This is a genomic window from Bacteroides mediterraneensis (assembly GCF_016900355.1).
Lineage (GTDB): Bacteria > Bacteroidota > Bacteroidia > Bacteroidales > Bacteroidaceae > Phocaeicola.
This window is the reverse complement of the sequence record NZ_JACJKA010000004.1, coordinates 1-57,671: the sequence shown is the minus strand read 5'-3', so window position 1 is coordinate 57,671 and position 57,671 is coordinate 1. Positions and strand designations below refer to the sequence as shown.

At 45.0% G+C, this 57,671-nt stretch carries 42 protein-coding genes (1 of these 42 running past the window's edge); 19 read left to right on the top strand and 23 right to left on the bottom strand.

Features of this window, described 5'->3' with window-relative positions:
• The 3 genes from H6A28_RS04055 to H6A28_RS04045 form a co-directional block, all read left to right on the top strand.
• A protein-coding gene (locus H6A28_RS04055; RefSeq protein ID WP_204478984.1) for a RagB/SusD family nutrient uptake outer membrane protein crosses the window boundary here: on the top strand, positions 1-1,624 show its 3' portion. Its footprint begins 248 nt before the window's first position; the window shows 1,624 of its 1,872 coding nt (coding positions 249-1,872); its start codon lies beyond the left edge, outside the window; it ends in the stop codon at positions 1,622-1,624.
• Positions 1,625-1,632: 8 nt separating this feature from the next.
• Positions 1,633-2,301 carry a DUF3823 domain-containing protein gene (locus H6A28_RS04050; protein ID WP_204478982.1) on the top strand — a complete coding sequence of 223 codons (669 nt, stop codon included), beginning with the start codon at positions 1,633-1,635 and terminating at the stop codon, positions 2,299-2,301.
• 101 nt (positions 2,302-2,402) lie between these two features.
• Positions 2,403-4,817, top strand: coding sequence for a sugar-binding domain-containing protein (locus tag H6A28_RS04045; protein WP_204478980.1), 2,415 nt, complete (start codon positions 2,403-2,405; stop codon positions 4,815-4,817).
• Between the two features lie 192 nt (positions 4,818-5,009).
• On the opposite strand, the gene H6A28_RS04040 is transcribed toward H6A28_RS04045, so the two are convergent.
• Both H6A28_RS04040 and H6A28_RS04035 read right to left on the bottom strand, forming a co-directional pair.
• Positions 5,010-5,495, bottom strand: a complete 486-nt coding sequence (locus H6A28_RS04040; protein WP_204478978.1) for an S-ribosylhomocysteine lyase — start codon at positions 5,493-5,495, stop codon at positions 5,010-5,012.
• Between the two features lie 6 nt (positions 5,496-5,501).
• Positions 5,502-6,197 (bottom strand): 5'-methylthioadenosine/adenosylhomocysteine nucleosidase, encoded by a 696-nt coding sequence (locus H6A28_RS04035; RefSeq protein ID WP_204475610.1) that lies wholly within the window; start codon positions 6,195-6,197, stop codon positions 5,502-5,504.
• Positions 6,198-6,287: 90 nt separating this feature from the next.
• Here H6A28_RS04035 and H6A28_RS04030 point away from each other — a divergent pair, with 90 nt between their 5' ends.
• Positions 6,288-8,780 carry a YfhO family protein gene (locus H6A28_RS04030; protein WP_204479072.1) on the top strand — a complete coding sequence of 831 codons (2,493 nt, stop codon included), beginning with the start codon at positions 6,288-6,290 and terminating at the stop codon, positions 8,778-8,780.
• A 46-nt stretch (positions 8,781-8,826) separates the two neighbouring features.
• Here the strand turns inward: H6A28_RS04030 and H6A28_RS04025 are convergent, their stop codons facing one another.
• From H6A28_RS04025 to metG, 9 genes are all read right to left on the bottom strand, one after another.
• Positions 8,827-9,600: a glycosyltransferase family 2 protein gene (locus H6A28_RS04025; protein ID WP_204475609.1), complete on the bottom strand. Its 774-nt coding sequence runs from the start codon at positions 9,598-9,600 to the stop codon at positions 8,827-8,829.
• Positions 9,593-10,855, bottom strand: a complete 1,263-nt coding sequence (locus H6A28_RS04020) for a glycosyltransferase family 4 protein (RefSeq protein WP_204475608.1) — start codon at positions 10,853-10,855, stop codon at positions 9,593-9,595. The genes H6A28_RS04025 and H6A28_RS04020 overlap by 8 nt, the downstream gene beginning before the upstream one ends.
• A gap of 27 nt (positions 10,856-10,882) precedes the next feature.
• Positions 10,883-11,959, bottom strand: a complete 1,077-nt coding sequence (locus H6A28_RS04015; RefSeq protein ID WP_204478974.1) for a glycosyltransferase — start codon at positions 11,957-11,959, stop codon at positions 10,883-10,885.
• A gap of 10 nt (positions 11,960-11,969) precedes the next feature.
• On the bottom strand, positions 11,970-13,013 hold the full coding sequence (locus tag H6A28_RS04010) for a hemolysin activation protein (RefSeq protein WP_204475606.1): 1,044 nt from the start codon (positions 13,011-13,013) through the stop codon (positions 11,970-11,972).
• Entirely contained in the window at positions 12,997-13,821 is an 825-nt protein-coding gene (locus tag H6A28_RS04005) for a LicD family protein (RefSeq protein WP_204478972.1), read from the bottom strand. The genes H6A28_RS04010 and H6A28_RS04005 overlap by 17 nt, the downstream gene beginning before the upstream one ends.
• Positions 13,818-15,185 (bottom strand): bifunctional cytidylyltransferase/SDR family oxidoreductase, encoded by a 1,368-nt coding sequence (locus H6A28_RS04000; protein WP_204475604.1) that lies wholly within the window; start codon positions 15,183-15,185, stop codon positions 13,818-13,820. Before H6A28_RS04000 ends, H6A28_RS04005 begins: the two co-directional genes overlap by 4 nt.
• Before the next feature lie 58 nt (positions 15,186-15,243).
• Positions 15,244-16,203 carry a glycosyltransferase gene (locus H6A28_RS03995; protein WP_204478970.1) on the bottom strand — a complete coding sequence of 320 codons (960 nt, stop codon included), beginning with the start codon at positions 16,201-16,203 and terminating at the stop codon, positions 15,244-15,246.
• A complete protein-coding gene (locus H6A28_RS03990; RefSeq protein ID WP_204478968.1) occupies positions 16,204-17,646 on the bottom strand; it encodes a lipopolysaccharide biosynthesis protein in 1,443 nt (480 codons plus the stop codon).
• A gap of 105 nt (positions 17,647-17,751) precedes the next feature.
• Positions 17,752-19,794, bottom strand: a complete 2,043-nt coding sequence (gene metG / locus H6A28_RS03985; RefSeq protein ID WP_204478966.1) for a methionine--tRNA ligase — start codon at positions 19,792-19,794, stop codon at positions 17,752-17,754.
• A gap of 640 nt (positions 19,795-20,434) precedes the next feature.
• On the opposite strand from metG, the gene H6A28_RS03980 reads away from it, so the two are divergent.
• The 6 genes from H6A28_RS03980 (at position 20,435) to H6A28_RS03955 (ending at position 34,278) form a co-directional block, all read left to right on the top strand.
• Positions 20,435-23,545 (top strand): SusC/RagA family TonB-linked outer membrane protein, encoded by a 3,111-nt coding sequence (locus H6A28_RS03980; RefSeq protein ID WP_204478959.1) that lies wholly within the window; start codon positions 20,435-20,437, stop codon positions 23,543-23,545.
• Positions 23,546-23,565: 20 nt separating this feature from the next.
• Positions 23,566-24,990, top strand: a complete 1,425-nt coding sequence (locus H6A28_RS03975; protein ID WP_204478957.1) for a RagB/SusD family nutrient uptake outer membrane protein — start codon at positions 23,566-23,568, stop codon at positions 24,988-24,990.
• Between the two features lie 91 nt (positions 24,991-25,081).
• A complete protein-coding gene (locus H6A28_RS03970) occupies positions 25,082-26,731 on the top strand; it encodes a glycerophosphodiester phosphodiesterase family protein (protein WP_239465251.1) in 1,650 nt (549 codons plus the stop codon).
• A gap of 358 nt (positions 26,732-27,089) precedes the next feature.
• Complete coding sequence (locus tag H6A28_RS03965) at positions 27,090-29,087, top strand: family 20 glycosylhydrolase (protein WP_204478955.1); 1,998 nt, start codon at positions 27,090-27,092, stop codon at positions 29,085-29,087.
• A gap of 13 nt (positions 29,088-29,100) precedes the next feature.
• Positions 29,101-32,685: a glycoside hydrolase family 2 TIM barrel-domain containing protein gene (locus tag H6A28_RS03960; protein ID WP_239465250.1), complete on the top strand. Its 3,585-nt coding sequence runs from the start codon at positions 29,101-29,103 to the stop codon at positions 32,683-32,685.
• 51 nt (positions 32,686-32,736) lie between these two features.
• Entirely contained in the window at positions 32,737-34,278 is a 1,542-nt protein-coding gene (locus H6A28_RS03955) for a sulfatase family protein (RefSeq protein ID WP_239465259.1), read from the top strand.
• An 81-nt stretch (positions 34,279-34,359) separates the two neighbouring features.
• Here H6A28_RS03955 and mnmA read toward each other — a convergent pair whose 3' ends face one another.
• Together mnmA and H6A28_RS03945 are read right to left on the bottom strand one after the other, a co-directional pair.
• Positions 34,360-35,490, bottom strand: a complete 1,131-nt coding sequence (gene mnmA / locus H6A28_RS03950) for a tRNA 2-thiouridine(34) synthase MnmA (protein ID WP_204478951.1) — start codon at positions 35,488-35,490, stop codon at positions 34,360-34,362.
• 18 nt (positions 35,491-35,508) lie between these two features.
• Positions 35,509-36,315: a 4Fe-4S binding protein gene (locus H6A28_RS03945; RefSeq protein ID WP_204478949.1), complete on the bottom strand. Its 807-nt coding sequence runs from the start codon at positions 36,313-36,315 to the stop codon at positions 35,509-35,511.
• Between the two features lie 116 nt (positions 36,316-36,431).
• Between H6A28_RS03945 and ruvB the strand changes: the two genes are divergently transcribed.
• From ruvB to H6A28_RS03930, 3 genes are read left to right on the top strand one after another with little or no spacing between them, the layout of a single operon-like run.
• Positions 36,432-37,457 (top strand): Holliday junction branch migration DNA helicase RuvB, encoded by a 1,026-nt coding sequence (ruvB, locus tag H6A28_RS03940; protein WP_204475594.1) that lies wholly within the window; start codon positions 36,432-36,434, stop codon positions 37,455-37,457.
• Between the two features lie 9 nt (positions 37,458-37,466).
• On the top strand, positions 37,467-38,957 hold the full coding sequence (locus tag H6A28_RS03935; RefSeq protein WP_204478947.1) for a lipopolysaccharide biosynthesis protein: 1,491 nt from the start codon (positions 37,467-37,469) through the stop codon (positions 38,955-38,957).
• 44 nt (positions 38,958-39,001) lie between these two features.
• Positions 39,002-40,360 (top strand): TIGR00341 family protein, encoded by a 1,359-nt coding sequence (locus tag H6A28_RS03930; protein WP_204475592.1) that lies wholly within the window; start codon positions 39,002-39,004, stop codon positions 40,358-40,360.
• Between the two features lie 55 nt (positions 40,361-40,415).
• Here the strand turns inward: H6A28_RS03930 and H6A28_RS03925 are convergent, their stop codons facing one another.
• Positions 40,416-41,426, bottom strand: a complete 1,011-nt coding sequence (locus H6A28_RS03925; RefSeq protein WP_204478939.1) for an ATP-dependent 6-phosphofructokinase — start codon at positions 41,424-41,426, stop codon at positions 40,416-40,418.
• Between the two features lie 153 nt (positions 41,427-41,579).
• On the opposite strand from H6A28_RS03925, the gene H6A28_RS03920 reads away from it, so the two are divergent.
• Genes H6A28_RS03920 through H6A28_RS03910 form a run of 3 tightly spaced genes read left to right on the top strand, consistent with a single transcriptional unit; the run spans position 41,580 to position 45,840 of the window.
• On the top strand, positions 41,580-43,085 hold the full coding sequence (locus tag H6A28_RS03920) for a GH3 auxin-responsive promoter family protein (protein WP_204478937.1): 1,506 nt from the start codon (positions 41,580-41,582) through the stop codon (positions 43,083-43,085).
• Between the two features lie 17 nt (positions 43,086-43,102).
• On the top strand, positions 43,103-45,028 hold the full coding sequence (locus H6A28_RS03915; RefSeq protein ID WP_204475589.1) for an Ig-like domain-containing domain: 1,926 nt from the start codon (positions 43,103-43,105) through the stop codon (positions 45,026-45,028).
• Positions 45,025-45,840, top strand: coding sequence for a DUF3108 domain-containing protein (locus H6A28_RS03910; RefSeq protein WP_204478935.1), 816 nt, complete (start codon positions 45,025-45,027; stop codon positions 45,838-45,840). The genes H6A28_RS03915 and H6A28_RS03910 overlap by 4 nt, the downstream gene beginning before the upstream one ends.
• Before the next feature lie 136 nt (positions 45,841-45,976).
• Here the strand turns inward: H6A28_RS03910 and rnc are convergent, their stop codons facing one another.
• The 4 genes from rnc to pdxB all read right to left on the bottom strand — a co-directional run bounded on the left by rnc (position 45,977) and on the right by pdxB (position 49,688).
• Positions 45,977-46,999, bottom strand: a complete 1,023-nt coding sequence (gene rnc, locus H6A28_RS03905) for a ribonuclease III (protein ID WP_204478933.1) — start codon at positions 46,997-46,999, stop codon at positions 45,977-45,979.
• 3 nt (positions 47,000-47,002) lie between these two features.
• The gene (gene fabF, locus H6A28_RS03900; protein WP_204475586.1) at positions 47,003-48,268 is read right to left on the bottom strand and encodes a beta-ketoacyl-ACP synthase II; all 1,266 of its coding nucleotides are present in this window, start codon (positions 48,266-48,268) and stop codon (positions 47,003-47,005) included.
• 15 nt (positions 48,269-48,283) lie between these two features.
• Positions 48,284-48,520 carry an acyl carrier protein gene (locus H6A28_RS03895; protein WP_022353800.1) on the bottom strand — a complete coding sequence of 79 codons (237 nt, stop codon included), beginning with the start codon at positions 48,518-48,520 and terminating at the stop codon, positions 48,284-48,286.
• A gap of 157 nt (positions 48,521-48,677) precedes the next feature.
• Positions 48,678-49,688, bottom strand: a complete 1,011-nt coding sequence (gene pdxB / locus H6A28_RS03890; protein ID WP_204475585.1) for a 4-phosphoerythronate dehydrogenase PdxB — start codon at positions 49,686-49,688, stop codon at positions 48,678-48,680.
• 144 nt (positions 49,689-49,832) lie between these two features.
• Here pdxB and H6A28_RS03885 point away from each other — a divergent pair, with 144 nt between their 5' ends.
• Both H6A28_RS03885 and H6A28_RS03880 read left to right on the top strand, forming a co-directional pair.
• Positions 49,833-50,438: a DUF4254 domain-containing protein gene (locus H6A28_RS03885; protein WP_204475584.1), complete on the top strand. Its 606-nt coding sequence runs from the start codon at positions 49,833-49,835 to the stop codon at positions 50,436-50,438.
• A gap of 17 nt (positions 50,439-50,455) precedes the next feature.
• A complete protein-coding gene (locus H6A28_RS03880) occupies positions 50,456-51,487 on the top strand; it encodes a glycosyltransferase family 9 protein (RefSeq protein ID WP_204478931.1) in 1,032 nt (343 codons plus the stop codon).
• Positions 51,488-51,504: 17 nt separating this feature from the next.
• Here the strand turns inward: H6A28_RS03880 and H6A28_RS03875 are convergent, their stop codons facing one another.
• A complete protein-coding gene (locus H6A28_RS03875) occupies positions 51,505-53,340 on the bottom strand; it encodes an ABC transporter ATP-binding protein (RefSeq protein WP_204475613.1) in 1,836 nt (611 codons plus the stop codon).
• Between the two features lie 125 nt (positions 53,341-53,465).
• Between H6A28_RS03875 and H6A28_RS03870 the strand changes: the two genes are divergently transcribed.
• Positions 53,466-54,383 carry a lysophospholipid acyltransferase family protein gene (locus H6A28_RS03870; RefSeq protein ID WP_204478930.1) on the top strand — a complete coding sequence of 306 codons (918 nt, stop codon included), beginning with the start codon at positions 53,466-53,468 and terminating at the stop codon, positions 54,381-54,383.
• Between the two features lie 37 nt (positions 54,384-54,420).
• On the opposite strand, the gene H6A28_RS03865 is transcribed toward H6A28_RS03870, so the two are convergent.
• From H6A28_RS03865 to H6A28_RS03850, 4 genes are all read right to left on the bottom strand, one after another.
• Positions 54,421-55,173: a glycosyltransferase family 32 protein gene (locus tag H6A28_RS03865; RefSeq protein WP_204475581.1), complete on the bottom strand. Its 753-nt coding sequence runs from the start codon at positions 55,171-55,173 to the stop codon at positions 54,421-54,423.
• A 7-nt stretch (positions 55,174-55,180) separates the two neighbouring features.
• A complete protein-coding gene (locus H6A28_RS03860; protein WP_204478928.1) occupies positions 55,181-55,936 on the bottom strand; it encodes a lipopolysaccharide kinase InaA family protein in 756 nt (251 codons plus the stop codon).
• Positions 55,937-55,938: 2 nt separating this feature from the next.
• Complete coding sequence (locus H6A28_RS03855) at positions 55,939-57,078, bottom strand: glycosyltransferase family 4 protein (protein ID WP_204475579.1); 1,140 nt, start codon at positions 57,076-57,078, stop codon at positions 55,939-55,941.
• Positions 57,079-57,225: 147 nt separating this feature from the next.
• Positions 57,226-57,671, bottom strand: a 446-nt coding sequence (locus H6A28_RS03850; protein ID WP_204478927.1) for a transposase, incomplete at its 5' end; no start/stop codon positions are given.

Below are 57,671 nucleotides of genomic sequence, written 5' to 3'. Positions count from 1 at the left end.
CCAGAATGGGAAGAATAATTTCCAGTATGGAAATGATTACGGTCGTCTGTGGGATTACGGATTGATTCGTGATATCAACATGTCTCTTGAGAATCTGGAAACTTATGGAACAGATTTGACTGCAGAAGAAAAGACTTTGTTCAAGGCTGAATTCAGATTCATTCGTGCATATATCTATTTTGATATGGTAAGACGAATGGGAGGTGTGCCATTGATTACGACTACTCTGGAATATGACTTCAGTGGAGATCCTTCTTATCTGCAGCATCCGCGTGCAAAGGAACACGAGATTTATGATTTCGTGTATAGCGAATGTGAAGATGTGAAGAATGACCTGAAAGCCAATAACGGAAGCCAGACCAGAGCAAATTATTACACTGCATTGGCTCTTGAAAGCCGCGCAATGTTGTATGCCGGCTCTATTGCCAAATACAATGCGTTGTATACTCCGACACTGGTAACAGACGGAGGAGAAGTAGGTATCCCGGCCAGCATGGCTACTGATTATTATCAGAAGTCTTTGGCTGCCTCTAAGGAGATCATCACACAAGGTGGATATGATTTGTACAATAAACAATCAAACAAAGGCGTGAACTTCTATCAGTTGTTCATGGATAAGGAAAAGAATCCGGAAATTATCTGGGCGAAGGATTATAAGAACCCGACTAAAGTACACAGTTTTGGTTATGATAATGTCATCCAGCATCTGAAAGAGGATAACGATAATTCTTCTTGTATCGCTCCGTCATTGGGATTGGTTGAGGCTTATGATTATCTGGATGGTACTTCAGGAAAACTGAAATACATGGATGAAAACAACAATTACATTGTGTTTGATAATCCGGCCGATTTGTTTGCCAACAAGGATCCGCGTTTGTATGGTACCATCATTTATCCGGGCACACAATTTAGAGGCTCAGATGTAGACATTCAGGCTGGTGTGGCTGTCTGGAATTCGGAAACAAATAGCTATGACTTGTTGAATGGCCCGGCATTGGGTAGTACTTATACTGATGGTAAGACTTATGTGGGTCAGGATGGTCCTCAGGATGGTGCACAGAATGTAAGTAACACAGGTTTCTATATTCGTAAATATATAAGCGAAGAAGTAGGTTTTACATTGAGAAACTACGAAGAGAACTGGTGGCCTTGGTTCCGTTTGGGCGAAATCTATTTGAATGCAGCTGAAGCTTCATTTGAATTGGGTGACCAAGATCCAGGTGCTTTGTATTATATCAATAAACTGCGTGAACGTGCAGGCTTCCCGGCAAACAGTCTGACAAGTCTGACAATGGAAAAGATTCAGAATGAACGTCGTGTGGAAATGGCCTTTGAAGACCAGCGTTATTTTGACTTGAAACGTTGGAGAATTGCAGATAAAATCTGGAATGGAGACGAAGGAACAGAAACTGGAAACAGTACTGCAGTAGTATATGGTTTGTATCCTTATCGAATTGCAGTGGCAAAACCGGGCACGAATGACCAAGATAAGTATATCTTTGTAAAACATCGTTCAAGCCGTTTCATCCTGGCTCGTATGTTCAGAATGTCAAACTACTACTCATCTATTGCGGATGACGTAATTAATAATAACCCATTAATTGTAAAGAACCCGCTTCAATAAAAAGGAATATGAAAAAGATAACATCATTTTTTACTTTGTTGTGCTGTTTATTGGCGATAAGCAGTTGTAGATATGATAACTTCGATGAGCCTCAGTCTGTATTGACGGGTAAAGTTGTCTATGAGGGTGAACCGATCTGCGTACGTGCGGGAGGTGCTGAGTTTGCGCTTTATCAGGATGGATATGCCCTTCATAACTCTATTCCTGTGTATATTAATCAGGATGGCACTTACTCTGCAGTGCTTTTTGACGGAGAGTATAAGTTAGTGCGTATGGGTAATGCCCCTTGGGAACGTCCTACGAATGATACCATCTTGGTAGAAGTTCACGGAAACACTGTACAGGACATTCCGGTGACTCCGTATTTTATCATCAAGAATGCTTCGTTCACCAAGAATGGTTCAAAGGTCACTGCGAAATTCACGGTCCAGAAGGTCTCTTCAAGTGCTACACTGGACGATGTACGTATCTACTTAGGTGAAACACTGATTACGGACAATAATACAAACCGTACGAGTGTGAGCCTCGGAAATAACATTCAGCTGGATCAGGAGATTACTGCGGATATTGATATTCCGGAAAGTCTGGCTTCTGAAGATTATTTCTTCGCACGTGTAGGTGTGAAATCGGGACAGGCTTCTGAATATTGCTACACTCAGTCTACTAAGATTGAATAAATCTGGTCGTGTCAGATAAAAATGAAAGGCTGACTCCTTTGAGGGGTCGGCCTTTTGTGATTATGCTATTGAAATCTAAGAACCTCTAATGTGGAAAGTTTATGAACAATAAATTGTTACTATTTTGTTTGCTCTTTTTATGTACATGGGTATCCTTGTCGGCCCAAGTCTCTTTCGGAGAGGCCAAGAAGTTTAATGAAGGCTGGCGTTTCAGTCTTTCGGACGACAGTCTGGGGGCGTCTGTTTCGTATGATGACAGTAAATGGAGACAGTTGGACTTGCCGCACGACTGGTCTGTCGAAGGACAGCTTTCTCCTTCACTGGCAAGCTGTACGGGTTATCTGCCGGGTGGTATAGGCTGGTATCGGAAACATTTCCAGCTGACCGACGATGCCGCGCGCCATTACATTTATTTTGAAGGAGTCTATAACCGGAGCGAGGTGTATTTGAACGGTCATCTCCTGGGCAAGCGTCCCAACGGTTACATCTCTTTTATGTACGACATGACTCCGTATTTGAAAAAGGGAGACAATGTGCTGGCCGTACGTGTAGACCATAGCCGGCATGCAGATTCCCGCTGGTACACAGGCTCAGGTATCTATCGGGATGTGTGGATGATTGCTGCCCCGGAAATTCATTTTGCACAGTGGGGCTTAGGCTGGCAGGCCACTTCAATTACCGACAAGCAGGCGGTGGTTTCGGTGGAACTGGCAGTGGAAAAGCACGTGAAGGCAGAGGGAAAACTCGAGGTGAAAGCTGCCTTGTATGATGCGGATGGAAAGCTCGTGGCAGAAAGCCAGAAAAGTGTGGCTGGTCAGGAAACGGGACTTTCCAAGCAAACGCTTTCGTTGAAGGTGAAGAAGCCACATCGCTGGAACTTGGACGATCCGTATCTTTATACCTTGAAAGCAGAATTGTATTGTGACGGGAAACGGATGGATGGCGCTTCTAGTACTGTAGGTTTGCGTACGCTGCAGTTCGATGCCAATAAGGGATTTGCCCTGAACGGAAAATGGATGAAAGTGAAAGGGGTCTGCCTGCATCACGATGCCGGTGTATTAGGTGCGGTTGTGCCTCCGGAAGTATGGGAAAGACGTTTGAAGAATTTGAAGGAAATTGGGGCAAATGCCATCCGTATGAGTCACAATCCGCAGGCACCTGTATTGTATGATTTATGCGACCGTCTGGGTTTCTTGGTCATGGATGAGGCTTCCGATGAATGGGAATTCCCGAAACGTAAATGGATTCAGGGATGGAATGTGGGAGAACCCAGCTATGAAGGTTCTTTCGACTTCTTTGAAGAATGGATAGAGCAGGATGTGACCGACATGGTACGTCGTGACCGGAACCATCCGTGTGTCTTCTTGTGGAGCATCGGTAATGAGGTGGATTATCCGAATGACCCTTATTCTCATCCGATATTGGACGGAGCGAAAATCAACCAGCCGATGTTCGGGGGCTATAAGCCGGATGCACCGGATGCCATGCGGATTGGAGTGATTGCCCAGAAGCTGGCAGCTTGTGTGCGTGCGGTCGATACGTCACGTCCGGTGACCGGGGCACTGGCAGGTGTCATCATGTCAAACCAGACGGCTTATCCGGAAGCGGTAGACGTAGTGGGATACAATTATACGGAAGACCGTTATGCAGAAGACCATAAGACCTACCCGAAACGTATCATTTACGGAAGTGAAACCGGAGTGGGTATTGATGCCTGGCATGCCGTACGCGACAATGATTTCATTTTCGGACAGTTCTTGTGGACAGGTACCGATTATCTGGGTGAAGCCGGTAGATGGCCTTCTCGCGGATTGTATACAGGCTTGCTGGATTTCGGTAGCTTTGCAAAACCCCGTGGCTATTTCCGCGCTTCGTTGTGGAGTGATAAACCGGTGACATACATCGGTACTTATCCGGTGAAACCGGGACACAGTTGGCTTTCTATGGATGCCTGGGACAGCTGGAACTATGATCCGGACCAGCTGATTCGGGTAGTATGTTATACCAATGCCCCACAGGCACGTCTGTTGTTGGACGGAAAGGAAGTCGGACAGATGAAGCCTTACGATGACAAGAGTGGAATCATTTACTGGGACATTCCTTATCAGGATGGAGAACTCCGGGCCGAAGGTTGTGACGAGAGCGGAAAGGTGCTTTCCACCTATACCATAAAGACTTCAGGTCGTCCATACGCCTTGCGGGCTACGGTAGATAAGGACGTATTGTCGCCAGACAAGGCTACGGCTCATGTCACGATTGAAGTGGTCGATGAACAAGGTACGATCGTGAAATTAGGTGACAGTGAGGTGACTTGTGAAGTGGAAGGTCCGGCTCGTTTGTTGGGCTTGGAAGGCTCGAACAACAGTGATATGAGCGATTATACGGACAATCGTCACCGGGCTTATCACGGACGTCTGCTGGCTTATGTGCAGACCACAGGTAAGAAAGGGGAGATTCGGGTCAAGCTGACTTCTCCGCTTTTGAAAGGAACGGAAGTGGTATTGAAAGCTGAATAATCCTCCCTCGGCAGTACTGCAGTACTCCCTTGAAAGTACTGGAGTACTGCCGAAGAAGTACTACGGTACTGCTTAGGAAGTACTGACAGAGCACCGGCAGGCTGTCTGAAAAGCGCCTGGCCGGGCTTTTTATTTTTCAGACCTGCCCTCAGGGAATACCCTGTTTGTGTTTTCGGGGCAGGGAATAAGATTTTACAGGGAAGCCGGATAGTTCAAGTTTTCTTCGGTGAGCTGTTCCAGCACTTCGTGCAGGAATTTGGCAGCTTCCCACTTGGCCATGGGCAGATTCATCATGAGGTAGTTGCCGCAGTCTTTCGGAGTGGCACCCGGCACTTCGCCTTCATAATCGGCAATGAAACGGAAAGTTTCGGTCATCAGCGGCGCAATGTCTTTAGATTGCAAGTCGCCTTTCACTACCAGATAGTTTCCGGTGAGGCAACCCATCGGGCCCCAGTAGATGATTTTGTCGGCCCATACCGGATGGTTGCGCAGGAAAGTGGCAGCCAGGTGTTCAATGGTATGGATGGCCGCAGGGCCTAACGCCGGTTCCCGGTTCGGCTCTTTCATGCGGATGTCGAAAGTTGTGACAATCTCATTTCCGACTTCATCTTTGCGGGATATGAAAATGCCGCGTTTCAGATGGATATGGTCTACGGTAAAGCTTGGTATCTTTTTCATGATTCGTTATAGTTTGTTGGGTAATGCTTTCAGGAAAGTTTCAGTCACATGGAAAGAACGGTCGGCCATCTCTCCCCAGAAATTCAGGTACTGTTCAAAATGCTTGTCGGCTCCCGGCGTATCGCTGATGATACGGAAGCTGATGAAAGGTACCTGATAGAGATAACATACCTGCGCGATGGCAGCTGATTCCATGTCGACAGCCAGTCCCTCGGGGAAGTTACGCTTGATTTCATCCAGTTCGCTGCGGTCGGTGATGAACTTGTCGCCCGTGCAGATGAGGCCTCCGTGGATAGCCGTTTCCGTGTCCAGTGAAAGCGCACATTGGTAAAGGGTTTCATTGCCCTGGAAGAAGGTAGGGAGACCCTGTATCTGTCCGTAGGCATTGCCTTCGCCACACCATACGTCGTGATATACAATCTGCTGGCTGACTACTACGTCCATAATTTTCAGGCAGCGGTCGATTCCTCCTGCCACTCCAGTACTGATGATGCAGTCGGGCTGGAAAGTGCGAATCAGTTCTACGGTACCTGCGGCGGCATTGACTTTTCCGATGCCGCATTGCATCAGGATGATGGTATTTTGTTTGATGGAACCTTCGATGTAGGTGAAGGGACCTTCTTTACGTTCTGTCTTGTTCTCGAGTTGGTTAGCCAGTTGCTTCTGCTCAGAAGCCATGGCCGTGATGATTCCTATTTTCATGCGTTAAAAAAGATTTTCAGGGGCAAATTTACGACTTTTCAGGCAGTATTGTGTTATCTTTGCCTGCCGAAAACATTAATTATGAATAATATGAACTTGTTCAAGAAACTATTGCCCGATGTGGTAGTAATCGTTCTTTTTGCTATCATTTCGTTTGCTTATTTCTTTCCGGCAGTGACCGAAGGACGCATTCTGGCACAGCACGATGCCGTGGCCGGTATCGGTTCGGGACGTGAGATGAGTGAATACCTGGAGAAGACAGGTGAGCGGACCCGGTGGACCAATGCCATCTTTGGCGGTATGCCTACCTATCAGATGTCGCCCAGCTACGATTCAACTGATACGTTGAGCTGGTTACAGAAGGTATATCACCTGTTCTTGCCGACCTACGTGTGGTATGTGTTTGTGATGCTGCTGGGCTTTTATATCCTGTTGCGGGCTTTTGACTTCAAGGTGTGGATGTCGGCACTGGGGGCCATTCTTTGGGCTTTCTCGTCCTATTTCTTCATCATCATTGCGGCCGGACATATCTGGAAATTCGTAGCCTTGGCATATATCCCGCCTACCATTGCCGGTATGGTGCTGGCCTATCGGGGAAAATTCCTGGCGGGAGGTATCGTGACGGCCTTGTTCGTGGCACTTCAGATTATGGCCAACCATCCGCAGATGAGTTATTATTTCTTGTTTGTCATGCTGTTTATGGCGATTGCCTACGGTGTGATGGCATGGCGTGAAAAGAAGATGCCTCAGTTTATCAAAGCCACTGGAGTCTTGATTGTGGCTGGTCTGGTGGGTGTCTGCGTGAACTTGTCAAACCTGTATCACACGTATGAATACAGCAAGGAGACCATGCGTGGCAAGAGCGAACTGGTAAAAGAAAATACTTCGGACCAGACCAGCAGCGGACTGGAACGAAGCTATATCACCCAATGGAGTTATGGAATTGGGGAAACTTTCTCTTTATTGGTGCCGAATGTAAAAGGAGGTGCTTCCGTGCCGTTGGCTAACAATGAAAAAGCCATGGAGAAGGCCGATCCGAATTACATGGGACTGTACAGCCAGTTGGGACAGTATTGGGGTGAACAGCCGGGTACTTCCGGACCGGTGTATGTGGGAGCCTTCGTGATGTTCCTTTTCATCTTGGGACTGTTCATTGTGAAAGGTCCGATGAAATGGGCCTTGGTGGTCGGTACCGTGTTCTCCATCTTGCTCTCTTGGGGACATAACTTCATGGGCCTGACGGATTTCTTTATCGACTATATTCCGATGTACAGCAAGTTCCGTGCGGTATCCTCTATTTTGGTCATTGCAGAGTTTACTATTCCTTTGTTGGCCATCATGGCATTGAAAGAAGTGGTAGAACGTCCGCAGCTGTGGAAAGAATCGCGCAAGGCCTTTTATATCTCGTTTGTGTTGACCGGTGGCTTGTCACTCTTGTTTGCCCTGGCGCCGAGTTTCTTCTTCCCATCGTATGTTTCTACTGCCGAGATGAACGCGTTGCAGAATGCCATTCCGGCCGACCAGTTGGCGTCTATCCTGGTCAATCTGGAAGAAATACGCAAATCCATCTTTACCTCTGATGCATGGCGCAGCTTCTTCGTGATTGTGATTGGTGCAGTGCTGTTGTGGGCATATTGCGCCGGGAAGTTGAAGGCCAAACTCCTGGTGGGCCTGTTGGCTTTGCTGTGTCTGGTGGATATGTGGAGCGTTAACAAGCGCTATCTGTACGATGAACAGTTCGTGGCAAAAGGCACGGAGATGCAGCCTTTTCTGGAACCGTCGGAAACCGACCGGGAGATTCTGCAAGACAAATCATTGGATTACCGTGTGTTGAACTTGTCGGTCAATACATTCAATGAAAACAATACAGCCTACTGGCACAAGAGCATTGGAGGTTATCATGCAGCCAAACTCCGTCGTTACCAGGAAATGATTGACGAGCACATTCAGGGTGAGATTACAGCTTTGTTCAAGACCCTGCCGGCAGTGAATGCCGATTTGACTCAGGTAGGCGATACATTGACTCCGGTACTGAATATGCTGAACACGCGTTATTTCATCATTCCGTTGCAGCAAGGCAAGACCATTCCGGTGTTCAATCCGCATGCGTTGGGCAATGCCTGGTTTGTAGAACAGGTGCAATACGTGAACAATGCCAATGAGGAGATAGACGCGTTGCATCACGTCAATCCGGGTAAGGTGGCGGTCGTTGACAAGAAGTTCCAAGGTGAAGTGAAGGCTTCTGCCGGGGCAGACAGCTTGAGCTCCATTGTCTTGACAAATTATGAGCCGAATGCCTTGAAATACGAAGTGAACTCTCCGAAGGGAGGAACCGTGGTCTTTGCTGAGATTTATTATCCGGGCTGGCGCTCGTTCATTGACGGAAAAGAAGTGCCTCACGGTCGTGCCGATTACATTTTGCGTGCGATGAACGTACCAGCCGGAAAGCATGTGGTAGAATTCACCTTCGACCCGAAATCACTGCATGTGACGGAATCGATTGCTTTCGTAGCACTGGGAATCCTGTTGCTGGCCATCGTTGTAGCTGTGGTACTGGCTTGGAGAAAGCAGAAAAAAGAATAAGGGGTAAAATTACCTTTGAGAAGATAAAACGTCCTGTGGAAGATGCTTAGGCATTGGAAACAGGACGTTTCTTGTTTTTCAGTGCCCGGATGACGAACCATGCATGGCGCATGACAGTAGATACCACCCCATAGTGCTTGCACATAATGTGGAAGCGTTCCTTCAGAGAGGCTTTGTGATTGCGGGTGGTCATCCCTTCGTTCAGGTAGTCAATCAGAATCAGATGGGTGTGGTGAAGGACTTTGCTTTTCTTCATGATTCGGATGCACCAGTCAAAGTCGGCCGAGAAACGATAGTGCAGGTCGTAAGGTTCTACCAGGTCACGACGGGCAAAGAAGGCCTGATGGCAGACCAGCATACCTTCCTTGAAGCTCTTCCAGGTCAGGTTTTCAGGGGGACTCAGGCGTCGCATGTGCAGAAAATGTCCCTCTTCGTCTACAATGGCTGTGTCGCCGTAAATCACGTCCGGCAGGGTCGTTTCGGTAAGTGAATGTACCATGAGCTGGAGCGTATCGTCTTCGTGCAGTTCATCGCCGGCATTCAGGAAACAGAGGTAATCGCCGGTGGCCAGTTTGATACCTTTGTTCATGGCATCATACAATCCTTTGTCCGGTTCACTTACCACCTTGTGTATATGTTCCTTGTATTGGTCGACAATCTGCAGGGTACGGTCTTTCGACCCTCCGTCCACAATGATGTATTCCACATTCTTGTAGGTTTGGGTGATGACGCTCTGAATGGTATCTTCCAATACGGCTCCGGCATTGTAAGTGACGGTAATAATAGAGAACTTAGGATGTAAGTGGTGAAAATTATGCATTTTGTCCGGTAATGTGATTGTAGATTTGTATGTACTGACTGGCAATGGTGCTTTCTGAATAAGTCGTCACGGCTTTACGGTAGGCCTCTGAACTCATCGTTTCATAGTCTCCTTCGGTCAGGGTCCAGCTGATGCCATTGGCCAAATCTTCCGCCGATTTGTATTGCGCTACATAACCGTTGTGAAGATGGTCAATCATTTGCGGGATACCGCCTACATTGAATCCTACACAAGGAATGCCGCAGGCCATTGCTTCCACAATGGTGTTGGGCAGGTTGTCCTGCAGGGAAGGCGTCACGTAAAGGTCAACGGCATTGTAGATATCCACCAGTTCTTTCTCGTTGCTGACGTAGTTCATCGGGTAGATGGGGAAGGGGAAGAGCGACTTGCATTGTTCTGCCTGGCTTCCCAATACGACAACCCCTAATTGCTGACTGAGTTCCGGTTCCTGTTGAGCCAACAGTTTGCAGGCTTCTATCAGGTAGTCGATACCTTTCCGTTTGTCGGTGATTTTCATGGAGCCGAACAGCAGCAGTTTTTTGTCGGTGGGAAGATGCAGCTTTTCACGGGCAAACTTCTTGGCACGTGGTTTGAACAGATTGGTGTTGATGGCATTGGGGATATTAGTAATGGTATGTCCCTGAAGCAGAGAACTTTTTCGGGCCATAGCTTCCAACCATCGGCTGCAGGCGATGAACGTGATAGGAGCGGTAGTATATAGTTTCTGCTTTTTACGGAAAGTCTTTTCCGACAGGTCATGACGATGAGGCTTCAACAAGAGTGGGCAGTCATGGCATTCGGTCGTGTATTTCTCGCATTCGCCGGAGTAGTGGCAGATACCCGTAAAAGGCCACATGTCATGTAAGGTCCATACCACGGGCTTTCCAGAAGCAAGAATACGCTGTATGTCTTTCAGTGAAAGCATCCCCTGATTAATCCAATGCAGATGGATGACATCGGCCTGACGGAATTCCGGTAAGGAAGTGATGTCGGTACCGGTGTTCGCAATGTCTACGGCAAACAGGTTATGGCGTTTGAAGCCGTTGGCTGCCCAGATGACGATGCGCTCCCAAGTGAATTGCCAGATTTTACGCCATGATTTCTTGAGCGCGACAACGGTGACTTGGTCGGTCTGTTTGTTGCGGACCAACATCTTGGCTTTTATCCCGTTGTTTTTCAAGGCTTCCATCAGCCGGTTGGCGGCAATGGCAGCACCTCCTATGCGTTCTGCAGTGTTGATGATAAGTACTCTCATGGCGTGTCGTTCAAGTTTTCTGCAAAGTTAGGAGTTTTTTGCACTTATGTGCAACAGTCTTTCGGCAATTTCCTTACTGAATATCGTCAAATTGAAACGCTCTTCTCCTAATTTGCGGGCATTGCGTCCCATCCGTTCCGCTTCTTCCGGGTGCGTATGTAAGTAATTGATGGCTTCTACCCAACCCTCCACATCGCCATATTCCACGGCGATACCGATTCCTTCTTTCTCAATGTCAATTTCGAAGTTCGGATTCTTTGAGCAGATGACGGGGATACCCAGTGCGTAGGCTTCCACCAAGGTGGTAAGTCCTACGGTATAGGGGAAGTCCAGACAACAGATGACAATGGCTTTCTTGCGGGCTACCTTCTTTGCCAGCTCGTAGGGGATGACTCCTTCGGTATAATGAATATGGATGTTGTCGGTCAGTGTCAGGCTGTCGGCTATTTGTTTATAGTTGAGGTTCCCACAGGTTTCCGCGATGAATACCTCCAGGTCTTCTTCCGTCTGTGAGAAGGCTTCCAGCATGGTTTTCAGGTCGCGGTTTTCCTTTCCGGTCGAGATGTAACCAGTCCGTGGTTGTGGAGGCAGCTCTTTCAGCAGGTGGTCGTAGAACGCCAGATCAGGTCCCCAGTGTATCAGCTCCAGCTTGTGTTCCGGTACCTTGTGGGTGGCAATGGAATCCTGAATCAGTTTCCGGCTGAAGAGGAACATGTGGTCAATGCCTCGGTAGAAGAAACGGGAGATGGCTTCTTTCAGCCGGTTGGGCGATTGGCGCAGGGCGGTGTGATGCCAGATGACGATAGGCTTCCGGTACAGTCCGAGAGCCCGTAAGAAGATAATCAGCTCCAAGCCTCGGAAAGAAGTGCCGTAGAGTACCTCGTAGGGCTCTTTGCAGAAAAGAATCTCTTTGGTGGCATAGAGCATCAGCTTCCATCGGCTGGCGAAAGCTTTGTAACGGTGCATCACCGAGTGGATGCCGTGGTTTTCCAGCAAGGGCAGGCCATAGAGAATGTGACCCGGAAACCGGAAGTTTTTCCACTCTTCGTAACTTTCCCGCGTAAGACGGGTGTGATAGAAATAAATATTGAGTTTTGGATTCATGTCTCAGGGATTAACGCCATTTGTTTCTGCCCAGCCACTTGTTGAGGCGGTTGCACAAAGCTTTACTGATATTCTTGAAATTCCCGTAACGCATGTTAAGGTAAAGTTCCTCGAACGAGCGGCCGATTTTAATCCAAGGATGTCCCCAGGCCATAATACGGAACATACGGTCTTTGTAGCCCACATTCTCAATCACGTAACGCGGGTGTTTCAACGGGAAGTCCAGTTCATGACGTGCCATGGTAAAGATGCGTCGGTAGCCCCTCGGGAGCAGGTTGTTGCCGCTGCCGAAGTGGGTGGAACCTGCTGTAGCCCCCAGGTTGTGGATCATGTTTTTCGTAGGCACGATGCTCAGCCCGGAGTTGAAGAACATGGCGGCATGGAAAATACTCTCGTAATAAGCCTTTCCGCTTTCCCGGTGATGTTGGCAGAATTCAATGAATTCTTTCTGGTATTTCCGTTCCTTGATATACTCTTTCAGTTGCTGCAGGTTGAATGAATCGTCCAGGAAACTGTAATGCTCGTCCCATTGGTCGATGACACGGCGCCAACTGGCCCATCCCCAGATGGAGAAGGTGGTGCTGAAAAAGTAGTCGTAGGGTACGTCTTTCGTCACCTCGTCGTAGTTGATGCCGGAAATCATGCAGATACGGGTATCGTTCTCGTATTTGTCGAGTAGTTCCTTGCAGAAGCGGAAGAAACTGACGGAAGGGATGTCGTCATCTTCCAGTACAATGCATTTGTCTACGTGGGAAAATGCCCATTTCTGTGACAGATATTCGGAGGGGTCACAACCAAAGTTTTGTTCCTGGTACCATTGGTGTACCTCACATTCCCAGTCTATCTCGTCTACGACCTTCCGGCAGGCTTGTATGCCGGGTAGGTCTTTCTCTCCTCTGGGACCGTCCTGATAGAGGAATAGCTTGGAAGGGCGTGCCTTTCTTACCTGTTCGAAAACAGCTTTAAGCGGTTCTGGGCGGTTGAAGAACAGAATCAATACGGCTACCTCTACGAGGGCCGGATGACTGTGCGTATGTTTAACGGTTGTTTCCATGAGTAATCAATTCCGGGTGTACATAAATGGCATGTATCTTGCGTTTATCCTCTGGCGGGATTTCCATATAATTCTTGTAAAGGTCTTTCAGGTAGGCGTCCGGGTTGTGTGGAGCCGGAAATTCTTTCCCCTCAAAGGTCATGCGGCCCAGCGGGAAAATAGAGTCTTTCCGATGCATGATACCGTATCCGTTGTTGATCAGGATATTCGACATATAGGTACCTTTGGGATAAAGAAGGTTGAGCAGTCCCCAGAGAGTCCGGTAGAGACCGTATTTGGCATGAAACCAGAAATATTCGGCAAAGGCACGCAAGGAATAGTAGTGTGCCTTGTGCAGGATGGAGTAGCTGGTAGAGATGCCTTTGGTCAGTTTCTTTACCCATGCCTTCGGTACGCTGGGATAATCGATAAAGGGGAAAATGTCAATGTACAGTCCTTTTTGGTAGGGGGCCTGCATGTTGTCTCCGCTTTCGATGTACAGCGAGTTCAAGTCGCGTACCTTGACAATCGGTTCCTTGTGGGTGGGGTCGCTTTCCGAGGTTTGCAGGAAGAGTCCTTCACGCAACTCCTGAGGGGCTACACGGATGAATTGTTTCAGCCCTTCCAGAGTCATGGCGATGTCGATGTCGTCATCCCAGGGAATGAATCCTCCGTGACGGATGGCTCCCAGCAGGCTGCCGCCGTCAAGCCAGTAATCGATTTGGTGCTTCCGGCAGATGCGGTCCACTTCTTCCAGGATGGAGAGCTGCTTCAACTGGCATTCTCTCAGGTTTTGCTTTACATATTCAGTCAGGAACGGATTGTTCATAATGTTTCCCGTTTTACGTCAATCACTTGTCCGGTATAGTCGGAGGCTAAAGTTCTCAGGGTGGCTTCGGCCACTTTCTCTGCCGATAGCAAAGTATCTTCTGGCTCGATGCCGAAGTTGTGTACCCTCATTGGAGTCTTGGTCCGTTCCGGGTTGATGCAGTTGATATGGATACCAAAGCCTTCCCATTCCTGGGCAATGGCCTGTACAAAGTTCACGATGGCTGCTTTCGTTGATGAATAGATGCTGTAGAAAGCCCGTCCACGGGTATAGGAACTGGACGTAAAGAAAATCAGTTGTCCCTTGTTTTCTTTCAGATAGGGGAAGGCTTCCAACGCTACGTTGACCGTACCCATGTAGTTGGTCTGTACGGCCGACTGGATAGTCTCGTAAGAGGTGGAAATCAACGGTTCTTTGTTGAGCACACCGGCTGTATTGACCACGAAGTCGATGCGTTTCTCTTTCTGGTACACCGATTCCAAAGCTTCCTTTACTGTCTGGCGGTTGCCTACGTCCGTGTGGTTGAGGCTACGGGAGAAACAATACACCTTTCCGCCTTTTTCCTGTAGCATCCGGGCGGTCTCGGCCCCGATGCCGTAGCTGCCTCCGAAAATGACAGCCACTTTGTCGCGGAAAGTTTCTTCCTGAATCGGTTCGTGGTTCAGCTCACTTTTCCGGAGTTGGAAGAACTTGTCGAGCAGATAGGTATCTTCTTTGTAGGTCAGCTTCATGTTGCTTTCTTCCCCTTGTACCACATAGATGGGTACTTCCGGCAGGTATTTCTTTACCACGCCACAATCATCCGTTACTTTGAAGTTCGGGTCTTTCAGGGCAATCTGGTAGGCCTTTCGGATGGTGTTGATGGCAAACGCCTGCGGAGTCTGTCCGCGTCTCAGCCGGGAACGGTCCGGAATCTGGCAGATGAAATCGTCTTCCACCTCGATGATGGTATCGGCAGAAGGGAGGGCTACGTCAATCGCCTCGTATTTGTCGAGCGCTTCAATCACATCGTTAATGATACGCTGGCTGATGAGCGGGCGTACGGCGTCATGAAAAATCAGGTTGACATCGCTGCCGGCGTAGGCTTCAATGGCAGAAAGGCTGGAATCGTATCGTTCTTTTCCTCCTTTGAGGATTTTCTTGATTTTCTTCCATCCGTTTTTGATGACGATGTTCTCAAATTCAGAGATATAGAACGGGTTGGAGACGATGGCAATCTCGTCGATGTGGGGATTGCGCTCGAAAGCGTCTACCGTATGTTCCACGACCATCTTTCCGGCCACCTTGAAGAATTGTTTAGGGGTGGAAAGTCCCAGTCGACTTCCTACTCCTCCGGCTAATATGACTGCAATGTTCTTTTTCATGCGTTTTTATGGACGATAAGTTGTGACAAAAATACGAAATCTTGCTCACCTCTCCAATTTAAAGGTAAAAATAAGTATTCCCGTAGGCCCGTATCATCGGATAGCAGAAACTTCTTACGTAGCTGAGCAGTCCTTTTTGCTGTGGATAGAAGTAAATCAGGTGTTTGAACCGCATGCACAGCAGACACAGACGGTACAGGCTGATTGGATCTTTTTTCAGCAAGAGGCCACTGAGTTGATGGGCTAAGGCGTGCTTGTCCTTGCTGGTATGCCGGTGGATGTAGCCGTAGAAAAACTGCCAGGTGGTCAGTTGTTGTTGCTCACGGAATTTTCGGAAACCATAGACATAGGGTTGCCAGGTCGGTTTCTTGACCAAATAGGCTGCATATTGCGCATTGAGCCGGTTGATGGCGGAGCCTTGGTGCGGACGATGCCAATTGAGCGGCTCGTTCACGCAGGCGATACCTTTCCCCAGTTGGGCATTGACACTCAACCACCAGTCGTAGAGGATGTGTCCGTCCCATTCCGTAAAGACCTGCCGGATGAAATCGCGGGTCAGCAACATGCTGTGTCCGGGGGTACTGTCGTAAAACAGCAGGTATTCCAGGTTGTGGCGGGGAATGACTACTTTTTTCATTTCGCCCTCTTGATAAGTTGTATCGGTATGATAACCCGAAATGCAGAGGTCGTGCGTACCGATGGCGGCTACTTGTTTAGCAATTTTCTCCGGATACCAGATATCGTCTTGGTCGGCAATGGCGATGAAATCTCCCGTGGCCTTTTTCAGTGCATTCTCAAAGTTTCGGTTGAAGCCGAGGTTTTGTGTGTTCCGTTCGATGCGGATAAAAGGATATTGCGCGGCATATTCCCGGGCGATGTCTAACGTATGGTCGGTAGATCCGTCGTCCTGAATAATCAGTTCGTGGATGGGATAGGTCTGGCGGACGATGCTGTTCAACTGTGCTTTCAGGAAGCGTTCGCCGTTGTAGGAGCAGAGTACGATGGATACAGTTTTCATTTAGCTTTTCTTTTTGAGCAAGTAGTTCAGGCTTTCCTTGAAGGTGACGGAACCACTGAGCCAGATGATAAGTGGATACAGGATTCCGGCAATCAGGATTTTCAGGGTGACCAGCCAGTAAATGTTCTCCACGGAACGGGTCAGGAAATAGACGCCTCCCATAATCAGGGCGGCGATGAGGCCAAACGAACAGACATCTTTTACCGCATGAAAGAGGCTGAGTTTGATTTCCCGCCACACGAAATAGTGCCATACCAGCAGCCACCCCACGTTGATGGCGATATATACTAAAATCATGCGATGGATGCCATAAGGGTAGAGCAGGTACATTACTACGAGCTGGCTGGTGCCCTGCGCGATGGTGTTCCACATGAAGAGGTTGGATTTTCCTTTGCTGATGAGGAGGTTGGTGTACAGGCTGGTTACAGGTAGGAAAGCGCCTCCGATAGCCAACAGTTGCAGAATGTGGGCACTGGGCAGCCATTTGCTGCCGATGGTCAGGGTGATCATTTCCGGGGCGATGAGAGACAGGCCCAGCATCACCGGGAAGGAGATGAAGGCTGTAAAGCGGAGCATCTTGCGGAACACGCGGCACTGGCGTTCAGGGTCGTCGGCCACCTGACGCAGTACGGGAAGGGCCACACTGCTCACCATACCCGTAATCAAAGAGTGCCCCATCAGGTTCCATTTGTTGGCCTGATTGAATTGTCCTACCTCCCGTTCGGAATAATAACGCCCTAAGATGATGGAGAACAGGTTGTTGTTGATGTGGTTGAAAATATTGGTCAGCAGGAGTTTGCTGCTGAAGCCGACCATGCTTCTCAGGGGACTGAAATCAAAATGGAACGTCGGTCGCCAGGGAGAGAAATACAGGTAGCACAGGTTGATGACCGCCACGTAGACAATGCTTTGCGTGGCAATTCCCCAGTAAGAATAGCCCAGCAGGGCCATGGTTACACCGGTGGTACCGGATACCAGTAAGGCGATGATACTCGACAAGGCTTTCTGCTTGACCATCAGGTTACGGAAGAGATAAGCACTGTGGGGAATCCCCAGACTGGCAATGAAGAAGCCCAGGAACGAGTAACGCGCCAGGGGAACCAGTGCGTCATTGTGGTAGAAATCGGCAATAAGCGGGGCACATCCGGCCAGAATCAGGTAGAGGGTCAGGCTCAGTCCGCTACAGAACCAGAATACCGCGTTGTAATCCTGATGGGTGATTTCTTTCTTGTTGACCAAGGCCGCGGTGAATCCGCTTTCCTGCAAAGAGCCGGCAATCAGGGAGAAAATACTCAGCATGCCCACCATTCCGTAGTCGCTGTCGTTCAGAATGCGGGCGGTCACGATGCCGAAGGCCAGGTTCAGTACCTGCATGGCTCCGTTGTTGATACCTCCCCAAAGTAGTCCTTTGGCGGTTTTTTCTTTTAAAGAGTGTTCGGGCATGCTCGTTTTTAGATGTAATGGAACAAACCACGCAGACCTCCATGGGTGGGCCAGGGAAATCTGCGTGTGTCTGTCAGTATATAAAATGGAGTAGGAGAAGCGGGATTATTTTACCTCACTTCCCGGTTTTACTTCGTTCAAAGTGGTCGTCACGGACAAAGAGCCGTCGAAGTTTTCTGCACTGAGAATCATACCTTCACTTACCAGTCCGTTCTTGAACTGACGCGGAGCCAAGTTGGCGATGAACAGCACCTGTTTGCCTACCAGTTCTTCCGGTTTGTAGTGCTGGGCAATTCCGCTGACGATGGTACGGTTTTCCAGTCCGTCGGCAATCTTGAATTTCAGCAGCTTCTTCATCTTGGGCACGTTTTCACATTCCAATACGGTACCTACACGGATGTCCAGCTTTTCAAATTCTTCGAACGAGATGGTCGGTTTGATGGGGTTGGCCTTGTAGTTGGCAGCCTCGTTGGCTTTCTTGGTAGCCAGCAGTTTGTCCACCTGTGCCTGAATCACATCATCTTCAATCTTTTCGAACAGCAGTTCCGGCTTGTTCAATTGATGGCCTTCTGCTAACAGGTCGGTACGTCCCAGCTGCTCCCAGTCGAAGCTTTCCAGGTTCAGCATCTTGCGCAGTTTTTCAGAGCTGAACGGCAGGAATGGTTCGAAAGCGATAGACAAGTTGGCAACCAGCTGCAGGGCAATGTTCAGGATAGTAGCTACCCGTCCCATGTCGGTCTTGGCCAGTTTCCAAGGTTCAGTATCAGCCAGGTATTTGTTTCCGATGCGGGCCAGGTTCATGGCTTCCTTCTGTGCATCGCGGAACTTGAATACATCCAGCAGTTTTTCTACTTCTGCTTTGACGTCGGCAAATTCTTTCAGGGTGTCACGGTCGTAGTCGTTCAGTTCGCCGCAAGCCGGCACTTTTCCGTCAAAATATTTGTGTGTCAGTACCATGGCCCGGTTCACGAAGTTTCCGTATACAGCCACCAGTTCGTTGTTGTTACGAGCCTGGAAATCTTTCCAAGTGAAGTCGTTGTCTTTGGTTTCCGGGGCGTTGGCTGTCAGCACGTAACGCAGCACATCCTGTTTGCCCGGGAAGTCCTGCAGGTATTCGTGCAACCATACGGCCCAGTTGCGGGAAGTAGAGATTTTGTCGCCTTCCAGGTTCAGGAACTCGTTAGCCGGTACGTTGTCCGGAAGAATGTAGCTTCCTTCAGCTTTCAGCATGGCTGGGAACACGATGCAGTGGAACACGATGTTGTCTTTTCCAATGAAATGAATCAGGCGGGTTTCAGGGTCTTTCCACCATTTTTCCCATGAATCTGGCAGCAGTTCCTTGGTATTGGAGATATAACCGATAGGCGCATCGAACCAAACGTAGAGCACTTTGCCTTCTGCACCTTCTACCGGTACTGGGATACCCCAGTCGAGGTCACGGCTCACGGCACGCGGCTGAAGTCCCATGTCCAGCCAGCTTTTGCACTGTCCGTACACGTTCGGACGCCATTCCTTGTGGTCTTCCAGAATCCATTTGCGCAGCCATCCTTCGTGTTTGTCCAGCGGTAGGTACCAGTGTTTGGTTTCCTTCATGACCGGCTGGCTTCCGCTAATGGCACTCTTCGGGTTGATCAGTTCGGTAGGTGACAGGGTGCTGCCGCATTTCTCGCACTGGTCACCGTAGGCGCCCTGTGCATGGCAGCGCGGACATTCTCCCGTGATGTAACGGTCGGCCAGGAAGGTATGTGCTTCCTCGTCGTAATACTGCATGGAAGTCTTTTCGATGAACTCATGCTTGTCGTACAGTTTGCGGAAGAAATCAGAAGCCATTTGGTGATGCGTCGGAGAAGAAGTACGTCCGTACACATCGAATGAGATACCAAATTCCTTGAAAGAATTCTTGATGAGGGTGTGGTAGCGGTCCACAATGTCCTGTGGGCTGACGCCTTCCTTCTTGGCACGGATGGTGATGGGCACCCCGTGTTCGTCAGAACCACCAATAAAGAGCACATCCTCTTTTTTCAGGCGCAGGTAGCGCACATAAATATCGGCCGGTACGTAAACACCTGCCAGATGGCCGATATGGACCGGGCCGTTGGCATAGGGCAGTGCCGATGTCACGGTCGTCCGTTTGAATTTCTTTTCCATATACGTATATAGTTTATTCTAAGTTGCAACCTTACGATGTGCAAAGATACGATTTATTTGGAAATTATTCTTTTTTGCGGCGTGCGAAGCGAATTTTTCGAGGATGGTTTTAAGATATAGAAGTAAATGCTTGTAGGTAAAGTTGTTTTTGTATTGAAGAGTATTTTAAAACGTTAATAATAAATTCTCTGTTTCACACTGTGGGATACAAAACCCACAGTGTGGGATATATATTTCACAGTGTGAAATACAAATCCCGCACTGTGAAACAAAGAATTTGTTGAGAGATTCTGAAAAATATATCTGAAAGTTTGATAAAATGTGTGCGTGACAAAAATATTAGTTCAATAGGAATATTATATCTATTAAATCCTCTAATGTAGAAAGGCTAAGACCGTAAATTTATGATTTCATATTATTGCCGATAAAAATATTTGAAAATTATTCATGAATGTTAGATTTATATGTGGATTAATAGAAAGTTTGGACTTGTGTAAGGGTAGGTATATTGTTCATCATTTCTTATTTCGTTTGTAAAGATTTGGTATTTTTTTCGTAATTAACTTGTAATAGGCCTAAAATACCTTTGCGGCGGTAAAATTGAACAAACTAAAATATTATTACATTAAACTATTAAAGCATGAAGCAAAGGTTGTTTTTAGTTTTTGGTTTGTGTTTGTTAATAATGAATGCACAAGCTAGAAATATTAGGGGAATCGTCCTGGATTCTTACAAAGAAAGTATTATCGGGGCGACAATTATGGAAAAGGGTACAACGAATGGTACGGTTACAGATGTAGATGGGAAATTTAGCCTTGAAATTAATGAGAAGAATGCTACATTGGTAATTAGTTATATTGGTTATAAAAGTCAGGAAATAAAAGTTGGAGGTAAGTCACAACTTAACATTATTCTGCAAGAAGATACAAAAGAATTGAATGAAGTGGTAGTTATTGGATATGGTACGACTACGACTAAAAGTAATACAGGATCTATTGCCTCTGTAAAATCTACTGATATTCAAAATTATCCGTCAACAAACTTTGCAAACTCATTGTCTGGAAAGGCTACTGGAATTCAGATAATTCAGTCTACTGGAGATCCTGGAAGTAATCCTCAGATTCGAGTGAGAGGAATTGGCACATTGACAGCTGGAAACTCTCCTTTGATTGTTGTGGATGGTTTCCCTCTTTCCGAAGGTTCAGATATAAATAGTATTAATCCGAATGCGATTGAATCTATTGAAATATTAAAAGATGCTGCTTCTACAGCGATTTACGGTTCAAGAGGTTCAAATGGTATTATAATGATTACTACAAAAGGAGGTAAGACTGGAAAACCCACTGTGACATTATCTGTAAATTATGGGATTCAGCAGCGTTCAGATAGAGTAGAACTGGTGGATGCTTATGATTTTGCTCAATTCTTGAAAGAAGCCCGCAATACAGGGTATGTGAATAAAGATCCATTGCATAGAAGTGAATCAGATAGTAATGAGGTGCGTAGAAGCAAGGGAGCTTCTAAACGTGAATTAATACCAGATTATATAATTCCTTATTTGAATGGAGAACCAGGGTTAACCAATACAGATTGGTATGATGAGATATTTCGTATTGCACCTATTCAGGATTATAATGTAGCTGTCAATGGCGGAACAGAAAAAATGTCTTATTCTTTTGCAGGTGGCTACATAAAGCAGGATGGTATTCTTATAGGCTCTGATATGGATAAGTTTTCTGCTAACTTGAATATGAGATTTAATCCTAATGAATATATAACGATGGGATTATCGATGTCTCCTTCGTATACACGTACAAATGAATTTGCATCCTCTGGAACATGGGGAGGAACATTGATAGGTCTGGCTTCTATTAGTTATCCATTTTTCTCTCCCTACAATGAGGATGGAAGTTATGCTATTTCTGAACAGATTGCAGCTAATCAGGAATCGGATGGAGCTCTTTGTGAGAATCCGGTGGCATGGGCTAATATGATAACAAATAATAAAAAACGGACTCGTATTTTCGGAAATTTTTACACGGAGGTCAAATTGTTTGATTTCTTACGCTATAAAATTAATTTGGGATCAGACTATAATTCTTTAACTTCGAATTATTTTAATCCTTCATCTTTAGGTGCTTATCGTGTTTCTGCCCCGAAACCTACAGAGTCTTCTCAAGGAAGGGGTGAAACTTTGAATTATTTGATAGAGAATACCTTGACATTTAACAAGTCATTGTTTAATAATACTAATAATATTCAGTTTCTGTTGGGGCAATCTTATCAGAAAGAGGAATATACAGCAGTAAATATTGTAGCTTCTGGTTTTTCAGATGATTCTATTGAGAATATTGCAGGTGGAAGTAGCTTTAAGATTACTCCTGATCAATATAGCTGGGCGATGATTTCGTATTTTTCCCGTTTGAACTATAACTATATGAATAAATATATGCTTAATGCGTCTGTCAGATGGGATGGTTCGTCGCGTTTTGGTAAGAATAGCAAATGGGGAGTGTTCCCGGCTGTTTCTGCTGCTTGGTTGATTTCTGGTGAGGATTTTATGAAAGGAAACCCTGTAGTTGAGTATGCGAAATTGCGTGCCAGTTGGGGAAAATCAGGAAACAATCAGATTCCAAATTTTGGTGCACAAGCTATAATGGGAAGTGCGGATTATATTAATGGAGGGACTATTGCTCCGGGTACGATTATATCAGAATCTCCTAATGCTGATTTGTCATGGGAGATGACTTCTACATATAATATTGGATTAGACTTGACTTTGTTTGAATATTTAGGTGTAAATGCTGATTTTTATGTAGCAAATACTCAGGACTTGTTACTTGAAGTGCCTGTTCCTGAACAGAGTGGATATGCAACTTCATTGCAGAATATTGGAGAAATACGGAATGTCGGTTTTGAATTGAAATTATCTACTGCAAAGAATGTAAACTTGGGACCTGTATCCTGGAATTCAAGTCTGAGTTTGTCTACAAATAAAAATAAGGTACTGGCGTTAGCTCCTGGGCAGACACAGATTATTTCTGGAAGTAATATTACGAAAGTCGGTGAATCTATCAGTGAATTGTATGGATATGAGATCTTAGGTATATATAAATCAGAAGAAGATTTGCAGAAATATCCATCTATGGCTGGTACTCAGATTGGAGATTATATTATTGCAGACTTGAATGGAGATAAAATTATAGATTCAAAGGATAAAAAAAGCTTTGGCTCTCCAGCTTCTAAAGCAATCATTGGTTTTAATAATGTGTTTGGCTACAAAGACTTTGAGCTTACTTTTGATTTCTATAGTGAACTGGGAAAGAAAAAATATGGAAGTACCTTGGAATCTCTTGAACGTGGAGAAGGTTTTATGATGGTAACTCAAGACTATTTTGATAATCGTTATCACCCTGTAAATAATCCGGACGGAACTTATGCAACTCCGAATATGGCAAATTATTCCAATGCAAGAAAGGCTGCGGCAACTTCGAATATCTGGTTTAAAGACGCTTCTTATTTATTGTTGAGAAACCTGAAACTGTCATATAATTTGCCTCAGTCATTTACTAAAAAGTTGGGATTGAGTCGTGCGCAGGTTTATGTATTAGGAAATAATCTATTTATGATAACTCCTTATAAAGGCTTTAATATTGACGCAGAAGGTACTAATCTGCTGGAACAAGGTAAGGAGCATTATGTATATCCGGTACCACGGACAATTTCACTTGGAGTAAACGTTAGTTTTTAATTATTAAGAAAGTGTTTATTATGAGAAATTATAAAATGACATTATGTGCTGCAATATGCACTTTATGTGTAGGCTGTTCTGATAGCTTACTTGATTTGACTCCTGAATGCAATAATGTAATTAATAATTATTTTACGAACGAAGAACAAATTCTTCAAGGAGTGAACGCAGCGTATGCCACTTTACAATATAGTGGACAATATGGTATTGCCAATTATGTGTTGGGAGAATTGCCTTCTGATAATACTTGGGATGAAGTGCCAGCTAATGATGGCGGTAACTACGGACAATTGGATGAGTTTAATATGACATCATCTAATTCTGTTGTAGCAGATTCTTGGCGGCATAACTATATCGGAATCCAGCAGTGTAATGTTATCTTGAATCGGATCGATGCTGTAGAGATGGAAGACGTGGAACGTAACCAGGTAAAAGGAGAAATGAAGTTTCTTCGTGCACTGATGTATTTTAATTTGGTTCGGATATTTGGGGATGTTCCTTTAGTAACAAAAGAAACTGTGGATACGAATGAGTATTTTGGTCAGGGACGTACGAAGAAGGAAGAAGTTTACAAGGCAATTGTAGATGACTTGACTGATGCTATTAAGCTGATGCAGGATGAAAATTCGATAAAAGAGCGTGCTTGTAAACCTGCCGCACAAGGATTGCTGGGAAAAGTCTATTTGACTTTGGGTGATTATGCGAGTGCAATACCTCAGTTGGAAGCTGTAAAGCAAAATCCACGGTATGGTTTGCTTGATGATCCAGATATGATATTTGATACGAATAATAAGGGGAATAAAGAAATCCTTTTTGATGTGCAGTTTGAATCCGGATTAAATGGAAACTCAGAGGGTAGTGATGCTTTAAGAATGTTCAGCCCTTCGGGTACCATAAATGGAGCAAAGGGACATAATTTACCCACGGAAGAAGTATATGCCTTATTTGCAGATAATGACAAACGTAAAACTGCTTACCTGAAAAGGACAACGGTTCATCTGGTTTCTAATAAAATAAAGCAGACTTCGGAGGTCGTTGAAGATTGTGGAAGTAATGCGGTGGTTCTTCGCTATGCAGATGTTTTGTTAATGTTGGCTGAATGTTATGCACAAAGAGGTTTGCAGGATGACATGGATTTGGCAAATGATTGTTTGGAAGCGGTAAGAGGAAGAGCGATTGATAATTTGTCATATACAAATTATACAGACAAAGATGAATTACTTGAGGAAATTGCTACTGAACGTAGAAAGGAACTTGTTTGTGAAGGACATCGTTGGTTTGACTTGATTCGTACAGGAAAGGCTGTAGAAGTAATGACTGCATATTTCCAGAAAACGACAGGATATAATGGAGTAACTGTAAACGAGAATAATTTGGTTCAACCAATTCCGTTGTCACAAATAGATACCGATTCAAGTATTAAACAAAATTTGGGTTATAACTAATTGTTATATGATAAAGACTAATTGTTATATGATAAAGAAATGTATAGTGTTATTCATATTGGCGTTCGTAGCCAATATGAATTGTACTTGTTTGACTGCACAAGTACGATTTGAAAAAGGGAAGACGGTTGTTGTTTCTCATCGTGGAGATTGGAGAAATGCTCCGGAAAATTCCATACAAGCAATACAGAATTGCATTGATATGGGGGTAAATATGGTTGAAATAGACATTAAGAAAACTAAAGACAATGTGCTTATCTTAATGCATGACCAGACTTTGGATCGGACGACTTCAGGAAAAGGGAAACCAGAAGATTATACTTTAGCTGAATTGAAACAATTAAGACTGAAAAATGGGGCAGGAGTACTCACAACGCATACAATTCCTACTTTAGAAGAAGCTATGTTGGTTGTAAAAGGAAAAATATGGGTTAATATTGATAAAGGATATGACTTCTTTGCCGACGTAAAAAAAGTTTTGGAAAAGACACAGACTACTCAACAGGTTATTATAAAATCTGGTTTGCCTTTTGAAACTGTAAATGAGGAAAATAAAGAGGTCGTAAAAGATCTTTATTTTATGCCGATAGTAGATGCAAATCGTCCAAATGCGGTGACATTTGTGGAGGATTATATTAAAAATCTTCACCCGCAAGCATTTGAAGTTTGTTTTCAGAAGAAAGATGCACAAGTAGAAAAGGTATTAAACTTGATTCAGGCATCGGGAGCTAAAGTGTGGATAAATACATTATGGCCATCACTTTGTGGAGGGTTGAATGATGACCGTGCGGTAGAAAAAAATGAAAAAGATCAGGTTTGGGGAGAGGTCTTGAAAATGGGTGCTTCTTTTATTCAGACTGATAGACCGAAAGAACTTATTGAATATTTGAGATTAAACAATAAATTTATAAATAATTCTGGGTATGTTCGGAAGAATTTGTTGGACAGAAATCAGTCCTATGTACATGTAGTAGCACATAGAGGAGACTGGAAGCATTTTCCTGAAAATTCTTTGGATGCTATCAATAGTATTATAGAGATGGGAGGAGATGTGGTCGAGATAGATGTACAACGAACGAAAGATGGTGTCTTGATATTAATGCATGATGAAACACTTGACCGTACGACTAATGGACATGGAATTATTGCAGAAACTATGTTTAGCGATATTCAGAAGTTAAATTTGAAGGATTATGAAGGTAAGCTTACGAATTATAAAGTTCCTACATTAAAAGAAGCATTGCTTTTGGCACAAGGAAGGATTATGTTAAACTTAGATAAATCAGATCGTTTCTTTAACCAAGTAGTTGATTTGTTAAAGGAAACTGGCACACTGGATATTGCTATAATGAAAGGATTACATCCTTTGGCAGATGTTCAAACTAAATTTGGAAAATATCTGGATGACGTGATTTACATGCCAATGATTCGGTTGGACAATAAGGGTGCTGAAGATGCTATGGTAGAATTTGTTGATGGTATGTCTCCTGTTGCTTTTGAATTAGGTTTTAATGAAGTTACCAATCCTTTACCTAAAAAAGCTGTACGGCTGATTAATTATCAATCTTTAATTTGGTATAACTCTTTGAAAGGCAGGAACGGTGGCCATGATGATGTAATATCTTTAGAGAATCCTGATGCAGGATTTGGATATTTAATAGATGAGTTGGGGGCTCGTATGATTCAAACAGATGAACCTCAAAAGTTAATTGAGTATTTAAAGAGAAGAGGATTACATTAATCAAACTATTTCTTTTTTGTATACACACTGAGCTTTAACAATCATAAGGTTCAGTGTGTTTTTTGTTTATTTTGAATTGCTATCAAAGTCTAAGTTCTCTTTTTATAGCTGGTTAATAGATATTTTTTAGACTTAAATTTCAGCTTGTAAAAATCTGAATAGTAAAGAAAAATGCATATTTTTGTATTCGAAACTAAAATCCTAAAATAAATAGTATGAGAAAAATCGCTGGTTTTATTTGTTCATGGTTTAGTGTTTCCTTAATCAATATAGATGATAATTTTTAGTATGAGTGTCGTTGATTTCTGCAGAAACGGTTATTTCTTAGGATAAATATGTAAACTTTAAATTTGATACAATGAGACACCTGATTTTATGTAGTGTGATGTGGTTGTGTGGGTTAATGATGGCAGTAGGCCAGAATGTGCCACAAGTGATTCCTGCTTTGCAGCAGTGGAAAGCAGCAAAAGGAAAGCTGGTGCTTCCGGAGGCTGGAAAAGTGATTGTTTCTCCAGAGGAAGAAAAGGAACTGAAAGAAGGAGCCGAGATCCTGGTACAGGATTTGAAAGCAATGTTTGGCTGGGATTATCGGGTAGAAGTAGGAAAGAAAGAAAAAGGGACCGTTTATCTGACTTTGGGAAAACCGGACAAAACCTTGGGCGAAGAAGGATACCGCATGAACATTCAGAGTGAGGTTACCATTGAAGCACCTACTGCCAAAGGTGTCTTCTGGGGTACGCGTACTTTGCTTCAGATGATTCATAACCAGCCGGAGGGACTGATGAAAGGACGGGCTACGGACTTTCCTTTGTATCCCAACCGAGGATTCATGATTGATGTGGCTCGTAAATTCTTTACGATGGACTACTTGCGTGATTATGTCAAAATTCTTTCGTTCTATAAGTTGAATGAGTTGCAGGTACATTTGAATGACAATGGTTTTGTGGAATTCTTTGGGAATGACTGGAACAAGACGTATGCGGCTTTTCGTCTGGAAAGCGAGCGCTTCCCGGGGCTGACGGCAAAGGATGGTTCTTATACCAAAGAAGAATTCCGTGATTTTCAGATTATGGCAGCACGTTATGGGGTAAATGTGATACCGGAGATTGACGTGCCGGCTCATTCATTGGCTTTCACACATTATAATCCGCGTCTGGCAGCCGATAAGAAAGAGTATGGTATGGACCACCTGGATTTATACAAACCGGAGGTTTACGAATTTGTGGATGCACTGTTTGATGAATATCTGTCGGGCGAGAATCCCGTGTTCGTAGGACCGGAGGTGCATATCGGTACAGATGAATATAACCAGAAAGAATCGGAACAGTTCCGTCGCTTTACGAATCATTATCTGGATTTTGTGTCAAAATATGGCAAGACTCCGCGTTTGTGGGGAAGCTTGAATGTGATGAAAGGAAATACTCCTGTCGATTTGAAAGGAAAAGTGGTGAGTGCATGGAATTATGACTGGATGGATGTGCAGACTTGTCTGGATGCGGGTGCCAAGGTGGTGAATTTGTGTGACGGGCTGTTGTATCTGGTGCCTGCGGCGCATTATTATTATGATTTCTTGAACTATCAGTGGTTGTATGAAAACTGGATGCCGGAAATGATGCGGAAGGGTGATCCGAAAATGACCGTACGTCACCCTAACTTCCTGGGGGCGATGCTGGCAGTCTGGAATGACCGTGTGGGTAATGGAATTAGCGAACAGGATGTACATTTTCGTACTTTCCCAGGTTTGCAGGTGGTGTGTGAAAAGATGTGGAAGGGTGAAAATGCGGATAAAGTGCCTTTTGAGCAATTCATGGCGCTTTGCGCTACTACTCCTGAGGCTCCAGGTGTAAACTTGTTAGCTAAGGTAGACGAGCAGACCACACTGATTGAAGCAGGAAGAGAAGTGACTTTATCTGGTACGGAGATCGTAACTACGGAAGTAGATGAAATAGGCTATCCTTATGCGGTAGAATTTGAATTGTGTCCGGATGCGTCGCCTAATATTGATGCCATATTGTTCAAAGGGCCGCATTCAGAATTTGTTTCCAATTGGCAGAATACCGGCAAGTTTGCTTTCCGTCGTGACGGCTATGAGTTTGTGTTCCATGCATATCGTTTGCCTGCCGGACAATGGACAAAGGTGAGAATTGAGGGGGATGTGAAGGGTACTTCTCTATTTGTGAACGGACAGCTTCAAGAAAGACTGGAAGGTCGTGTTGGTGAAGTGTATAATGAAAAACGGCAGCGGAAGGATCGTTTCTGGTATCAGGAAACCTTGATTTTCCCATTGAGGCAGTTGGGAGATACTAAGATGGGATTTAAGGGAAAAGTTAGAAATTTAGTATGTATTCCACTTTAATATAGCAAATGTTATGATGAAAATTTATCGTTTTTTGATGGTCCTGGGACTTCTGGTATGGATGGCTCAGAATGTATCTTCGCAAAGCAGATACGATAAAGATAAGCTTTATAATGTATTCCCTGCAAAGGTATCAAATAAGGTACTGGGCTATGATAAGGGGTCGTCTGTGATATTGAAATCCTTGAGTAAGGACGACCAGAAACAGCAGTGGAACATTAACGAGTTATCGGGAAGTTTCCGTTTTGTGAATGTATTCGAAGACAAGGCGCTGAGAGCTGATGTAGACCATAAGGCATTGGTCGTTACAGAGGTAAACGGAAGTGATGAGGCGCAGTTGTGGAGCATACAGGAAACCGCAAACGGGGTGAGACTGGCTCCGGCCAATACTCCGTCGCTTATGCTGGTATGTCAGAAAGACGGCCGTCTGCAGTTGATGGACAGAAAGAAGGCTGAAACGATGGAAGCTTCTTTGTTCCAGATACGGGTAAGCGCCGTGCCTATGCCCGAAGGAGCAGGTATGGCTGCACGCGAAAAAGTGTACTGGGAAGATGAAACTCGCTTTGAAGAAAATAAGGAAGTAGGTCATGCCACGTATATGCCTTATCCTTCAGAGAAAGATATGTTGGCAGACAAGGCTTTCTATGACCGCCCTTGGGAGGAAGTACATAACTCTGCCTATATGCTGCTGAACGGTACATGGGCTTTCCATTGGGTGTCAGAACCCTCACAACGTCCACTGGATTTTTATAAGGAAGATTTCGATGTATCGGGATGGGACCGCATTCCTGTGCCGTCTAACTGGGAAATGCAGGGATACGACCGTCCGATTTATGCCAATGTAGAATTCCCGCATGCCAACACACCGCCTTATATTCAGGCACGTAAAGGTTTTAACGATGGCGGAAAGAACTATGGTATCAATCCGGTAGGTTCGTATGTACGTACGTTTAATTTGCCGGAAGGCTGGGATGGAAAACGTACTTTCATTCATTTCGGTGGTATTTACAGTGCAGCTTTTGTGTATCTCAACGGAAAATATGTGGGCTATTCACAAGGAGCAAACAATGTAGCTGAGTTTGATGTGACCAAGTACCTGAAACCGGGCGAAAATCGTCTGGCTGTGCAGGTGTTCCGCTGGTGTGACGGTTCTTATCTGGAATGTCAGGATATGTTCCGTATGAGTGGTATCTTCCGTGATGTATATTTATATAATGTACCGAAAGTAAGTGTACGCGATCATTACATTACCTGCCTATTGGATAAAGACAAGAACTATAAAAGTGGAACCATGAATGTGAAGTTGTCTTTGGATAACCGTGACAAGCTGAAGGGTACCAAGAATCTGCTGGTGCGTCTGTTAGATCCGGAAGGCCGTAAGGTAGCCGAATCGGAAGTAGCTGTGAAATACGCTCCTTCTTCTCCGGTAAGTACGGCTAATGTGTCATTCGATTTGACAGATTTGTCTTTGTGGACTGCTGAAACTCCTACCTTGTATACTGTGCAAGTGATACAGCGTCAGGGAGGAAAGGACGAAATGGCCTTTTCTACGAAATACGGTTTCCGTGACATCGAAGTGAAGGGCTCGTTGCTTTATCTGAATGGCAAGCGGGTATTCTTTAAGGGAACCAACCGGCATGATACGCATCCGATGTACGGACGGGCTGTGACGACGGAGTCCATGTTGTGGGATGTGCTGACCATGAAGCGGAACAACATCAATACGATTCGTACGTCGCATTATCCGAATGCCGCTAAAATGTATGCCATGTTTGATTACTATGGCCTGTACACGATGGATGAGGCTGACTTGGAAAACCATGCCAACCAGTCTATCAGTGACATGCCTTCCTGGATACCTTCGTTTGTAGACCGTATTGACCGGATGGTATTGAGAGACCGTAATCATCCGAGTGTGATTTTCTGGAGTCTGGGCAATGAAGCCGGAGGAGGAGCGAACTTCCGTGATTGCTATGACGCGGCCAAGAAACTGGACAGCCGTCCGGTGCATTATGAAGGTGCACGCGACGGGAAATCATACGGAGGTAACCGTTTCAGCGATTTCTATTCCAAGATGTATCCGAGCATGGACTGGATGGAGGAACATGTGAGCGCGTTCGAAAAGCCTCTCTTTGTCTGTGAATATGCGCACGCCATGGGAAATGCCATCGGTAATTTGAAAGAATACTGGGAAAGCATAGAAGGCAGTAAGGCTACGATTGGAGGAGCTATCTGGGATTGGATAGACCAGGCGATTTACGAACCTCATGAAATGAAGAAAGGGATTTATCGCTTGCATACGGGATATGACTTCCCGGGTCCGCATCAGGGTAACTTCTGTTCAAACGGTATCGTCCCGGCCACACGGGAAGAATCACCGAAGCTGAAGGAGGTGAAAGCCATTTATCAATATGTAGGCTTCAAGTGTCTGGGTATGGATGCGGCACACGATGTAGCCAATATCCAGGTGACCAATAAATATGCGTTCCTGCCGTTGAACGGCTTCGACTTGAAATGGGAGACGGTAAAGAATGGAGAGATTGTGGGGGCCGACAGCTTGAAACTGGAGGCGGTGCTTCCGGGCGATTCCGTGGCTCTCAGTCTGAAACTGACGGGTGTGAATCTGTCGGGGGCACAGAAAAACGGTGACGAGGTGATGGTCAATCTGCATGTGCGGATGCTGTCGTCTACCGTATGGGCAGAAGCAGGACATGAGGTGGCCTTCCGTCAGTTTGAACTGACCGAACGGGCGGCATTGCCGGAACTGGCTGCGAAGAAAAAGAAAAACAACTGGGATGTTCGGGAAGATGAGAAACAGGTTTCAGTAGCGAATGAAAAGGTACGTGCCGTATTCGACAGGAGCACAGGGCAGCTGATTCAGTTGAACATGGGCGGTAAGGAAATTATCAGTCATAAGGGCGGTTTCTTGTACGATAACCATCGCTGGATTGAAAATGATTTGTTCAAGGAAGTGGCCAACGGGCTGGATGCAGCCGGTACATGCGAAGTAACTGTGGAAAAAGGAAAGGTACTGGTACGTACTTCCCGCGGAGGCTCTTTGTGTGCCACCAACATTGTGTATACTTTCACTCCAGACGGTGTGTTGGATATGGATGTACGCTTCTCTCCGCAGACTGCCAATTTGCGCCGTTGTGGGCTGGTATGCCTGTTGGATTCTACGTTGACACAGGTAAATTATTATGCACATGGGCCGTGGGAAAACTACGTAGACCGGAAAGACGCTTGCCCGGTAGGACGTTATACTACTACGGTAGATGAAATGGGCGGTAAGTATGTCAAACCGCAGTCCATGGGCAACCGGGAAGGCTTGCGCAGTTTGGAACTGACCGATGCATCCGGCAAGGGTATCCGTATCCAGACGCAGGGTAATGTGTCGTTCTCCGCGTTGCGTTACACTGACGAGGATTTGATGAACACCAAGCATACATGGGAACTGGAGAAACGTCCTTACGTAGTGTTGCATCTGGATGCCGCACTTCGGGGATTGGGTAACGCAAGCTGTGGTCCGGAAACCATGCTGAAATACCAGATACCACAAAAGCCGATGAGTTACAAACTCCGTATTTCCGCTTTATAAACTTTAATAACCTAAAACCAAATTATGAACAAACTTTACCCCCTTGCCGGTATGGTTATCCTATCGGCTGTGACCACTGCCTGTCAGCAAGCTGACAAGCAGGAAAAGAAGCAATACAACATTGTGTATATCATGACCGATGACCATACGGCGCAGATGATGAGCTGTTATGACACACGCTACATGGAAACGCCCAATCTGGACCGGATTGCCAATGAAGGTGTACGTTTTACCAATAGTTTTGTGGCCAACTCGTTGAGTGGTCCCAGCCGTGCCTGTATGCTGACTGGAAAACATTCTTGCGGCAACAAATTCTATGATAATACCACTTGTGTGTTCGACAGCGCGCAGCAGACGTTCCCGAAACTGCTGCGCAAGGTTGGCTATCAGACGGCCATTATTGGAAAATGGCATTTGGAAAGTCTGCCCTCTGGTTTCGATTATTGGGAAATTGTGCCGGGGCAGGGTGATTATTATAATCCGAATTTTATTACACAGGATAACGATACCATCCAGAAGCACGGATATATTACCAATATCATTACGGACGATGCCATCGACTGGCTGGAGCACAAGCGGGATGAGAAGAAACCTTTCTGCCTGATGATTCACCATAAGGCGATTCACCGTAACTGGATGGCAGATACCTGCAACCTGGCCTTGTATGAAGACAAGACTTTCCCGTTGCCGGATAATTTCTTTGACGATTATGAAGGACGTGAAGCAGCTGCGGCACAGGAAATGAGCATCGTAAAGGACATGGACATGATTTATGACCTGAAGATGCTCCGTCCGGACAAGGATTCCCGCTTAAAGAGCGTGTATGAAAGTTTCCTGGGACGTTTGGACAGTGCACAGCGTGCGGCCTGGGACAAATTCTACGGCCCGATTATTGATGACTTCTATAAAAAGAATCCGCAAGGAAAGGAACTGGCCAATTGGAAGTTCCAGCGTTATATGCGTGATTATATGAAGACGGTCAAATCGTTGGATGACAATGTGGGGCGTGTGTTGGATTACCTGAAAGAAAAAGGTTTGCTGGAAAATACATTGATTGTCTATACTTCCGACCAAGGATTCTATATGGGAGAGCATGGTTGGTTCGACAAGCGTTTCATGTATGAAGAATCCATGCATACCCCGCTGATTATGCGTCTGCCGGAAGGTTTTACCCGCAAGGGAGACATTACGGAAATGGTGCAGAATATCGACTATGCGCCTACTTTCCTGGAATTGGCGGGAGTGGAAGTTCCGTCGGACATGCACGGAGTTTCTCTGCTGCCTTTGTTAAAAGGAGAGCACCCGAAAGACTGGCGCAAGGCTTTGTATTACCATTTCTACGAGTATCCGGCCGAACACATGGTGAAACGCCATTACGGAGTACGTACAGACCGTTACAAACTGATTCATTTCTATAATGACATTGATACATGGGAGCTGTATGACTTGCAGGAAGACCCGCACGAAATGCACAATTTGTATGGTCAGAAAGAATATGAGGGAATCGTGACGGAACTGAAGGCGGAAATGGCCAAACTGCAAGAGCAGTACAATGACCCGGTACGTTTTTCTCCGGATCGTGACAAAGAATAATCTTTAAAGTTTGGACAAATAAAGATGCCCGGACGGCTTGTGAGGAGCAGTCCGGGCATCTTTTTTAGGTATAGGAGTGATTTATTTCGGGAACTTCGCTTCGTTCTCGGCACCTATCTTTTTGATGGCTTGCTGGAAAGCGATGAATCCGCCACCCAATACCCGGTTGCCTTCGTAGAACACAGCCGACTGACCGGGGGTGATGGCAGAAGCCTCTTGTTGGAAGCGGACCAACAGTTGCCCGTTCTCCAGCAGAATCACCTGGCAAGGAATCGACCGGCTGCGGTAGCGGATGCGTACAGCCAAGTCCTTACAACTGAGCAGTTCATCCAGACTGGCTACATTGTAATCTTCTACCAGCATATATTGGGTCTTGAGCTGGTCGGCATCTCCCAGCATGACTGTGTTTTTGGCAGGATTGATTTTCAATACGTAGGCCGGTTTTCCCAAGGCGATTTCCAATCCTTTCCGCTGTCCGATAGTGTAGTAGGCGAAACCTTTGTGCTGTCCCAGTTTCAGCCCTTTGCTGTCGACAAACCATCCCGGACCAATCCTTTCGTCAATGTCGGGGCAATGCTCTTTCAGAAATTCCCGGTAGTCTTTTTCAATGAAGCAGATTTCCATGCTTTCTCCTCCACGGGCTTTGGCCTCGAAACCTTTTGAGGCGAGGTAATCGCGTACGCTGGCTTTCGTCATGCCGCCAAGAGGGAACATCATCCGTTTCAAAATCTCTTGCGGCAGTTTCCATAGAAAATACGACTGGTCTTTCAGGGGGTCGTCGCCGGTCAGGATGTAGCGATAACCATTGATATCTTTCAACTGGCAGTAGTGTCCCGTGGCAATCCAGGCACAATTGCATCGGTCTGCCCATTCACAGAGAATCCGTTCCTTGAACAAGGGATTGCACATTACACAAGGGTTGGGGGTACGTCCCCGCATGTATTCATCGATGAAATACTGCACAATGACTTGGCGGAACTCGGTCCGCACATCGGCCACGTGGTGTTCGATACCTAGGCGGGCAGCCAGTTGTTGTGCTTCAATCACTTCATTGGGCTGGTCGTTGCCGGGGGTAAAATGAGACGCGACGTCCCAGGTACGCATGGTCACGCCTACTACTTCATATCCTTGCTCCTGTAGCATGATGCAGGCAGCCGAACTGTCGATGCCTCCACTCATGCCGACCAAAACTCTTTTTTCTCTTTCTTTCATGTAAACGCTGGGTTGAGATTAGAAAAACAATTCCGGTTGACGGCGGGCACTGCACTTTTCGTGGAGGATGGCCGCAAATGGAGACTTGAACTCACGGGCCTTGTTTGGACAAACTTTTACGCAGGCACAACATTTGATGCATTGCTGGATGTCCGTTTCAATGGCAGTCTGGTCCGCATTGAAATGAATGGCGTGAGTCGGGCAGACTTCGATACACTCGCCACAGGCAAAGCAATTTTCCGTACAGGTAGGACATGCAGGGGCACCCGGCGTCCACAATTTATAAGGAAAATTCCCTTTGACGGTCAGCTCGGGAATTGGGGTACCGGCTGTATGCAGTTGGTTCCATTTTTCCAGGCTGTCCTTCCCGAACCCGCGGGACTGCTGCAAATCATCGGTATCCGGCCGTCCGGCGGCAATCGGCAGTTCGGGTGTGCTGTAACTGTGCTCTCCAATGAAGGCTCCGGCAGTCAGGGGCGCAAAGCCCAGGCTGATGGCCGTATCCCGAAGTTCCCGTAAGGCATCTTCGTAATCCCGGTTGCCATATACGACGACGAGAATCACGGGAGCTCCGTTTCCTTTGAGACGCTGTAAACGTTGCAGGGCAAGGGTCGGTACTCGTCCACCATAGACAGGGGTGGCAATGACACACAATTCTCCTTGCATCTCAATTGGAGAGGAAGATTCATCCAAGGTCAGGTCGGTTTCTATTCTCCTTTCCATGCCGATACCTTCTCCAATGGCCCGTGCAATCTGGGCCGAGGTGTGGGTGGGAGAGAAGAAAATCAATCGGTTTCCATTCAGTGGGGTAGTGGTTGATGTCATAAATTCAATCAGTTTTTGTAGTAGACAAAAATACAATATATAAACGAATTTCGGGATTCTTCATCGGGGATTCTTCTTTTATTCGTACTTTTGTGACCAGACTTTTAGACGAATTTATGGAAGAACAATTTGATATACGTGATTATAAACCTACCGGAAAAGAGCGTGACTTTGAAAATGCGCTCCGTCCGCTCCAGTTTGAAGACTTCAGCGGACAGGACAAGGTGGTGGACAATCTGCGCATCTTTGTAAAAGCGGCACGGCTTCGGGCGGAAGCACTCGACCACGTATTACTCCACGGCCCTCCCGGACTGGGAAAAACCACATTGAGCAACATCATTGCCAATGAACTGGGGGTAGGGTTCAAGGTGACTTCTGGCCCGGTACTCGATAAGCCTGGGGATTTGGCCGGGGTATTGACGAGCTTAGAACCGAACGACGTGCTGTTCATCGACGAGATTCATCGGTTGAGTCCGGTGGTAGAGGAGTACTTGTACTCGGCCATGGAAGATTATCGCATCGACATCATGATTGACAAAGGCCCTTCGGCCCGTAGCATCCAGATAGACCTGAACCCGTTCACCCTGGTGGGAGCCACGACCCGCAGTGGATTGCTGACAGCTCCGCTTCGTGCCCGTTTTGGCATCAACCTCCATCTGGAATATTACGATGATTCCATACTGACGCGTATCGTTCTTCGTTCGGCCCGTATTCTGGATGTGCCGTGCGATGTGGATGCGGCAGGAGAAATTGCGTCACGCAGTCGGGGAACTCCTCGTATTGCTAATGCTTTGCTCAGACGGGTGCGCGATTTCGCACAAGTGAAAGGTTCGGGGCGGATAGACCTGGAGATTGCCCGTTTCGCCCTCGAAGCCTTGAACATAGACCGGTATGGGTTGGATGAGATAGACAACAAGATTCTCTGTACACTCATCGACAAGTTCAAGGGAGGTCCGGTGGGACTGACTACCATTGCCACTGCCTTGGGAGAAGACCCAGGAACGTTGGAAGAAGTGTACGAGCCTTTCCTTATCAAGGAAGGGTTCCTGAAGCGTACTCCCCGAGGACGTGAAGTGACCGAACTGGCGTATAAACATTTAGGAAAAAGTAAATACAGCAGTGAGAAGACACTGTTTGATTAATTGAAGAATATGGCCGGAATAAAATCTTTGGCAAAGGATACTGCCATTTATGGACTGAGCAGTATCGTAGGACGTTTTTTGAATTATTTGTTGGTACCTCTCTATACGGCCGTGTTGCCCGCTGCTTCCGGAGGATACGGAGTGGTATCGAATGTATATGCTTATACGGCATTGATTTTGGTGTTGCTGACTTTCGGTATGGAAACGGGATTCTTCCGTTTCGCCAACAAGTCGGACGAGGATGCCCAAAAGGTGTATGCCAACTCCCTGCTGTTCGTGGGAGGACTTTCGTTGTTGTTTGTGGTGCTGTGCATGGTGTTCCTGCATCCGCTTTCTGCCTTGTTGGAATATCCGGACCATCCCGATTACATTGCGATGATGGTGTGTGTGGTGGCCCTCGATTCTTTCCAGTGCATCCCTTTTGCGTATCTGCGTTACAAGAAGCGCCCCATCAAGTTCGCTTCCATTAAATTGTTGAACATTGTAGGAAACATTCTGTTGAATCTGTTCTTCCTGCTTGTCTGTCCGTGGCTGAATGCTCATGCCCCAGAGACGGTGAACTGGTTCTATAATCCGGAGTATTTGGTGGGCTACATCTTCGTGTCCAACTTGATTATGTCGGCCTTGCAGATGTTCTTCTTCATTCCGGAGCTGCGTGGCGTGTCTTATCATATGGACAAGGTGTTGATGAAGCGTATGATCAACTATTCATTCCCGATTCTGATATTCGGGTTGGTCGGTATCCTGAACCAGACGGTCGACAAGATGATTTATCCTTATCTGTTCGATGACCGTTCGGAAGGGCTGGTGCAGTTGGGTATCTACAGTGCCACAAGTAAGGTGGCACTGGTCATGGCGATGTTCACGCAAGCTTTCCGTTATGCCTATGAGCCGTTTGTCTTTGGCAAGAACAAGGATGCAGACAGCAAGAAAGTTTACTCTTCGGCCATGAAGTTTTTCTTTATATTCTCATTATTGGCCTTCTTGGCCGTGATGGGCTACATGGACATCCTGAAATATATGGTGGCTTCCGACTACTGGGAAGGATTGAGCGTGGTGGCTATCGTCATGTTGGCCGAGATTTTCAAGGGCATTTATTTCAACCTTTCTTTCTGGTACAAGTTGACCGATGAAACCTACTGGGGCGCTTACTTCTCCTTGATTGGTTGCGCCGTGATTCTGGGACTGAATATCTGGCTGGTGCCGATTTACGGATATGTGGCTTCCGCTTGGGCTTCAGTAGCAGGCTACGGAGTAATTACCTTGTTGTCTTATTTTATCGGGCAAAAGAAGTATCCGGTAGCTTATCCGTTGAAAGACATGGCGTTCTATCTGATTGTGGCTGTGGTGCTCTATGTGTTGTCACAGGAAACGCCGATTGCCAATCTTTGGTTGCGTTTAGGCTTCCGTACGATATTAATTTTGCTGTTTGTCGCATTTATTATCAAAAAAGACTTACCTTTAAGGACTTTACCTTTTGTCGGTCGCTTTTTCCGGTAACCGGCAAGAGGATGTTATTTACCATGTAATCTAATCGGGCTTTTATGGAACTGAGAAACAAACGAAAATTTCTGCTTCGTAAATTTTTCAATGAATATCTGGATTTGAACCGGAGCAAGGAAGACGAGCAACTGACGGTGGAAACTATCCGCAACGGGGTGGAATTTAAAGGGACCAACTTATGGGTCTTGATTTTTGCGACTTTCATTGCGTCGTTGGGCTTGAACGTCAATTCTACGGCGGTGATTATCGGTGCCATGCTGATTTCTCCGTTGATGGGACCGATCATGGGAGTGGGTCTCTCCATCGGTTTGAATGATTTCGAGCTGATGAAACGTTCCTTGAAAAGCTATCTGGTGGCTACGTTGTTCAGCGTGACGACCGCCACGATTTATTTTGCCTTTACTCCGCTGGATGAGGTGCAGTCGGAATTGTTGGCTCGTACGTCACCCACCATCTACGATGTGTTTATTGCCTTGGTCGGCGGGTTGGCCGGTATTGTGGCGTTGGCTACCAAAGAGAAAGGAAATGTAATACCGGGTGTAGCTATTGCTACGGCCTTGATGCCGCCTTTGTGTACGGCCGGTTTCGGACTGGCTACGGGTAATCTGTTGTATTTCTTAGGTGCCTTTTATCTGTATTTCATCAATTCTGTATTTATCAGTCTGGCCACTTACATCGGGGTGCGAGTGATGCACTTTCAGCGCAAGCAGTTTGTCGACAAGGCCCGCGAGAAGCTGGTGAAGCGCTACATTATCTGGATTACCATTGGTACCATGTGTCCGGCCGTGTATCTTACCTATAACATTGTGCGAGAAACCTTCTATCAGACGTCTGCCAGTCATTTTATTGCAGAGGAACTGCAGTTTCCCGATTCTCAGGTGTTGAGTCGTGAAATTTCCTATGACAAACGGGAAATAAAGGTAGTATTGGTGGGCAAGGAGGTGTCTAAGGAACAAATAGCTGCCGCACAGCACCGCCTGCCAGATTACAATCTGGCGAAAACCAAGCTGGTAGTATTCCAAGGGATGGGAGATGGCAATGCCGTAGACATCAGCAACATCAAGTCGATGGTGATGGAAGATTTCTACCGGAACAGTGAGAAACGCTTGAAGGAGCAGGAGGCTGAAATTGATACCCTGCACAAACAATTGGCTGATTTTTCTGGTTCAGACTGGCTGGGAAAACAGTTGGGACAAGAACTCAAGGTATTGTTCCCGGAAATTAAATCCTTGTCTGTATCCAAAAGCTTGCGTTTGTCGGTGGATAGTTCGAGAGTGGATACGTTGACTTTTGCGATTATTGATTGTCGTAAAGTGCCTGACTTGAAAAGCAAGGAGAAGATTGTGAAATGGTTAAAAGCAAAGACGGGGGACACTCATCTAAAATTGATTGTCGAGTAAGTTGAATAAAGTGTACTAAATGGTTGGCATCAACCTATTTAGTACACTTCTTTATTTATCCGAAACAGATTCCCATACGGCGGCCTTGTACGACCAAATCATGGTCTTCTGTCACTAATTTCAGTTTCCCATCTACTTCACTGAGTGGCACAGAATCGATGGTGTCTCCTTTCAGGGCGACCATTCGTCCGAATAGGCCTTGTGCGATTAGCTCGGTAGCATGTCCTCCCATGCGAGTGGCGAGGTTACGGTCGTAAGCTGTAGGACTTCCTCCTCGTTGGATGTAGCCTAACACCGTTTCGCGTGTTTCAAAGCCAGTTTCATATTCAATTTCTTCGGCAATGTATTGTGCGGCTTTTTTTCCTCCCAAGGTAGGAATACCTTCTGCCACTACGACGATAGAGTAAGGCTTTCCTTTCTTGAGACGTCCGATGATGGCATCGCCGATGCGGTGGATGTCGAACGGAATTTCCGGAAGCAGAATAATATCACCTCCTCCAGCCATTCCTGAATACAGGGCAATCCATCCGGCTTTGTGTCCCATCACTTCAATGACCATCACTCGCTGGTGGGCACTGGCTGTGGAATGCAGACGGTCGATGGCATCAGTAGCGATAGAAACAGCCGAATCAAAACCGAATGAAACATCGGTTCCCCATACGTCGTTATCGATTGTTTTAGGAATACTGACTACGTGAACTCCTGCTTCAGCCAGTTTGGCCGCTGTTTTTTGTGTTCCGTTTCCTCCGATACACACAATACAATCCAGCTGTCGGTCGTGGATAGTCTGTAGTAGGATGGCAGGCTTGTCTTCCGAGACGGCAGTACCTTTTTTCTTGAAAGGTTTTTCACGCGAAGTGCCGAGAATAGTTCCACCCATGTTCAGAAGACCTGTAAGTGAACTTTCATCCATGGGAATGATGTCATTGTCCAGCAATCCTCGGAATCCACTGTGAATTCCGTACACTTCCATTCCGTAATGATTGATGGCTGTCTTGCAAACTCCTCGGATTGTAGCGTTTATGCCGGGACAGTCACCACCTGAAGTCAAGATTCCTATCTTCATGTTTTGTTGTATTAATAGATTGTGTGGTAAAGGTAAGAAAAAACTGTATATTTGTCGTAGAGGTGGAAAAAATAATGTTCCTGCCTGTTGATTTAGGCAGAAAAAATCTACCTTTGCATATCTCACATATAAGGATTTGAAATTTAAAAACGAATGAATTCAACGAAGTTAATAGGAAAGATATTTGCTCCCAGACAAAGGGAAATTGACCTATATGGGACAAAGGCTGAAGAAATTCAGAACCATGTATTCCGAAAACTGATACAGAAAGCAGCTTCTACAGAATGGGGCACAAAATATGATTTCAGCCAAATCCGGAACTATACCGATTTTCAACATGTGCCGATACAGACATATGAAGATGTAAAAGGGTATGTAGACCGCATGCGTCATGGGGAAAAGGATGTGTTGTGGCCGGGGAAGGTTATTTGGTATGCCAAATCTTCTGGCACTACCAATGACAAAAGTAAATTCATTCCTGTCAGTCCGGAGGGCCTGAAAGGAATTCATTACCGAGGAGGTACAGATGCAGTGGCGCTTTATCTGCGGGAGAATCCGGAAAGCCGTTTCTTCTCGGGGAAAGGCTTGATTTTAGGTGGAAGCCATAGTCCGAATTACAATGTGAAAGACAGTCTGGTGGGGGATCTCTCTGCTATTTTGATTCAAAATATCAATCCGTTGGTCAATCTGATTCGGGTACCGAAAAAAGAGATTGCCTTGTTGAGTGAGTTCGAGGAGAAGGTGGAACGTATTGCCGAAACGACTATTCATCAGAATGTGACGAATCTTTCGGGTGTGCCTTCGTGGATGCTGGCTGTGATACATCGCATTCTGGAGAAGACTGGAGCCAAGCATCTCAATGAGGTGTGGCCGAATCTGGAGGTATTTTTTCATGGGGGAGTATGCTTTACGCCTTATCGTGAGCAGTATAAAGAATTGATTCCTTCTGATAAGATGCATTATATGGAGACGTATAATGCCAGTGAAGGTTTCTTTGGTTTGCAAAGTGATTTGCACGACCCGGCCATGCTGCTGATGATTGATTACGACGTGTTCTATGAATTTATTCCGTTGGAAGATATTGATAAACCGAATCCGACTATCGTACCCTTGTGGGGGGTAGAAGTCGGACGCAACTATGCGATGGTTATTACTACCTCGTGCGGCTTGTGGCGTTATATTATTGGCGATACGGTGAAGTTTACACAGAAAGATCCTTATAAGTTCATTATTTCCGGTCGTACAAAGCATTTTATTAATGCCTTTGGCGAGGAACTGATGGTGGACAATGCCGAAAAAGGATTGGAGCGTGCCTGCAAGGAAACGGGGGCCCAGGTGTTGGAATATACGGCGGCACCAGTGTTTATGGATGCCAATGCCAAGTGCCGTCACCAGTGGTTGATTGAGTTCAGCGTGATGCCCGATTCGCTGGAAAAGTTCACACAGGTGCTCGATACTGCTTTACAGGAGATTAATTCGGACTATGAAGCCAAACGGCATAAGGACATTACTTTGCAGCGGTTGGAAGTGATTGTGGCCCGTGAGGGACTGTTCCACGACTGGTTGAAGCAGAAAGGTAAGCTGGGCGGACAGCACAAAATACCTCGTCTGAGCAACGGTCGTGATTATATTGAAGAAATGTTGAAACTGAATAACTAGACGACAGACAATTACAGATGAGACCTATTCCTAAATATGTAGCTTTTTTGCTCGTTATTATCGGGTTCTATGCCTGTGCGAGTACGGGTATGCCCGATGGGGGGCCGTATGACGAAACACCACCTAAGTTTGTGCGTGCGAATCCGGAACCCAATGCGACGAACAACAAGCGAAAGAAAATCTCCATTGAATTCGACGAATACATTAAGTTGGACAATCCGTCGGAGAAAGTGATTATTTCTCCCCCTCAAAAGGAGGCTCCTGAAGTGAAAGTGAGCGGACATAGGGTATTGGTGGAATTTTTTGATACGCTTCGGGAAAATACTACCTATACCGTGGACTTTGGAGATGCTATTGTTGACAACAACGAAGATAATCCTTTAGGAAATTTTGCCTATGCGTTTTCCACGGGGGCACATATTGACACGATGGAGGTCTCAGGAACAATACTGAACGCAGAAAATCTGGAGCCGGTGAAAGGGATTCAGGTGGGACTTCATCAGAACTTAGAGGACAGTGCGTTCGTAAAATTGCCGTTCGACCGTATTTCGCGTACTGACAGCCGCGGACATTTTACCATCCGGGGAGTGGCTCCGGGGAAATACCGTATCTATGCCTTGATGGATGGAAACCAGAATTATCTGTTTGACTCAAAAACAGAAGCGATTGCTTTTCAGGATTCGCTGGTAATTCCTGATATGCGTCAAGCAGTGCGGCAGGATACAGTGTGGAACGAACTCGATACGCTGGCATACGATACGATTTACGAGGTACACTATACACGATTCCTGCCCGACAATTTGGTCCTGCGTTCATTTAAGGAAGAGAATTCGATGCAGTATTTGGTGAAAAGCGAGCGGGAACAACTGAATCGTTTTTCGCTGTATTTTAGTGCAAAGGCTGATACGCTGCCTACAATTAAGGGACTGGATTTTGATGAGAAGAATGCGTTTGTCATTGAAAGTAATCCTCGAAACGATACAATCCGTTATTGGATTAAGGATACGGTGATGTGTGAACGGGATACATTGACTTTCCAGATGGATTATTTGGCCACGGATACTTTGGGACAGTTGGTTCCGAAAACCGATACGTTGCGTATGGTGAACAAGATTGACAAGAAACGGCGTATGGCTTTGGCCGAAGAGGCGATGAAGAAAGAAGAGAAGGAACGGAAAAAACGAGCTAAAAAAGGAGATACGTTGAAGGTAGAGCCTAAGTTTTTTGCGATGTCGGTGGATGCTCCTTCCAGTCTGGATTTGAACCGGAATATTGTCTTGAAGTTTGATGAACCTGTAGAACATATTGATACGGCTGCCATTCATATGGCTGTTAAGGTGGATTCTTTGTGGAATACCATTCCATTTATTCTGATGAAAGATTCAATAGTTCCTCGTCAGTATCAGATTTTAGCAGATTGGCAGCCTGGACAAGAATACCAACTTAAAATAGATTCGTTGGGCATTAAAGGCATTTACGGGCTTTATACAGATAAAGTAGAAAAGGAATTAAAGGTGAAAACATTGGAGGAGTATGGCACATTGTATCTGAATATTGTCGGTGCTGGACCTCATGCCATCGTGCAGTTGCTGAATAGTAGTGACGGGGTGGTTCGCCAGCAGCCGGTGACAGATAAGAATACGTGTGACTTTTATTTCCTTCAGCCCAGTACGAAGTATTATATTCGTTTGTTCAACGACGACAATAATAACGGGGTGTGGGATACCGGCAATTACGAAGAAAAACGGCAACCGGAAGAAGTGTTCTACTTTCCGAAAGTGTGGGAAATGAAAGCTAACTTTGAGTTTGAAGAAACGTGGGATGTGCATGCTGTACCACTCGACAAACAGAAGTTGGACGAGATAAAGAAACAAAAGCCCGATGAGGCGAAAAAAATCAAGGACCGCAACAAAGAGCGGGCGCGTAAACTAGGAAAAACATGATTAAGAAACTGATTCTTTGCCTTTTCCTCCTGGTGGGAGGAATGGCAGCCAATGCACAATGTGGTGCTGTAAATGATGCAATCAAGCCAGGGGAGACGCTCTCTTATGAGCTGAAGTTTAACTGGAAGTTTGTCTGGATCAATGCCGGATGGGCAAAGATGACGGTCAATGAGATGAAATACAAGGGTATCCCGTGTCTAAAGACAGATTTGCAGTCATACACTAACAAGAAGATTGATTTCTTCTTCAAGATGCGTGATACGCTGACTTGCATTACGTCGAAAGATTTGGTCCCGCTGTATTTCAGAAAAGGAGCGGAAGAAGGGAAACGCTATACGGTGGACGAGGTAAAGTTCAGTTATCAGAACGGAAAATGTATCGTCGACCAGCAACGAACATTGCGGGGGCATACGGATAAACGTCACGACGTGATGCCAGTTTGTGTTTACGATATGTTGAGTATCCTTTTGCAGGCACGTTCGTATGATCCTACCGACTATAAGCCTGGTCAAAAGATTCTTTTTTCCATGGCAACCGGAAGAGAGGTGGAAAAGCAGACTTTGATTTACCGTCGCAAGGAGAATTATAAGGCAGAGAATGGAGTAACTTACCGCTGTCTGGTATTCTCGTTGGTAGAATATGTGGGCGAAGAAAAGAAGGAAAAGGAAGTCATTACCTTCTACGTGACGGACGATCGTAATCATTTGCCGGTACGTTTGGATATGTATTTGAATTTTGGTTCGGCGAAAGCCTTCCTGACCGATATCAAGGGAAATCGGCATCCGTTGACTTCTGTGGTCAAGGAAAAATAAGGCAGGAGCCTGTCGGGAAGAAAGAGTCTTTTAAGACTGAATATACAAAAAATCCTCAACTATTACTTCGGGGTAGTTGAGGATTTACTGTTTAGGTAATCAGGCATTTGCTGCCACTTGTAGCGCTATGTAACGCTTATGTAGTGGCAGGTGTTTCCTGTGTGTCTTTTTCAGGTTCTTCTGTAAGCTGGAAAGCGGCTTCTTCTGCTTCTGCAATAATCCGTTCCACATCGTCGTACTTCTCTTCTGTGGCTGTCGCTTCTTCGGTGACTTCCAAGGAAGCGACTTTCACCTCTTCGGCTGTTTCTTCAGCAGAGGGTAGATTATCACTCTGACTGGTTTCCTGTGTCATTTCAGGAGAAGCACTTTGGACTTCTTCAGTTGCCTTTTCACGAGCTGCTTTTTCGGCAAAGATTGTATCAATAAACTGCGGATCGTTCTTGATTTTGTTCAAGGTTTCATGGGCTGCTTCCTGTTGTGATTCCTTTTTGGAATATCCCTTTCCTTGTCCTGCGGGAACCTGTTCTACCATGACCTGTGTCTCGAATACCGGATTCAGGTCTTCATCAACTGTTTGTTCCAAAAGACTGAACTCGATGAGAAACCGGTTTTTCTGCCCCCATTCAATCAATTTCGATTTGAAGTTGACTTCCTTACGTGACAGCTTGTCCAAGTTAAGATAAGGCTTGATAATGCGTTCTTCCATGAAGAACTTGCAGGTGACATATCCCCTGTCCAGGTAGATGGCTCCTACGAGTGCTTCAAAGGCATTGCCGCACATATAGCTGTTGTGTGATGATTGTCGGGTAGTGTATTTAATCAGCTTGTCCAGTCCGATTTGTACTGCAATCCGGTTCAGTGTTTCTCTTTGTACGATTTTAGAGCGCGTATTGGTCAGGAATCCTTCTCGCTTTCCTTCGAACCGTTTGTACACGATATCGGCTACCACTGCATCCAGGATGGCATCTCCCAAGAACTCCAGTCTTTCATTGTTGAGCAGTCGTCCTTTGGCCTTTACGGAAGAGGATTTGTGCAAGAGAGCCTGCTGGTAGATTTCAATGTTCCGCGGATAGAATCCCAGCATCTTATAAAAACAAAGATAAGACTCCTTATCCTTACGAAAAAGGAGTCTTATCTTATCTAGTATATTGCTAAACACAGTTTATTCAGTGTATTTTTTAACGATTACACACGCATTGTGTCCGCCAAATCCGAAGGTGTTGCTCAATGCGGCACGTACAGTACGCTGCTGTGCCTTGTTGAAAGTGAAGTTCAGGTTATAATCGATGTTTTCATCGTTATCGCCTTCTTCGTGGTTGATTGTCGGAGGGACAATGTCATTTTTCACAGACAGTACACATGCAATAGCTTCTACGCCACCTGTTGCTCCCAAAAGGTGACCTGTCATAGATTTAGTAGAACTGATGTTCAGTTTATAAGCATGTTCGCCGAACAGGTCTTTGATAGCTTTTACTTCTGAAATATCACCTACCGGCGTAGAAGTTCCGTGTACGTTGATATAGTCGATATCTTCCGGTTTCATTCCGGCATCTTCCAAGGCGTTTTTCATAACCAGTTTCGCACCCAGACCTTCAGGATGAGAAGCTGTCAGATGATAAGCGTCGGCAGAAGCACCAGTACCAGCGACCTCGGCATAAATCTTTGCGCCACGGGCTTTTGCGTGTTCCAGCTCTTCCAAAATCAGACATCCAGCACCTTCACCCATTACAAAACCGTCACGGCTTGCGCTGAACGGACGTGAAGCATGAGTTGGATCATCGTTACGAGTAGACAGGGCATGCATGGAATTGAAACCACCCACTCCCGCAGGGAAGATGGCAGCTTCTGCTCCACCCGTTACAATGATGTTGGCTTTTCCCAGACGGATATAGTTGAATGCGTCAGCTATAGCGTTTGAAGAAGAAGCACATGCAGAAGTAGTGGTGAAGTTAGGGCCATGGAAGCCATACATAATGGAAATCTGTCCGGCAGCGATGTCTGCAATCATCTTCGGGATGAAGAACGGATTGAATTTCGGTCCGATTGTATCTTTAGTCTTTTCATACCCAGCCACTTCTTCTTCGAAAGTATGAATACCTCCGATTCCGACGCCGAGAATTACTCCGACTTTGTCCAAATCTTCTTTTTCTACGTCGATTCCCGCATCAGTAACAGCTTCTTTAGCAGCTACTATGGCATATTGGGTATAGAGGTCCATTTTACGGGCTTCTTTACGGTCAATATGGTCAGCCGGGTTGAAGTTCTTCACTTCGCAGGCGAATTGAGTCTTGAACTTCGACGCATCAAAATGAGTAATAGGTCCTGCTCCGCTGACGCCGTTCAGGATATTGTTCCAGAATTCTGGAACCGTATTACCTACAGGAGTCAACGCACCAAGACCTGTTACTACTACTCTTTTTAATTCCATAAAAGTAGAATTAAATTATTTTGCGTTAGCTTCGATGTAAGAGATAGCGTCGCCTACAGTCTGGATTTTTTCTGCCTGATCGTCAGGAATAGAGATTCCGAATTCTTTTTCGAATTCCATAATCAATTCTACTGTATCCAAAGAGTCAGCACCCAGATCGTTAGTGAAGCTCGCAGTTGGAACAACTTCTGATTCTTCTACGCCCAATTTATCTACGATAATTTTCTGTACTTTTGATGCGATTTCAGACATAATTCTAATTTTTTAAGTTTATAAATAATGTAATTTATTGATTTTTCGTTGCAAAGGAATAAATATTTCTGCTTTTAAGCAAGTATTCTAACAAATAAATGCATCTCCTTTGCACATTTTTATACATTCTGTGCACGAAAACATGTATTTTTGTGCCTTATTCTCTTCGCAGGGGATAGTCTCCGCGGAGTTGTTCGAACCGTTCCGGATGGGCTCGTAAGTTCTCACAGTCAATGTGGGGATTGTATTGTTGGAGATACTGGAAATCCTCCTCTCCGGAAAGAGTGGGGCGGGAAATCTCCGGTAGGGTGAGATGGAAGTTCATCGGTTTATGGAAAAAACGGCAGAAGGATTCCAGTACCATTCGAGTGGCATTGGCTTTTCCGTCGGCAGAATAGCCGGCAATGTGGGGTGTACCGATGAACACTTTATTGAGCAACTCTTGGTTGATGTGTGGTTCATTTTCCCATACGTCAATCACGGCTCCTGCCACAGTGCTCGTGTCGAGGGCTTCTAATAGGGTTTCTGTTTCTACCACTTCTCCACGGGAGGTGTTGAGGAGATAAGGTTTCCGTTGCAGCTTTTGGAAAAAAGTCCGGTCGGCCAGGTGAAAGGTCTGGTATTTTCCTTCCCGAATCAATGGGGTGTGGAAGGTTAGGATGTCGCATTGCTCAGCCAGTGTGTCCAGTGAAGTGAATCCTTGTTCGCCTGCATCGGCCCGTGGAGGATCGTTCAACAGTACTTTTATGCCGATGCGTTCTGCCATTTGATGGATACGTTCGCCCACGTGTCCTACACCAATAATTCCCAGGCAAGATTCTTTGAGTGATATTCCTTTTTCTTGTTGCAGCAACAACAGAGCCGCATGTATATATTGCTCTACGGCTCCGGCATTGCATCCAGGGCAGTTACTCCACGTAATACCGGCTTTCTGGCAATAGTCTGTGTCAATGTGGTCATAGCCGATGGTAGCTGTACCGATAAAGCGCACTTTGCTGCCTTCCAGCAGCTGGCGGTTGCAAAGCGTACGAGTACGGATGAGTAATGCATCTGCGTCTTTCACTATCTCTGGAGTGAATTCTTTTCCCGGGAGATATACTACGTCCTCTGCCAGTGTTTCGATGAGACCTTTTATATAAGGTATCTTGTTGTCTACAATTACTTTCATTTTTGTGTTGATTTTGCAGAGTTGCAAAGATAGTATTTTCCTTGACTTTTCATTCCATAATTTTGGACGTCTATCAGTTGGTTATTAAGGAAACAATCATTATTTTTGTTTTTCATTATTATTTACCGTTTTAAATTTGTGGTTATGACTTTTACAGAATTATGCCGTCCTATTTTCGAACAGGCTATCAATGATTATCATAAGACGGACAATGTGGATGCTCCGATTCATAATCCTTATCCCGTGAAAAGCATAGAATATTATTTATATCTGAAGAACTGGATTGATACTGTACAATGGCATTTTGAAGATATTATTCGTGATCCGCATATTGATCCGTCGGAAGCATTGGTGCTAAAACGTAGAATCGACAAGTCGAATCAGGACCGTACGGATTTAGTAGAGTTGATTGACAGCTATTTCTTGGATAAGTATAAGAATGTGATGCCGTTGGCAGATGCGACCATTAATACGGAAAGTCCGGCATGGGCTATTGACCGTTTATCGATTCTGGCATTGAAAATTTATCATATGCGTAAAGAAGTCGAACGTACAGATACGGATGAAGCGCATCACAAACAGTGTGAAGCCAAACTGGCAGTCTTGCTGGAACAGCAGAAAGACTTATCGTTGGCTATTGACCAGTTGCTTGCTGACATTGAGGCGGGGCGTAAATACATGAAGGTGTACAAACAGATGAAGATGTACAACGATCCGGCTTTGAATCCGGTATTATATGGTAAGAAATAATCCATTTCCTTGAAATTATGGCAAGGATTCTGGTCATCCGTTTTTCAGCACTGGGGGATGTAGCAATGACAGTCCCAGTGTTGTATTCTTTTGCACAAGCTTTCCCTCAACATCAGATTGTGGTGTTAAGTCGGCCTCATATGGCTGCATTATTTGCAAATGCTCTTTCCAATCTTTCGTTTAGAGGAGTCGATGTGAAGAAAGAATATGCAGGAGTCAAAGGATTATTTCGTTTGTTCCTTCTTCTCCGCCGTGAGCATTTTGATTTTGTGGCCGATCTGCATGGAGTGTTGCGCAGCAGATTCCTTTCTTTGTGTTTTCAGACAAGTGGAGTGAAAGTAGCTTGTATAGACAAGGAGAGAAGTAAAAGAAAGGAACTGGTTTCTCAGAAGCATAAGATATTGGTGCCTCAGACTACCTCTTTTACCCGTTACATACGTGTCTTTCAAAAATTAGGTTTTTCATTCCCGATTTCTTTCCACTCTCTTTATGGAGTGCGAAAAGGAAATATTGATTCCCTTCGTCAAGAAGTGGGATATAAAGGTGAAAATGACCGATGGATTGGGCTGGCTCCGTTTGCGGCCCATAAAGGAAAGATTTATCCGATAGCTCTTCAGGAGCAGGTTGTACAAGCACTCTCAAAGAAAGAAAATGTCACTTTATTTCTTTTTGGAGGTGGAAAGGAAGAAGTCGCTTTGTTGAGTAAATGGGAAGAGACTTATCTTCATGTGATTTCTGTGGCTGGGAAATTTAAGATGTCGCAGGAATTGGCTTTGATGAGTCATTTGGATGTCATGATTGCCATGGACTCCGGCAATATGCATCTGGCTTCCTTGACAGGCATTCCCGTGGTGTCTATTTGGGGAGCTACCCATCCTTATGCCGGTTTTATGGGATGGGGACAAAGCGAAGCCAATGCCATACAAGTGAACTTACCTTGTAGGCCTTGTTCTATTTTTGGAAATAAACCTTGCCTGAGAGGGGACTATGCATGTTTGAATCAGATTACTCCTCGTCAGATCATACAGAAAGTGGAGAGCCTTTTATAAGGCCCTCCACTTATGTCTTATAATGACTGCATGTCATGAAGTCGTTTGTAATACCCATTTTTTTGGATGAGTTCATCGTGGGTTCCTCGTTCTACAATTTCTCCTTCATAGAGTACACATATCTCGTCTGCATTCTTGATGGTAGAGAGACGGTGTGCGATTGCGATGGTTGTACGTGTTTTCATCAGTCTTTCCAGCGCCTCTTGTACCAGACGTTCTGATTCAGTATCAAGGGCGGAGGTTGCTTCGTCCAGAATCAGAATCGGTGGGTTCTTTAAGATAGCCCGTGCGATACTGATACGTTGGCGTTGCCCACCGGAAAGCTTGCTTCCCCGGTCACCGATGTTTGTGTTGTATCCTTCTGGTTTTTCCATGATAAAATCGTGTGCATTGGCAATTTTGGCCGCTTCAATGACCTGTTCCATGGTAGCCCCTTCTACTCCAAAAGCGATGTTATTAAAGAACGTATCGTTGAAAAGAATAGCCTCTTGGTTCACGTTCCCAATCAAACTGCGTAAATCATGAATGGCCACATCCTTGATATTGGTACCGTCGATGGTAATTTCTCCTTGCTGCACGTCGTGGTAGCGCGGTAATAAATCTACGAGAGTTGATTTTCCGGAACCAGATTGTCCGACCAAAGCCACAGTCTTGCCTTTTTCAATGGTCAGGTTGATATGCTTTAAGACTTCTTTCTTTCCGTCATAACTGAATGAAATATCTTTGAATTCAATCTTGTCCTTGACCTTATTCAGCGGTTGCGGATGGATGGGGTCTTGAATGGTATTTTGGGCTTTTAAAATTTTGTCGATGCGCTCCATGGAAGCCAGTCCTCGAGGTATGTTGTAGCTGGCCTTTGAAAATTCTTTCAAAGGATTAATCACACTGTACAGGATGACCATATAAAAAATGAAAGTAGATGCATTGATGGAAGAATGATTGGACAGAATCAAAGACCCACCGAACCAAAGTACGGCTACAATCAGTATTGTTCCTAAAAACTCACTCATCGGATGCGCCGATGATTGGCGAATAGCGACTTTATTTACGGCATCACGATAATCGTTACAGCATTTCTCAAACCGTGATGTCATTTTCTTTTCTGCGATGAAGGCTTTGATGATACGCAACCCTCCTAATGTCTCTTCCAATTGAGACATGGTATCACTCCATCGGTTCTGTGCATCCAGTGATTGACGTTTTAAGGCTCGTCCTACTTTCCCCATTACCCATCCCATGGTAGGCAGGACCAGAATGGTAAACAACGTTAATTGCCAACTGGTAACAATGAGAGTGGCGAAATAAGAGATGATCAGAATAGGATTTTTCAGCAACATGTCTAATGAACTGGTAATGGAGGTTTCCACTTCGTTCACGTCTCCACTCATGCGGGCGATGATGTCTCCTTTGCGTTCTTCCGAGAAGAATCCTAGAGGAAGGGATACCACTTTTTTATAGACTAAAATACGGATGTCTCTTACCACACCGGTCCGGAGTGGAATCATGATGGCAGAGGAACCAAAATAGCAAGCTGTTTTTAGTAAAGTCATTCCGGCAAGGAACAATCCGAGAAAAAGCAAGGTGGTAGCGGGCCCAAAGCTGTCAATCAGCTGGGTTGTATAATAATAGAAATTGTTGGTAGCGACATCTTTGAAATCAGCGCTGCCCCATTCCATTAATTGATACACACTTCTGTTCTCTCCGGTTTTGAACAGGATATTTAGTATAGGAATCAGTAGCGAGAAAGAGAATATATTGAAAACTGCGGACAATACATTCAGTAGTATTGACCACCCTAAGAACTTTTTGTACGGTGAAACAAAGCGCCGCATCAATTGAAAGAATTCTTTCATCATGTTGGTTGAGGGTTTGAAAAATAATGGGCAAAGATAATGTAAATCTGCAAGTTTAACCTGATAAACCTTCTGAAAAAGCAGGAATTTTGTAGTTTTGCAGTGTTTTGTAAAAAAGAGGTGGAATGAAATTTGCATATTATCTGGTTTTTGTCTTGTGGTACTTGTTTTCACTGTTACCATTGCGCGTACTTTATTTTTTCTCGGATCTTTTGTTTATACCTTTATATTATGGCTTTCGTTACAGAGGAAGAATTGTCCGTAAGAATCTGGTAGAGTCATTTCCAGATAAGGACTTAAAGGAGATTAAAGCTATCGAAAGAAAGTTCTATCATTTTTTCTGTGACTATGTGGTAGAAGTGATAAAGATGTTCTCCATCTCTCAAAAAGAGATGAAACGTCGCATGGTATTTACCAATTTAGATGAAGTACGAGCCGAGTTAGAAAAAAATGATAAGAAATTTTGTTTTCTTTATTTAGGGCATTATTGTAATTGGGAATACATTGCTTCTTTGACCGCCTGGATTCCAGGTATGCATGGGGGACAGATTTATCATCGCATTTACAATCAGGCTTTCGATGAGCTTTTTTTACGTTTGCGCGGTCAGTTTGGAGGAGAATCCATTTTGATGAAAGATACGCTTCGCCGAATCCTGACATTAAGAAAACAGGATAAGAGAGTGATGATTGGTTTCATTTCTGACCAGCTCCCAAAGTGGGAGAATATGAATCACTGGACTCGCTTCTTGAATCATGACACTTCTTTCTTTATAGGTTGCGAACGTATTGCGAAGCAGGTAGATGCTGCGCTTTATTATGTAGATGTAGAGCGGGTAAAAAGAGGATATTATCGTGCTACCTTTCGGTTGATGACGCTCCACCCCAAAGAATATCCGGATTATGAGTTGACCGATATGTACGCACGTATGTTGGAAAAAATGATCCAGCGGGAGCCAGCCTATTGGCTTTGGAGCCACAATCGCTGGAAACGTACGAAGGAAGAGTGGGAGCAAAGGATCAATGAAAAGAATCATAATTTATAGAATGATTTATATTATCCTTACTTTTGTAGTTAGGATTTTATCCTCTGCTAAATAAGTGGCCAATTGTTTGTAGGATTTTATGAATTAATTTCTTTTTCCAGCTGTGGGCACAATAATGGATGGCATATGAGGCCGGAGTGACCTCATGTTTATTCCCTGCGAAAATTTCTGAGCGAAATATTTTCATGTTGCAGTTAAGATCTTGATCCTGATCTTTGTAGATAAAGCCATAATTTTCTGCTACTCGGGCGTAAATATAAGGAGATAATACATCGATCGCTAAACTGCCATCTTCTTTAATAAAATGTTTGTCCTGATACCAGTCTAAAACATCTTTTAAGAATGGTATGCCTTTTTCTGCTCCCATAACTGCTGCTTGGATTTGGATTCCAGAGATATAGACATCAGCTGTTCTCTTTCCATCTTTATCGATAAAAGCCATAGTTCCGTCTCGTTCAATTTGGCTAGGATGATATTCTAAGCTGGAGAAGAAAGAGTAATGCAGAAAGTCATCGAATCTTTTTAATATCTTTACGTCAGAGTCAAGATAGATGCCTCCTTCTGTATAGAGGGCATACATTCGGATGTAATCTGCGGCAAAGGCCCATTTGCGCGCTTTGATTGCTTCTTGTACATATACTGGTGCAGTTGATACATCGAAAGTTTCCATGTTCCAAAGTTTTATTTTGTAATCAGGCATGACGTTTTTCCAACTGTCTATGCATTGTCTGATCTTTTTGGGATATGGATCTCCGCTTAACCAGCAGAAATGAATGATTTTAGGTATCATGAGGCTTTTATTTTTTTAATAATTGTTTTATTTTCTCTTTTCGTTGATGCTTTTGTTCCAACTTTTCTAGATAATGAGTGGTATGTGCGAGGGTTTCTTCCTCACTCCATCCCCTTTGTCGGGCATATTCCCGGACCATGAACTCGAATAAGTCTCTTCGGTGAGTAAGCGTACTCAAATTTTTTAGGCATATTTCTTTGGGTGGACAAGTGTCAAAAAAAACAGAGCGATTGATGTCGATTACCTGAAATTGATAATGTGTCTGGGATGTTGATTTCCGAAATAAGAAATTGCCGAAATTCAAGTCTCCATGTATGATTCCTTTCTGATGCATGGAAATAATAAATGTAATCAAGTCTTTCGCAAGTTCTTTGTCATAATCTTCTTTTGGAACCAGATAAGGGAAGGCTGGAGGGTCTGGGCAAGCTGTGCAAATGAAATAGCCGGTAGTGAACAAGCCATGCTCCTTTATTTCTATAAATGCGATTTCATGTGGTGTTTCAATACCTCGTTCCCTGAAGATTTTCGCATAGCGAAAAGCCCTTTCGGCCTTGGTACTCCGAAAGAATGTGTAAGCAATCTGTTGGAAAAAATTAACTCGCTTGAATCGTTTAGCGATGACCGGTATTCCTTGAATGGTAAAACGGCATATTAAGTTTCTGCCAGAATAGACAATCTCTCCCTGTTCCTCGTCGAACATACGTGGGATATCGAAGAGTTCTTTTGTCATGTATTGATAATCCGGAGAAATTTCTATCTTCATATTTATTTTTCTTCTATGAGTGAGTAATATAAACTTATCAGTTCGTCGGCCTGTTTTTTTTCGGAAAACCGGGTAACGTATTTTAGCCCTTGTTCGATTAAATATTGCTTTTTCTCAGGTTGATTCAGCAGGGTATTAATCGCTTCTTTCATTCCTTCTTTGTCGTCAGGATGGACATATATAGAATCCGGTCCGCCTGCTTCTTCCAAGCAAGAACCTGTAGCAGCAATAACAGGTACACCTGAGTGAAGAGCCTCAATAATAGGAATTCCGAAACCTTCAAATCGAGAAGGATACACAAATATTTCGGCTTGCTGGTAGATTGCCGGAAGATACTGGAAGGTCACATTATGAAGAAGATGTACACGTTTTTCTAGTTGGTGCGCGGATATGAAAGCATCAATTTGATTCGTGTAGTGGGTACGTTTTCCTACGAGGACGAGATGGAGGTCTTCGGGAACTCCGATCATGGCTTCTACGGCCAGTAAGGCGTTTTTCCTTTCTTCTATGCTTCCTACACATAATATGTATCTGGCAGGAAGATGGTATTTTGTTCTGGCTTCTTTTTTAAGTCTTTCTTCTGCCGGGTGCGTAAATGATTCGTCGCATCCTTGATAGATTACCCGGATTTTACGTTCGTCAATACCGAAATACTGGATAATATCTCGCCGGGTACATTGACTGATGGCGATGATGGCATCTGCATCCTGACATGCTTTACGAAATTTATAGGTATAAATAAGACGGTCAATAAATGGATAGCATTGTGGATAGCGTAGAAAAATCAAGTCGTGGATGGTTACTACGCTTTTGGTATGAGACGCTTTCCGGATATTGAGTGGAAGTTCATTGCTCAGGCCATGATAGATAGTCACGTGATCCTTCTCCAGATTGTAGGTGATGCCGATAGACCGCCAAATTGAGCGACATTTTTCCCATATTCCCTTGGGAGAAATACAGTGAAGGGCTGGACATACGGAGCGTAAACGGTTGAATGGGGGATTCGAGCGGATACGAGGTGCATAAAGAAGGTATTCGTTTTCTGGATAGAAACGATAAAGAATTTCAATCAGGTAACGGCTGTAGTTGCCTAATCCGGTAAAGTTCTGTACGGCTCGTTTGGCGTCAAATCCTATCCTCATTGTGGGTGTATTTGGTTAAGAAGTTTACAAAGGTAGGTTTTCTTCTTAATTTTACCAATGGAATGGGTGTTTCATTCATGCCTTGTTGTAAAAAAACTTTTTATTTTGGTACATTAGTGTCCCGTTAAAATGGGACGAGTTAAACAATTAATCAAAAAGCCCCGGAATCAGGGGATCATTTAGATCTTTGACATCATTGAAATTAGTCTTGTCGAACAGGTCACGCAAGTGGGTTTTGTCAGTCAATGATATACTGAGAATTTGCAAAACTTCATAGGTTGAACGTTTCAACTTCATATCATGTTGGACAATAGCCACAAGACAGTACGTGATAATAGCCACACTGATTTGTATGCGAACAGCGTTCTCTGTTGTGCCCCAGAATTTCTTTATCTTGAGATGCTGCTTGAGCCATTTGAAGAACAGCTCGATTAACCATCTTTTCTTATAAAGATTGGCGACATCCAGTGCAGAAAGTTGTTTTGCATTCGTCAAGAAAGTGAACTCACGGTCATCCTCTTCGTCGTAATATCGGACGAGTCTGAATGACTCAGGATATTTTTTCTCGGAGAGATATCCGGTCAGTTTCACTT

Bases quoted from the DNA above. Each gene is read 5' to 3' on its own strand.
- H6A28_RS03920 (WP_204478937.1), top strand. From the start codon at position 41,580: ATGAATTCAACGAAGTTAATAGGAAAGATATTTGCTCCCAGACAAAGG.
- H6A28_RS03960 (WP_239465250.1), top strand. From the start codon at position 29,101: ATGATGAAAATTTATCGTTTTTTGATGGTCCTGGGACTTCTGGTATGG.
- pdxB (WP_204475585.1), bottom strand. From the start codon at position 49,688: ATGAAAGTAATTGTAGACAACAAGATACCTTATATAAAAGGTCTCATC.
- H6A28_RS04020 (WP_204475608.1), bottom strand. From the start codon at position 10,855: ATGAGAGTACTTATCATCAACACTGCAGAACGCATAGGAGGTGCTGCC.
- H6A28_RS03945 (WP_204478949.1), bottom strand. From the start codon at position 36,315: ATGACATCAACCACTACCCCACTGAATGGAAACCGATTGATTTTCTTC.
- H6A28_RS04005 (WP_204478972.1), bottom strand. From the start codon at position 13,821: ATGAACAATCCGTTCCTGACTGAATATGTAAAGCAAAACCTGAGAGAA.
- H6A28_RS04025 (WP_204475609.1), bottom strand. From the start codon at position 9,600: ATGCATAATTTTCACCACTTACATCCTAAGTTCTCTATTATTACCGTC.
- H6A28_RS04030 (WP_204479072.1), top strand. From the start codon at position 6,288: ATGAACTTGTTCAAGAAACTATTGCCCGATGTGGTAGTAATCGTTCTT.
- H6A28_RS03980 (WP_204478959.1), top strand. From the start codon at position 20,435: ATGAAGCAAAGGTTGTTTTTAGTTTTTGGTTTGTGTTTGTTAATAATG.
- H6A28_RS04010 (WP_204475606.1), bottom strand. From the start codon at position 13,013: ATGGAAACAACCGTTAAACATACGCACAGTCATCCGGCCCTCGTAGAG.
- H6A28_RS03935 (WP_204478947.1), top strand. From the start codon at position 37,467: ATGGCCGGAATAAAATCTTTGGCAAAGGATACTGCCATTTATGGACTG.
- H6A28_RS04000 (WP_204475604.1), bottom strand. From the start codon at position 15,185: ATGAAAAAGAACATTGCAGTCATATTAGCCGGAGGAGTAGGAAGTCGA.
- H6A28_RS03995 (WP_204478970.1), bottom strand. From the start codon at position 16,203: ATGAAAACTGTATCCATCGTACTCTGCTCCTACAACGGCGAACGCTTC.
- H6A28_RS03875 (WP_204475613.1), bottom strand. From the start codon at position 53,340: ATGAAAGAATTCTTTCAATTGATGCGGCGCTTTGTTTCACCGTACAAA.
- H6A28_RS03910 (WP_204478935.1), top strand. From the start codon at position 45,025: ATGATTAAGAAACTGATTCTTTGCCTTTTCCTCCTGGTGGGAGGAATG.
- H6A28_RS03955 (WP_239465259.1), top strand. From the start codon at position 32,737: ATGGTTATCCTATCGGCTGTGACCACTGCCTGTCAGCAAGCTGACAAG.
- metG (WP_204478966.1), bottom strand. From the start codon at position 19,794: ATGGAAAAGAAATTCAAACGGACGACCGTGACATCGGCACTGCCCTAT.
- H6A28_RS04050 (WP_204478982.1), top strand. From the start codon at position 1,633: ATGAAAAAGATAACATCATTTTTTACTTTGTTGTGCTGTTTATTGGCG.
- H6A28_RS03975 (WP_204478957.1), top strand. From the start codon at position 23,566: ATGAGAAATTATAAAATGACATTATGTGCTGCAATATGCACTTTATGT.
- H6A28_RS03870 (WP_204478930.1), top strand. From the start codon at position 53,466: ATGAAATTTGCATATTATCTGGTTTTTGTCTTGTGGTACTTGTTTTCA.
- H6A28_RS03855 (WP_204475579.1), bottom strand. From the start codon at position 57,078: ATGAGGATAGGATTTGACGCCAAACGAGCCGTACAGAACTTTACCGGA.
- H6A28_RS03860 (WP_204478928.1), bottom strand. From the start codon at position 55,936: ATGAAGATAGAAATTTCTCCGGATTATCAATACATGACAAAAGAACTC.
- H6A28_RS03915 (WP_204475589.1), top strand. From the start codon at position 43,103: ATGAGACCTATTCCTAAATATGTAGCTTTTTTGCTCGTTATTATCGGG.
- H6A28_RS03865 (WP_204475581.1), bottom strand. From the start codon at position 55,173: ATGATACCTAAAATCATTCATTTCTGCTGGTTAAGCGGAGATCCATAT.
- H6A28_RS03925 (WP_204478939.1), bottom strand. From the start codon at position 41,426: ATGAAGATAGGAATCTTGACTTCAGGTGGTGACTGTCCCGGCATAAAC.
- H6A28_RS03990 (WP_204478968.1), bottom strand. From the start codon at position 17,646: ATGCCCGAACACTCTTTAAAAGAAAAAACCGCCAAAGGACTACTTTGG.
- H6A28_RS03880 (WP_204478931.1), top strand. From the start codon at position 50,456: ATGGCAAGGATTCTGGTCATCCGTTTTTCAGCACTGGGGGATGTAGCA.
- H6A28_RS03885 (WP_204475584.1), top strand. From the start codon at position 49,833: ATGACTTTTACAGAATTATGCCGTCCTATTTTCGAACAGGCTATCAAT.
- mnmA (WP_204478951.1), bottom strand. From the start codon at position 35,490: ATGAAAGAAAGAGAAAAAAGAGTTTTGGTCGGCATGAGTGGAGGCATC.
- fabF (WP_204475586.1), bottom strand. From the start codon at position 48,268: ATGGAATTAAAAAGAGTAGTAGTAACAGGTCTTGGTGCGTTGACTCCT.
- H6A28_RS04035 (WP_204475610.1), bottom strand. From the start codon at position 6,197: ATGAAAATAGGAATCATCACGGCCATGGCTTCTGAGCAGAAGCAACTG.
- ruvB (WP_204475594.1), top strand. From the start codon at position 36,432: ATGGAAGAACAATTTGATATACGTGATTATAAACCTACCGGAAAAGAG.
- H6A28_RS03895 (WP_022353800.1), bottom strand. From the start codon at position 48,520: ATGTCTGAAATCGCATCAAAAGTACAGAAAATTATCGTAGATAAATTG.
- H6A28_RS03965 (WP_204478955.1), top strand. From the start codon at position 27,090: ATGAGACACCTGATTTTATGTAGTGTGATGTGGTTGTGTGGGTTAATG.
- H6A28_RS04040 (WP_204478978.1), bottom strand. From the start codon at position 5,495: ATGAAAAAGATACCAAGCTTTACCGTAGACCATATCCATCTGAAACGC.
- H6A28_RS04015 (WP_204478974.1), bottom strand. From the start codon at position 11,959: ATGAATCCAAAACTCAATATTTATTTCTATCACACCCGTCTTACGCGG.
- H6A28_RS03930 (WP_204475592.1), top strand. From the start codon at position 39,002: ATGGAACTGAGAAACAAACGAAAATTTCTGCTTCGTAAATTTTTCAAT.
- H6A28_RS04045 (WP_204478980.1), top strand. From the start codon at position 2,403: ATGAACAATAAATTGTTACTATTTTGTTTGCTCTTTTTATGTACATGG.